This is a genomic window from Roseicyclus amphidinii, assembly GCF_030163755.1.
In the GTDB taxonomy this organism is placed as follows: Bacteria; Pseudomonadota; Alphaproteobacteria; order Rhodobacterales; family Rhodobacteraceae; genus Roseicyclus; species Roseicyclus amphidinii.
Genome location: NZ_JASJOE010000018.1, coordinates 1 through 57671, shown reverse-complemented (window position 1 = coordinate 57671; position 57671 = coordinate 1). Strand labels below are relative to the sequence as shown.

Here is a 57671-nt window from a genome sequence, read left to right as displayed (position 1 = left end):
GCGGGCGTGCCGTCGGCGAAGACGAGCTGCCGCGCCGTCTCGCGCAGGGGGCAATGGGGGAAGGCCTCCATCGCGGCCCTGAGCGCGGGCAGATCATGCGCGGCGGCCGCGGCGACACGGGCGACCTCGGTCGCGTCAACGGCAACAGGGGGCGGAGCGGCGGGCCGGGCATCGGGCGTCGAGGCCGGGGCAGGTCGCGCGACGGGGGCGCTTGCCGGTGTCGGCTGCACCTCCAGCGCGAAGCGATCGACCGGCGCGTCGAGGATCGCCTCGTCCGCGCCCAGCTCGATCTGCCAGTCGAGCATCGCCAATGCGTCGTGATACCCAAGCTCATCCATGACGCCAAAGCTATGCCCGCAGCCCGGCAAGGGAAAGGGCCGTTGCACGGGCAGCCCTGACGCCTTGCCGCCCTGCCCCACCCGCTCCTATAAGCGGGAAACCGTGGAACACCGGGGCGGGACCATGACATTCAGCCAGACGCACCTGTTGGGGATCGAGGATCTGCACCCGCAGGAGATCAAGCTCCTTCTCGACCGCGCCGACATCCATGCCGAGGCCGAGCGCGGCAGCCGCCAGCATGGCGCGCCGCTGAAGGGCCTCACGCAGATCAACATGTTCTTCGAGGCCTCCACCCGGACGCAGGCCAGCTTCGAGATCGCGGGCAAGCGGCTGGGCGCGGATGTGATGAACATGGCGATGGCGGCGTCCTCGCTGAAGAAGGGCGAGACGCTGATCGACACGGCGCTGACGCTGAACGCGATGCACCCCGACCTTCTGGTGGTGCGGCATCCGCATTCGGGGGCGGTGAAACTGCTCGCCGACAAGGTGAACTGCGCCGTGCTGAACGCGGGCGACGGGCGGCACGAGCATCCGACGCAGGCGCTGCTCGATGCGCTGACGATCCGGCGGGCCAAGGGGCGGCTCCACCGGCTCAACATCGCCATCTGCGGGGATATCGCGCACAGCCGCGTGGCGCGGTCGAACATCTTCCTGCTAGGCAAGATGGAGAACCGGGTGCGCCTTGTCGGCCCGCCCACCCTGATCCCGGCAGGGGCCGCGGACTGGGGCGTCGAGGTTTACGGCGACATGGAGGAGGGGCTGCGCGACGTCGACGTGGTGATGATGCTGCGCCTTCAGAAGGAGCGGATGGACGGCGCGTTCATCCCGTCCGAGCGCGAGTATTTCCACCGCTTCGGGCTGAACGCCGAGAAGCTGTCGTTTGCCAAGCCCGACGCCATCGTGATGCACCCGGGGCCGATGAACCGCGGGGTCGAGATCGACGGGACCATCGCCGACGACATCAACCGCTCGGTCATCCAGGAACAGGTCGAGATGGGCGTCGCCGTGCGCATGGCGGCAATGGAGCTGCTGGCCGAGACCCTGCGGGAGCGGCGGGAGAAGGGCGCGGCATGACCGACACCCTCCACATCCTCGCCGTCAACGCCGTGACCGGGGTGCGGCACACGCATCTGACGCGCGCGCGGGGCGAGGCTCCGGTGTTGCCGCCGCTGACCGAGTGGCTGGGGGCCGAGGTGGACGAGGCCGAGGTGGAGCTGTTCCCGGTCACGGACCTCGGCGAGATGGCGCTGTCGGATTACGTCGCCATGGCCTTCGCCCCCGAGAGCATCCCGGCGCAGGACGCGCGGCGGATGAATGCGCTCAAGGGGCATGTCCTGCTGGTGCCCGAACGCGCCCTGTCGGAAGAACCCGCACCGGGGGCCGCGCTGACGCTGATCGCCTCGGTGCCATTGGCGCGGCCGGATCACGGCGGCAACCTGCCCAAGGCCGCGGTGACGCCGCCGCCGCCGCCCGCTGCCCCCCTCACGGACAAACCCCGCCGAAGCGGCAGCGCGACATGGGTGGTGGGCGCCGTTCTGCTGCTGCTGATCCTAGTGGTGCTGCTGCGATGAGCGATCCGCATATCTCCACGCGCACGCCCTTTGCCCCCGTGACCGAGCTGGAACCGGGCGAACGCGTCGTCGCGGCCTTTGCCGCGGACCGCGCGACCTACTGGCGCGAGAATGCCTGGCTGGCCGCGCTCGCCATGGCGGGCGGCATGGGCATCCTCTGGGCGCTCGGGAACGAGCATGTCTGGACCGGCGCGGTGGGCGGGCTCTTCGCCATCGCGGTGCGTGCGCTCTACCTCGCCTCGGACGAGACGAAGATGCGCTGGGACCTGACGAACCGGCGGCTTCTCGGCCCCGGCACGCGGGCCATCGCGCTCGAGAACATCGCGGCGGTCAACACGCTGTTCTCGGCGGTGCAGATCGTGACCGTCGCGGGCGACAAGCACCTGATGAAATACCAGCCCGACGCGAAGGCGACAAAAGCCCGGATCGAGGCGGCAAGGACCGGCGGCGGCACGGAGAGGGACGGGACGCAATGACCAACGCACTTCTGCGCAACGCGCGGCTGATCGACCCCGAGGCGGGCACCGAGACGCTTGGCTGGCTGAGGATCGAGGGCGGGCGCATCGCCGAGTCGGGCGAAGGCCCGCGCGCGGGCGGCATCGACTGCAACGGGGCCTGTCTTGCGCCGGGCATCGTCGACCTTGGCGTCAACGCCGGTGAACCGGGCGAGCGGCACAAGGAGAGCCTGCGCACGGCGGGGCGGGCGGCGGCGGCGGGCGGGGTGACCACGATGGTCACGCGGCCCGACACGGCCACGCCCATCGACACGCCCGAGGTGCTGGAATTCGTGATCCGCCGCGCGCGCGACGCCTCGCCGGTCAAGGTCCGGCCGATGGCGGCGCTGACGCGGGCGCGCGCGGGCCGCGAGATGACCGAGATCGGCTTCCTGATGGATGCGGGCGCGGTGGCCTTCACCGACGGCGACGCGGTGACGACCGACGCGCGCGTCCTGTCGCGCTGCATGACCTATGCGCGCTCGCTGGGTGCTCTGATCCTGGGCCACCCGCAAGAGCCGGGCCTGTCGTCGGGGGCGGCGGTGACCTCGGGCAAGTTCGCCAGCTTGCGCGGGCTGCCCGCCGTCTCGCCCATGGCCGAGCGGATGGGGCTGGAGCGCGACCTTGCGCTCGTCGAGATGACCGGCGCGCGCTACCACGCCGACCAGGTGACGAGTGCCGCGGCCCTGCCCGCGCTGGCGCGCGCCAAGGCCGCCGGGCTGGACGTGACGGCGGGCATCTCGATCCACCACCTGACGCTGAACGCACTGGACGTGGGCGACTACCGCACCTTCTTCAAGCTCACCCCGCCGCTCCGCGACGAGGACGACCGCCTTGCCATGGTCGAGGCGGTGCGCGAGGGGCTGATCGACGTGATCTGTTCCATGCACAGCCCGCAGGACGAGGAAAGCAAGCGCCTGCCCTTCGAGGCGGCGGCAAGCGGGGCGGTCGGCCTCGAGACGCTGCTGCCCGCGGCGCTGCGCCTTTACCATGCCGAGGCGTTGAGCCTGCCCGAGCTGTTCCGCGCCATGGCGCTGAACCCGGCGCGGCGGCTGGGGCTGGAGAGCGGGCGGCTTGCGCCCGGTGCGCCCGCCGACCTCGTGCTGTTCGACCCCGATGTGCCCTATATCCTCGATCGGTTCGGCCTGCATTCCAAGTCGAAGAACACGCCCTTTGACGGTCAGCGGATGCAAGGCCGCGTGTTGCGCACATGGGTGGACGGCGCCGTCGTCTACGACCGCGCGGCGGAGACCAACGCGTGATCCCGGCGCTGGAAACGGCACCCGCGCTGCTGGCGGCCACGGCGGTGCTGGCCTACCTGCTGGGCTCGGTGCCGTTCGGCATCGTGATGGCGCGGCTCTTCGGCCTGGGCGATCTGCGCAAGATCGGGTCGGGCAACATCGGGGCCACCAACGTGCTGCGCACGGGCAACAAGCCGGCGGCGCTGCTGACGCTGGTTCTGGACGCGGGCAAGGGGGCGATCGCGGTCCTTGCGGCACGCGCGCTGCTGGCCGAGGACGCGGCGCAGCTGGCCGGGGCGGCGGCGTTCCTCGGGCATTGCTACCCGGTCTTCCTGCGCTTCCGGGGCGGCAAGGGGGTGGCGACCTTTCTCGGCACGCTGATCGCGCTGGCCTGGCCGGTGGGGCTTGCCGCCTGCGCGCTCTGGGCCGTGACGGCCGCCCTTACGCGCTTCTCGTCGCTTTCGGCGCTGGTGGCCGCGGCGCTCGGCCCGGTGGCCGCGATCCTGATGGGGCATGCGACCTTGGCACTGCTGTGCATCGTGCTGGCGGTGCTGATCTTCGCCCGCCATCACGAGAACATCGCAAGGCTTCTGGCCGGCACCGAATCGCGGATCGGGCGCAAGGGCTGACGCGGCTGTCAGCCCGGTTGCCCAATGCCATGCCTTGCCGCCTCCGCGGTCCTGCCTTGGCCGCGCCATGATTGTCGCCGACCCTTTCGACGGGCGCGTGAACAATCAGGCGGAGCGCAAGACCGATGGGACCGATCAGGGCAGTCGCATCCTGTTACCGGAACATGCTGAACTTCTCCGGCCGCGCGCGGCGGGCGGAATACTGGTGGTTCGCCCTGTTCCAGTGCCTTGTCGGCATCGGCCTGCAGGTGGCGCTGGCGCTTTACGTGGTGAACGATCCCGCCCTTGCCGCCCTCGCGGCCAACCCCGACCTTGCCGGGATCGCGGCGGCTCGGGGCAGCTGGATGGTCGTGGTCGGCCTGATTGCCGGGTATCTCGTGCTGGTCTGCCTGCCGCAGCTCGCCGTCACGGTGCGGCGGCTGCATGACACCGACCGCAGCGGCTGGTTCATCTTCATGCCGCTCCTCGCCTATGTCGCGGCCCTGCTGGCGGCGGTCTTCATCATGCTGGCCTCGGGTGGGCAGGGCACGCTGGCGGCGGTTGTCGCGGTCACGGTCATCCCGGTTGCGGGCAGCCTCTGGTTCCTGGTCGTGCTGTGCCTGCCCGGCACCCATGGCATGAACCGCTTCGGACCCGACCCGGCCCCCGACCGCAAAAGGCGCAGGCCCCCCGCCGTCCATGGCGCCTTCGCGCCGCGGCCATCGCCGGAAGAACACGCGCGGCTGGTCGTCGAGCGCAGGGCCGAGATCACCGACTATTACCGCAAGCACGTGTTGCAGAACGCCGGGAACGTGTAGAGCTGTCCCTGCAATCCGCGGGAACGGGCGGTCCGGGCCCGGATTGTTCCAATTTCGGACAAATTTCCGGGTATACAGGTGTGACCGCAACAAGGACCGGCAGGCATGGCACCCCCTCGCGCAACCATCGTGGCGACCCAGAAGAACGAGGGTATCTTCCTCGTGGAGTGGATCGCCCATCACCTCGGGATCGGGTTCGATCACATCGTGATCGCCACCAATGATTGCGACGACGGCTCGGTCGAACTGATCGAGGAAATCGCGCGCCGTTTCCCCGTCAGCCGGATCGAGAATTCGGACATCCTCGAGGGGCACACGATCCAGTCCAGCGCCACCACCCGCGGCCTGCGCCATGCCGAGGTGCGCAGCTCGGATTGGGTGATGCATATCGACATCGACGAATTCGTGAACCTCCCGACGGTGCAACCGCAGATCAAGCCCTTCCTCGCCCGCTTCCCGGATGCCGATGCCGTGGCCCTGATGTGGCGCATGTTCGGCGACGCCAAGCGCCAGCACTGGGATGGCGGGCAGGTGACCGAGGCTTTCCTCTTCGCGCAGGACATCACCAAGGAGGACGGGGTCAGGGCGCACAAGACGATCTTCCGGCCCGGCAGCTTCACCTCGACGACGCCGCACATGCCCAAGGGGCCGCTGAAACCGGCGGAGGCGCTGCGCGTGGTGAACACGCGGGGCGAGGCGCTGCCGGTCGACCGCCACTACGACGACCGCCATTCGGCCTACAGGCTGCCCGAGGCGTTGCACGCCTGGGATCATGCCTACGTCAACCATTACGCGGTGAAGTCGGCGGACCTGTCGGCGATCAAGCTGCAGCGCGGGGACGCGAACGGCCGGTCGACGCGTCACCGCAAGGCGGGCTCGCGCCAGTTCGAGGAATTCAACCGCAACACGGTGGTGGACCCGACCATCCTGCGCACCCGCCCGGCGCGGATGCGGCTGATGAACCAGATGCTCTCCCACCCCGCCATCCTCGAGGCGCACCTGGCCTGCCTCGAGTGGTTCTTCACACGCAAGCGGATGCTTGCCGTGCAGGGCAACCCGGCGTCAGTAACTGTAGCCCGCGTAGATTCGGCTTAGGTCACCGCCCCAGTCGCCGTGATACTTCTCCAGCAGCTCGTCCGCGGGAACCGTGCCGGTCTCGACACTGTCCTTGAGCGCATTGAGGAAATGCGTCTCGTCGGGCACAAGCCCGCCGGCGCCGGGACAGGCCCGCGCCTTCAGCCCGGCCTCGGAAATCGCCAGAACCTCGCGCGCGAGGTCGTGCATCCCGATCTCTCCGACCCGGCCGTGCAGCGCGTTGACCGATGCCTCGACGCGCAGCGCCTCGCGCGTTTCGGCGTCCCACCCCTTCACGAGATCCCAGGCCGCATCGAGCGCGGTGTCGTCATACATCAACCCGACCCAGAAGGCGGGCAGCGCGCAAAGCCTGCGCCAGGGGCCGCCGTCAGCGCCGCGCATCTCGATGTATTTCTTGATCCGCGCCTCGGGGAAGAGCGTCGTCAGGTGGTCGGCCCAGTCCGACAGCGTCGGCTTCTCGCCCGGCAGCGCGGGCAGCTCGCCCTTGAGGAAATCGCGGAAGGATTGCCCGAGCGCGTCGATGTAGCGTCCGTCGCGGTAGACGAAATACATCGGCACATCGAGCGCGTAGTCGACCCAGGCCTCGAAGCCGAACCCCTCTTCGAAGACGAAGGGCAGCATCCCCGTGCGCGCCGGATCGAGGTCGCGCCACACGCGCGAGCGCCAGGATTTGTGCCCGTTGGGCTTGCCGTCGAGGAAGGGGGAATTGGCGAAAAGCGCGGTCGCCACCGGCTGCAGCGCGAGCGCGACGCGCAGTTTCTTGACCATGTCCGCCTCGGAGGCGAAATCGAGGTTCACCTGAACGGTGCAGGTCCGGCGCATCATCGTGGTGCCCATGGTGCCGACGCGCTGCATGTAGCCGTCCATCAGCTTGTAGCGGCCCTTGGGCATCAGCGGCATGTCCTCGTGCCGCCAGACTGGTGCGGCACCGAGCCCGATGAATCCCACGCCAAGCGCGTCCGCCACCTCGCGCACTTCGCGCAGGTGTTCGTTCACCTCGTCGCAGGTCTGGTGGATCGTCTCGAGCGGTGCGCCCGACAGTTCCAGCTGCCCGCCCGGCTCGAGACTGATGTTCGCGCCGTCCTTCTCCAGCCCGATCAGGTTGCCGCCCTCGGCCACCGGCGACCAGCCGAATTTCTGCTGCAATCCCTCAAGCATCGCCTTGATCGAGCGCGGCCCGTCATAGGGCAGCGGGGCCAGCGTATCGCGGCAATAGCCGAATTTCTCGTGCTCGGTGCCGATGCGCCACTGGTCTTTCGGCTTGCAGCCCGAGGCGAGGTATTCGGCCATCTGCTCGTGCCGCTCGATGGGGCCGCCGCCGGATTGGGGGATGGACATGGGCGCTGGCCTTTGCGTGCTCGGGTCGTGACAGGGCCGACAGGTGGCCCGCGGGGGTCACTGTGTCAAGGCCGGAACATCGGCGCGCCGCCACAGGGTCTGTGTGCCTGCGCGCAGGCCCTGCCGCGCCGCCAGAAGGCGCTGCGACCCAAGGCCCGGCAAGGCGGTGAAGGCATCGAACAGCGCCTCGGCCCCCGCGGCGTTCACGGGGATCACGAGCATCTGGCCGGGTTCATGCAGCAGCCACGCGGCGTTGCCCTCGTGGTCGCGGCGCAGCGACAGGCTGGTCAACTCGCCGAGGGAGACGGCACCCCCGGTCTGCGGCCCCATGTAGAGGATGCGCCCTTCGACCACCTGCACCACGCCCGGCCCCTCCCCCTCCGCGGCGAAGCGCGCGCGGCGGATCGCCGGGATCAGCGCCACGGCTGCGGCCAGCATCAGCGCATAGCCAGCCCCCTGCAGGATCAGCCCCGGCCGCGCGGCGATCCACAGGCCCAGCACCATGACGGCCAGCGCCACCAGAACCTCGCGCCAGCGGGTCAGGGTGGCGGCCGCCTCGGGGCGCAGAAAGCCGCTCATGCCCAATCGCCCCGCGTCGTCTGGAACAGCGTCAGCGCCGCCACGGCGGCGGTGTCGGCGCGCAGGATGCGCGGACCCAGCGATATGGGCGTGACGAAGGGCAGGCCGCGCAGCCGCGCGCGCTCGGCTTCGGAAAAGCCACCCTCGGGACCGATCAGGATCGCCCATTCTGCGGCCTCCGGGGCCGTGGCCAGCGTTTGCGCGGCCCCCGCCAGCCCCTCGTCGGCGTAGATCAGGCGGCGATCCGCGGGCCAGTCGGCGAGCAGCCGGTCGAGGCGTTGCAGCTCGGCCACCTCGGGCACATGGGTGCCGCCGCATTGCTCGGCGGCCTCGATGGCATGGGCCTGCAAGCGGTCCTGCCGGATGCGCTCGGCATTGGTGAACTCGGTCTGGACGGGCAGGATGCGCGCCGCGCCCATCTCGGTCGCCTTCTCGACGATGAAATCTGTGCGCGCCTTCTTGATCGGCGCGAAGAGGAGCCAAAGGTCCGGCGGCATCAGAAGCGGCGCGGTCTGCGCGACACAGGCCAGCATCCCGCCGCGCTTTCCCGCCGCCTCGACCACGGCGCGCCATTCGCCGTCGTGCCCATTGAACAGCGCCACCTCGGCCCCTTGCGACAGGCGCATCACGTTGAACAGGTAATTCGCCTGCTCCCGCGACAGGTCGACCGTTTGCCCCGGCCCCAAAGGGTGCTCTACATACAGGCGTATCTTTGGACGGTCCGACATGGGGCGGAGATTATGGGCGAGGCACAGGAAACGCCAGAGGGTCAGGTCGCGGATGCGGTCAGGGGCAACTGGGTGGACCGGCTGGCCCCCGCGCCCACACGCCCCTACCTGCGGCTGAGCCGCGCCGACCGGCCGATCGGCACATGGCTTCTGCTGCTGCCCTGCTGGTGGGGCCTGTTCCTTGCCGCGGCGGCGGGCGGCGGCGGGTTTGGCCTGCAGGAGCTGTGGCTGGCCGTGAGCTGCGCCATCGGCGCGTTCCTGATGCGCGGGGCGGGCTGCACCTGGAACGACATCACCGACCGCGACATCGACGCGGCGGTCACGCGGACGCGGTCGCGGCCGATCCCCTCGGGGCAGGTGACGGTGCGGCAGGCGCTGGCCTGGCTGGTGGTGCAATCGCTGATCGCCTTCGTGATCCTGCTGACCTTCAACCTCAATGCCATCCTGCTCGGCATCGCGTCGCTTGCAACGGTCGCGGTCTACCCGTTCGCCAAACGCTTCACATGGTGGCCGCAGGTGTTCCTCGGGCTGGCCTTCAACTGGGGCGCGCTGCTGCTGTGGACAGCGCAGACCGGCAGCCTCGGCTGGCCTGCGGTGTTCCTCTACCTCGGCGGGATCAGCTGGACGCTGTTCTACGACACGATCTACGCCCACCAGGACCGCGAGGACGACGCGCTGATAGGGGTGAAGTCCACCGCGCGCCTCTTTGCCGAGAACACCGGCCTCTGGCTGCGCGGCTTTCTCGTGGCGACGGTCTTGCTCCTCGGGCTTGCGGTGCTGCTGGCGCTGGGGCAGGCCTCGGTGCTGGCGCTGGTCGTGGCGCTGGCGGGGGTCTGGGGCATGGGCTGGCACATGCTGTGGCAGATGCAGCGGCTGGACATCGACGATCCGGGCGTCTGCCTGCGCCTGTTCCGGTCGAACCGGGACGCGGGCCTTGTTCCTGCGCTGTTTTTCGCCGTTGCGGCACTGGTTTGATTGAACCCGCGGACGGCAGGCTGTAACCCCTTCGGCAACCCGAAGCGGCAGCGTGGCCGAAGCGACACATGATCCGTTCCCAGACCCTCCTGACCATCGCCGCCTTCGCGCTTGCGGCGCTTCTGGCCGTGGGAACCTCGATCCTGCTTGCCATCGCCACCGAGCGGCGGTCGGTGGACCTTGTGCAAGACACCCTGCACGACGCCGGAATGGGCTGGGTCGAGGTCTCCGCCAACGGGTTGCGCGTCTATCTCGACGGCACCGCCCCGAGCGAGGCCTCGGCCTTTCGCGCCAGTTCGCGCGCCGGCACGCTGGTGGATGCAGACCGCGTGATCACCCGGATCGAGGTCGCCCGCCGCGAGGACGTGGCACCGCCGCGCTTTTCGGTCGATATCCTGCGCAGCGCGGATGGCATCCAGGTGATCGGCCTGGTGCCGGCCGAGACCGGCATCGCGCCCATCGATGCGGCCATCGCCGCGGTCGCCAACGGGCTGGAGATCACCAACCTGGTCGAGACCGCGGATTTCGCGGTGCCGCAAGGCTGGACCGCCGCGCTGGACTACGGGCTGCGCGCCCTGCGCGAGCTGCCGCGCTCCAAGGTCACCATTTATGCCGACGCGGTCGAAGTGCTGGCCATCGCGGAAAGCGCCCAGGAACGGGCGGCTTTCCTGCGCACGCTCGAGGTCGATCAGCCACGGGGGGTCGAGGTGACGCTCGATATCTCGGCCCCGCGTCCGGTCATAACGCCCTTCACCCTGCGCTTCGTGATCGACGAGGGCGGCCCCCGGTTCGAGACCTGTGCCGCCGACACCGAGGCGGTGCGCACCCGCATCCTGAGCGCCGCCGAAGCGGCCGGGGCCGAGGGACCGCTGACCTGCCAGGTGGGGCTGGGCGTGCCCACGCCGCAATGGGGGCAGGCCGTGATCGCGGGGATCGACGCGCTGACCGAACTGGGCCGCGGCACCGTCGCCTTCTCGGACGCGGATGTGACGCTGATCGCCGAACAGGGCACCGAGCAGGACCGGTTCGACCGGGTGATCGGCGAATTATCCGAGGCGCTGCCCGAGGTCTTCTCGCTCGAGGGGGTCCTGCCCGACCCCGTCGACACCACCGTCAGCGCCGGTCCCTCCCGGCTGATCGCAACGCTGAACGAGGAAGGCGGCCTGACGATGCGCGGCCGCCTGCCCGAGGGTCCGGTCGGCCGGTCGGTCGAGGCCTATGCCCGCGCGCTGTTCGGGATGCAGACCGCCGATATCGCCACCCGCGCAGTGGGCGACTTGCCCTCGGGCTGGTCGATGCGCGCGATGGCGGGGCTGGATGCGCTGTCGCAGCTGCATGACGGCACCATGGTGCTGGAGCCTGAAACGCTGATCCTGCGCGGCCAGACCGGCAACCCGGACGCCGGGTCCGACCTGACACGGCTTCTGTCCGAGGCCTTGGGGCAGACCGCGTCCTTCGAACTCGACGTGGTCTATGTCGAGGCGCTCGACCCGGTCGCCTCGCTGCCCACGGCCGCCGAATGCGTCGAGCGGATCCGCGCGATCCAGGCCGAGGGCAAGATCACCTTCGACCCCGGCTCTGTCGAGATCAACGAGACCGCGGGCGCGATCCTCGACCGGATCGCCGCCGTGCTGCCGGACTGCCGCCATGTGCGGATGGAAATCGCGGGCCATACCGACAGCCAGGGCCGCGAGGAGATGAACCTGAACCTCAGCCAGTCGCGTGCCGACGCGGTGCTGAACGGGCTGCTGGCACGCGGTGTCCTGGTCTCCAACCTGACCGCTCAGGGCTATGGCGAAAGCCAGCCCATCGCCTCGAACGAGGCCGAGGACGGCCGCGAGCAGAACCGCCGGATCGAATTCCGGCTGCTGTCGGATGCCAGCGACGAGACAGCCGACGACGCCGACGAGGCCGAGGACACGGAAGAGACGGCAGAGACGGCGGAAGCGGTCGCCGCCGCGCCGGGCGACACGGCAGAGGCCGACACGGAAACCGGGGCCGCACCCTCGGGCGGTTCGGGTGACGAGAACATCGAACGGGGAACCGGCGGCCCGGCGCGGCCCGATATCACGCCGGTCCCACGGCCCGACAGTGTCGTCGACAGGGCAGAAGCCGCACAGGAGTAGGCGTCATGAACAGGTTCGAATTCGTCATTGCGATCGCGGTCATCCTTTTCGTGGCCTTCGTCCTCGGCTGGCTGGCGCATTGGCTGCTCGCGCGGTTCAGCCAGGTCTCGAGCGCAGATCTCGACGAGATGGACGCTCTGGCCAAGGCGCTGCATGACGCCGAGGAGATGCGGGACCAGGCCATCGCCTACCTGCAACAGCGCGAGGCGGAACTGACCGGCCAGCTCAGCCAGACCGAGGCCGAGCTGCGCGCCGCGATGGACGGCTTGCGCGAAGCGCGCCACGAGGCCGAGGAGCTTCGCGTCTACATCGAGGCGCAGGGGGCCGGGCAAAGCTGAGCGCGGCTCAGTCCGCGGCACTCCAGCGCGACAGCGCGTCTTCGTCCTCGGACCGCGCCTCGACCCATGCGGCACCTGCGGCGGTGACCTCCTTCTTCCAGAAGGGCGCGCGGGATTTGAGGTAATCCATCAGGAACTCGGCCCCGGCAAAGGCATCGGCCCGGTGCCGGGCGGCGGTGGCGACCATCATGATCGGTTCGGATGGTTTCAACGGACCATAGCGGTGCAGGATCATCGCGTCGGCAAGGCCGAACCGCTCCATGGCCTGCGTGCGGATCTCGGTCAGGGCCTTTTCCGTCATGCCGGGGAAATGCTCGATCTCCATCACCTCGAGATCGCCGGTGGCGATGTCGCGGGTGATGCCGGAGAAGCTGACCACCGCCCCTGCCCCGGTCACGCCCGCGGCGAAGGCGTTGAGCTCGGCCCCCATGTCGAAGGGGGCGGACTGGACGCGGACGGGCGCGGGCATCGGGCCTCAGCCCCCGGTCATCGGCGGGAAGAACGCAACCTCGCGCGCCCCGGCAAGGGGGGCATCCATCTCGACGAGGTCCTGGTCGATGGCCGCCCGGATCGACCCGGTGTCCGAGAAGGCATAGGCATAGCCCTCGTCACGGGCGCGCAATTCGGCGATCAGCTCGGCGACCGTCCCGGCTTCGGTCTCGACCTGTTCGGAGGCGGTTCCGACGCGCTCGCGCAGCCAGGCGAAGTAGCGGATGTCGAGTTTCATCACGTCTCCCTCAGATGCGGCATGGCCTTGCGGAAGTAATCGTAGCCCGTGACCAGCGTCAGCGCCGCGGCGAGCCAGAGCAGCACAAGCCCGCCGTAGGAGGTGAGCATCAGCGCGTTGTATTTCCAGATCAGGCCGACATCGTCGGCGATCTCGCCCGCCAGGATGCCCGACACGATCTCGCCGTTCATGCCGAAGGTCTGCATGATGAAGTAATGGTCGAACAGACCCCATGCGAAGAGCATGGTGATGGCGACCATCTGGACCATGGTCTTCCACTTCGCCAGCGGCGTGACCTTGAGCGTGCTGGCGGTGTTGCCGAGATATTCGCGCAGGCCCGAGACGAAGACCTCGCGGAACAGGATGGCGGTGACGGGCACGAGGAGCCAGGCTGTCACGCCGTGGATGCCGAGCAGCACGGCAAGGGCCACGACGACCACGGCCTTGTCCGCGATCGGGTCGAGCATGGCGCCGAACCGGCTGATCTGGTTCCAGGCGCGGGCAAGGTAGCCGTCGACGTAATCGGTGAGCGAGGCCCCGAGAAACAGGAACATCGCCACCCAATCGGCAAACGGCCTCGGCAGCAGCAGGAAGACCAACGCCACCATGGGGGCGGCGATCATCCGTCCGACGGTCAGGATATTTGGCAGGGTCCAGCGCATGCGCCACGTGTAGCGCGGGCGCGCGGGCGATGGAAGCACCCCCGCAGGACGGCATGACGCGCTTTCGACAGTCCACGCGGAAGCAAGGGGCCGATCTCGGGGCAAGGAACGCCGACCTCTCGCGGCCTAGCCGCGTTCGTGGAAGAAATCGTAGATCTTCTGCGCCATCGCGGCGCTGACGCCCTCGACCGCCTTGAGGTCGGCGAGGTTCGCGCGGCTCACCGCCTTGGCGCTGCCGAAATGCGCCAGCAGCGCCCGTTTGCGCGTCGCCCCCACGCCCGGAATGTCGTCGAGCGGCGTGGCCGAGACAGCCTTGGACCGCTTCGCCCGATGCGCGCCGATGGCGAAGCGGTGGGCCTCGTCCCGCAGGCGCTGCACGAAATAGAGCACCGGGTCATTGCGCTTCAGCGCCATGACGGGCTGACCGGGGCGGTGGAACTCCTCCTTGCCCTGGTCGCGGTCGATGCCCTTGGCCACGCCGATGAAAGGCACGTCATCGACGCCCAGCTCGTCCATGATCTCCTGCACGGCGCTGACCTGTCCCGCGCCGCCGTCGATCAGCAGCAGGTCCGGCCAGGCTTCGCTCTCACGATCCGGGTCTTCCTTCAGCAGGCGCTGGAAGCGGCGGGTCAGCACCTCTTTCATCATGCCAAAATCGTCGCCGGGAGTCAGGTCATCTCCGCGGATGTTGAATTTGCGATACTGCGATTTCAGGAACCCCTCCGGCCCCGCGACGATCATCGCGCCGACCGCATGCGCGCCCTGGATGTGCGAGTTGTCGTAGACCTCGACCCGCTTGGGCGGCGCATCGAGGTCGAAGGCCTCGGCCAGACCGTCGAGCAGCTTGGTCTGCGCCTGCCCCTCGGCCATGCGCCGCGCAAGGCTTTCGCGCGCGTTCCGCAGCGCGCCGTCGACCAGCTCCGCCTTTTCGCCGCGCTGGGGCACGAGGATCTCGACCTTGCGGCCGAGCTTCTGGGACAGCGCGTCGGCCATCAGGTCGGGGTTCTCGACCGGATGCGACAGCAGGATCTGCTTCGGCGGGTCCTTCTGGTCGTAGAACTGGCCGAGGAAGGCCTCGAGCACTTCGGGTTCGTCGATGTCGGCCCCCACGCGGGGGTAGTAATCCTTGTTGCCCCAGTTCTGGTTGGCGCGGATGAAGAAGACCTGCACGCAGGCCTGCCCCCCCTCCATGTGGAGCGCGATCACGTCGGCCTCGGTCACGCCGCGGGGGTTGATGCCTTGGGCCGACTGCACGTTGGTCAGCGCGCGGATGCGGTCGCGCAGGGCCGCGGCGCGTTCGAATTCCATCGTCTCGGACGCCTCGGCCATGTCGCGCGCAAGCTGCGCCTGAAGGTCGGTCGTGTCGCCCTTGAGAAAGCGCATCGCATCGGCGACCGCGGCGGCATACTCCTCCTTGGAAATGTGGCCGACGCAGGGCGCGCTGCACCGCTTGATCTGGTAGAGCAGGCAGGGCCGCGTGCGGCTTTCGAAAACCGCATCGGTGCAGTTGCGCAGAAGAAACACCTTCTGCAGCTGGTTCAGCGTCCGGTTGACCGCGCCCGCGCTGGCGAAGGGGCCGAAATACGCGCCCTTCTCGGTCTTCGCGCCGCGGTGCTTCTTGAGTTGCGGAAAAGCGTGGGTGCCGCTGACGAGGATGTTGGGAAAGCTCTTGTCGTCGCGCAGAAGCACGTTGTAGCGCGGCTTGAGCTGCTTGATCAGGTTCTGTTCGAGCAGCAGCGCCTCGGTCTCGGTCCGCGTCGTGAGGAACATCATCGAGGCGGTTTCGCGGATCATCCGCGCGATGCGCGGGGAATGCCCGGTCGGCTTGGCGTAATTCGAGACGCGCCGCTTCAGGGCGCGCGCCTTGCCGACGTAAAGCACCCGGCTCTGGGCATCGAGCATGCGGTAGACGCCGGGCGAATTGTCCAGCGTCTTGAGGTAGCCGTGGATCACCTCGTGGCCCGTTTCGGGCGGTGTTTCCGTGGTCTCGGGCATGGTCTTGGCGGTCTCTGCGATTCCCCGTCTGGCTGCAACGGAAACCGGGCTTGATCAAGTGGTCAGCTTTCCACGGAACCTGTGGATAAGCTTGCGGAGAAATCTGGGAGCATCCGGATTTTTCCTTGTGTCTTGGCCGGTTCTGGGTTTTGCCCGTTTTTTCAGCACGTTTTTAAGCTGCTGTTTTCGAACATTATTTTTCCCGGCACCTCTCACCATCTTGGCGCTGTCACCTAAACTTAACAAAACCTTCGCAAATCTCGGCCCGGTGGAAAACTTACCTTGTCAAATGAAACGACCGCCTCACTCCACCCCGAGAACGTCAGGCGTCTGCCATGCCAGATGCTGACCTCCGTCGACGCAAATCAGCTGTCCCGTGACCGCGCGGGCGGTCAGCAGGTAGCGCAGCGCATCGCAGATCCCCGCGGCATCCGCGCCGCGCCCCAGGACCGTCGCCGCACGCTGCCGCGCGAAGTGGCTGTCGGATTGGCGCGCGCCCTGAAGGGTCGGACCGGGGCCGATGGCATTCACCCGCACATGGGGCGCCAGCGCCTGCGCCGCGGTGCGGGTAAAGGCCCAGAGGCCCATCTTGGCGATGGTGTAGGTCATGAACTCGGGCGTGAGCTTGCGGACGCGCTGGTCGATCATGTTGACGACAAGGCCGCGGGCCAGCGGCTCGCCGTTCTCGTCTTCCACGGCCTGCGGCACCTGTGCGGCCAGCGCCTGCGTCAGCACGAAGGGCGCGCGGAGGTTCGACTCGAGATGCCGGTCCCAGCTGTCGCGGGTGGCGCTTTCGATGTTGTCGTATTCGAAGATCGACGCGTTGTTGACCAGCACCGTGAGGGGCTGGCCCAGCGCCCCGGCCGCACGCGGCAGCAGCGCCTGGGTCTCGGCCTCGACGGTCAGGTCGGCCTGAAGCGTCACGGCGGCGCGGCCCAGCGCGCGGATCTCGGCGGCGACCTCCTCGGCGGCCTCGGCGCTGCCGGCGTAGTGGATGGCGACGTCATGGCCCTGTCGGGCGAGTTCAAGCGCCATGGCGCGGCCAAGGCGCTTGGCGGCGCCGGTCACGAGTGCGGTCATCGGCTGTTTCCTCAGGCGAGCAGTAGCAGGAGATAGGCGACATAGAGCGCGGTGAAGACGAGGCCAACGATCCGCCCCATCGACCAGCGCAGGAACACGAAGGGGGCAAGCACCAGCGACGCGGCCAGCATCACCCAGATGTCGAAGTGCAGGATCTCGGGATCGACGGGGATCGGGCCGACAAGCGCCGCGACGCCGATGATCCCGAGGAGGTTGAACATGTTCGAGCCGATCACGTTGCCCAGCGCCACGTCCGAGTGGCGGCGCAGCGCGGCCATGACGGTGGTCGCCAGTTCCGGCAACGAGGTGCCGATGGCGACAAGCGTCAGGCCGATCACCGTGTCGCTCACGCCGTAGACCCGCGCGATGGCGACCGAGCTGTCGACAAGCAGATCCGCCCCGATCGGCAGGCCGACAAGCCCGAGGGCCAGGAACAGGCCGATCTTCCACCATGGCATGTCCGGATCGGCCTCTTCCAGCGCCTCCTCCTCCTCGGGGGAGGGGGCGCCGTTGGCCGCCCTGCGATGCGCCTGGGCGGAGCGGGCCGCGTCGAACAGGATCGCCCCGAGAACCGCCAGCAGCACCAAACCGCTCACCCAGGTGAAGGGGCCGGTGAAGGCCAGCAGCGTGAACAGCAGCGAGCCGCCGATCATGAACAGGTAGGTTCGGCGCGTGTCGCTGCCCGCGGACAAGCCGAAGACCAGCGCAGGCACCCCGAGGATCAAGAGGACATTCGCCGTGTTCGAGCCGACGACATTGCCCAGCGCAAGGCCCGGCACCCCGTCGAGCACCGACTTGATCGAGATCAGCAACTCGGGGGCCGATGTGCCGAAGGCCACGACCGTCAGGCTGACGATCAGCGCCGGGATGCCGAGCCGCAGGCTGAGGTTGACCGCACCCTTGACCAGCACATCGCCGGCCAGAAGCAGGATGATCAGCCCGAGGCCGGCAAGGAAGAATTCGTCGATCACGGATCAGTCCTGCTTGTCTGTGCAGTGTCGGCAGGGACCGCCGCGCAGGTTGTAGCGCCCGCAGTCGGGACAGAGGCGCGGCTTGGGAAGGCTGCCCTTGCGATCCGACCGCTTGCCGATACCCGGAAGGCGCAGGCGTCCGAACATGGCGAGCACCGCCATGAAGACAAGGAACAGGGTGACGATCTTCAGCATCACGACAGCCCGAAGCGCGACCAGTGGGCGCGGTCTTCGATCGCGGCGGTCAGTTCGCCGCCAAGGCTTGCGCCGAAGCGCTGGAACAGGCTGCGTTTCGGGCCGTAGGCCGCGAAGCGGACCTTGTCGCCGTAAACCTCCTTCATCCGGGGCACGAGGTGGCCGATACCGTCCGCGAGGCCAAGCTCCACGCCCCGACGACCGGCCCAGAATTCGCCGGAGAACAGGTCTTCGGTCCCGGCCAGCCGCGCGCCACGGCGCGATGTCACATGGGCGATGAAACTGTCGTGGATCTGGGCCTGGATGGCCCTCAGACGCGCGACATCCTCGGGCCGCTCGGGGCGGAACGGGTCGAGCATCGACTTGTCCTTGCCCGCGGTATGCACCCGGCGCTCGATGCCGAGCCGGGCCATCGCCTCGTGCAGGCCGAAGCTTGCCGAGATCACGCCGATGGAGCCGACGATCGAGCTGTCATCGACCCAGATGTCATCGGCCGCGCAGGCCAGCCAGTAGCCGCCCGAGGCAGCCACGTCCTCGACGAAGGCGTGGACGGGAAGCTTCTTTTCCTCTGCCAGCCGCCGGATGCGGGCGGCGATGAGCGAGGATTGCACCGGGCTGCCGCCCGGCGAGTTGACGAGAAGCGCCACCGCGGCGGGCTTGCCGCGGGAAAAGGCCCGTTCGATCACCGGGGCGAGCGAAGCGTCGCTGAGCGTGGCACCCCGCGCGGAGGCTGCTATGACGCCGTTCAGTCGGATGACCGCGACGACCGGGTCCTTGGTGATGAACGGGATGAAACGCTTCATGAAGCGCGATGTAGAGTGGGGCTTGCCGCGGAACAAGGTGGCGCAGGTTTATTCGCCGCCCTGTGCCCTTGCGGCACCGTCCCGCCCCCGCGGATTGCGCCGACTGCGTCGTCGCCCCGGCGCGCCGCTGACGCGGCGCGGATGCGAATTTTCGTACGAAAATTCGGGTGGCGCGTGGGCGATCAGCCTCCCGATGGATCGGCCATGTGCAGCATCTTGCGCAGGTCGGTCTTGAGGATCTTGCCGTAATTGTTGCGCGGCAGCTCCGGCAGGGCGACATAGGCCTTGGGGCGCTTGAAACGCGCCAGTTCGGTCAGCAGATGCGCCTCGAGCGCGGCCGGGTCGAGGGTGTGACCGGGGGCCATCACGACGAAGGCCACGATATCCTCGCCCCATTCGGCGGAGGGGCGACCGACAACGGAAACCTCGTGGACGGACGGATGGGTCAGCAGGACCTCTTCGACCTCGCGGGGGTAGATGTTGGTGCCGCCCGAGATGATCACGTCCTTCGAGCGGTCGGCCAGCGTCAGGTAGCCGTCGGCATCGAGATGCCCCATGTCGCCTGTCATAAGCCAGCCGTCCTTGAGGGTCTTCGCGGTCGCGTCCGGGTTCTGCCAGTATCCCGGCATGACGGGGGCACCGCGGACCATGATCTCGCCGATCTCGCCGGGCGGGAGGGGCTGGCCGCCGTGGTCGCCGATGGCGACCTCGACAAGGGATTGCGCACGCCCGACCGAGGCAAGGCGCGCGCGCCAGTCGGGGTGGCTGCGGTCGGCCACATCGGCGCGGCCAAGCGCAGTGATCGCCATCGGGCATTCGCCCTGTCCGTAGATCTGGACGAATTTCGGCCCGAACAGGGCGACGGCCTCCTCGATATCGGCGCGATACATCGGACCCCCGCCATAGACGATGGTCCGGATGCCCTCGCCGCTGCATCCCCTCGCCTTGGCGGCATCGGTCAGGCGGCGCACCATCGTGGGGGCCATGAACATCGAGGTGGGGCCATGGGCCTGCGACAGGGCCAGCACCTCGGCCGCGTCGAAGCCGCCCGAGGGCGGCACGAGGTGGCGCGCACCCATGCGCACATGGATCGGCGCGTATAGACCCGCGCCATGGCTCATCGGGGCGGCATAGAGCGCGGCATCATGCGATGTCACCGGGTCGACATCCAGCGGGTAGCAGGCCGAGGTGGCGGCAAGCATGCCGTGGGTGATCTGCACGCCCTTGGGCTTGCCCGTGGTGCCCGAGGTGTAGAAGAGCCACGCCAGATCGCCCGCGCGGCGGTCGGCAACGGGCGCGGGCGAAACCGCGGTGAGCGCCGCGAAGGCCTCCGAGTGCAGCGGGGTCAGCGGAAGGGCGGTTTCGGCCGACAGCGGCCCGGTCAACTCGGCGCTGGTGAAGGCGCGGGTGGCGCCGCTGTCGTTGAGGATGAAGGCGGCTTCGCGCGGGTGAAGCTTGGCGTTGATCGGCACGGCGACCGCGCCCGCGGTCCAGATGCCGAACAGGGCGACGAGGTAATCGGTGCAGTTCCGGGCGAAGACCGCGATGCGGTCGCCGGGTGCCACGCCCTGCGCGACCAGCGCGCCCGCCAGCCCGGCGGCGCGGGCATGGAAGCGCGTGTAATCGGCGTCGACCTCGGCCCCGCTCAGCAGGGCGGGGCTGTCGCCCGCGACGCGGGCCGTGCGGTCGAGCCAATGGGCGATGTTCATGGTGGTCCCTCCCCCCTTTGCCCGAGTGTTCCGCGTCGCACCGCGGCGTGCAAGGGGTGCTGGCAGGCGTGACGGCCGGGCGCTAGGCTGAGGCCGAATGACGATCGGGAGACAGCTTTCATGGCCCATGACATCGTGATCCTCGGGGTTTTCGTGGCCGACGCGGCCTTTCGCAGCGCGCGGCTGCCGCGGGCCGGCGAGACGCTGATCGGCACGGGGTTCACGCTGGGGCCGGGCGGCAAGGGCTCGAACCAGGCGGTCGCCGCGGCGAAGGCGGGGGGCGACGTGGGCTTTGTCGCGCGGATCGGGATGGACGCCTTCGGCGAGATGGGGCTGGCCACATGGTCCGAGGCGGGCGTCGCGCCGCTGGTGATCCGCGACGCCGACCGCGCCACCGGCGCGGCGGGCATCTTCATCGAGGAGGCCGAGGGCCGCAACGCCATCGTCATCAGCCCCGGCGCGGCAGCGGCGATCACGGTGGCCGATATCGAGGACCGCCGGGCCGAGATCGAGGGCGCGAAGGTCGCGGTCACGCAACTGGAACAACCCGTTGAGGTCGCGGAGCGGTTCCTGCGCATCGCCTCGGAGGCGGGGGTCACCACGGTGTTCAATCCGGCCCCAGCCGCCTCACTGCCCGAGGGGATGCTGGCGCTTTGCGACTATGTCACGCCGAACGAGGCCGAGGCGGAAGAGCTGACCGGTATCGCGGTCGGTGATCGGGCGAGCGCAGAGCGAGCGGCAGCGGCGCTGCTGGCACAGGGCGTGCGCCGCGGTGTGATCGTCACGCTGGGGGGCGACGGGGCGCTGGTGATCGACGCCGAGGGCGCGCGGCATGTGCCTGCGATGGCCGCCGGGCCGGTGGTGGACACGACCGGGGCGGGCGACGCCTTCAACGGCGGCCTGGCCTGTGCCCTGGCCGAGGGGCAAGGGCTAGACGACGCCCTGCGCTTTGCCACGGCGGTCGCCGCGCTTTCGGTGACGAAACAGGGCACCGCCGCGTCGATGCCCACGCGGACCGAGGTCGAGGCGCTTCTGGCGCGGTGAGCGCGGGGCAGCGCGGGGCAGCGCGGGGCAGCGCGGGGCAGCGCGGGGCAGCGCGGAAGCGCGCTAGACATGTTGCGCAAAAGTGGGAACCGGTTTTGCGCTCCTCTAACGGTGGATTTCCGTATTTGGGGGAAGATGAAGGCGGGGGCCGGGCTGTCGGGTGGCCCGTGTCGGATGGCCCGTGTCGGACCTCCCGCGTCAGACCTCGAGATCGGCGACGAAGATGCCCGCGTGCCCGCCCTTGCAGGCCGCGACCAGCATGCCGCCCGTGCGGATGTGGTCGGGGTGGCGCTCATATGCGAGATGCGCCTCGCGGTCGGTGAAGCGAACCTCGAAGCCATAGCCATAGCGCGCCGATTTCCCCTCGAAATCGCGGTTCGGGCCATGGGCGAAGCCCGATGCGCCGGGCAGTTCGGCGCAGACCGCGGCGAGGATCGGCATGGCGGCTTCGATCCGGTCGAGGCCCTCGGGGCCGTCCGGGTCCATCAGGACGATGTGGATCAGCATCGCATCAGCCCTCGATCAGGATGGCGCGGAAATCGTTGACGTTGGTCAGGGTCGGGCCGGGAACGACTTGCCAGTCTATCTTGTAAAAGAATGAATGCGCATCGTTGATGGCAAGCGCCTGCGCGGGGTCGGCACCCGCGGCTTGCGCCCGCGACAGCGTGTCGGGGCCGATCACGGCGCCCGCAACCTCGGCCGCGCCGTCGACACCGTCGGTGTCGCAGGCGATGGCGTGGATGCCGGGCGCGCCATCAAGCGCGAGGGCCAACGCAAGGGCGTATTCGGCATTGGGACCGCCCACGCCGTCGCCGCGGCGGGTGACGGTCAGCTCGCCGCCCGACAGGATCACGCGGGGGCCGCTGGCCTTGAGGGCCAGCGCCGCATGTTCGGTGGCGACCTCGCGCGCTTCACCCTCGATCGCGTCGCCGAGGATATCGACGGCGTAGCCCTGCGCGCGGGCCAGCTCGGCGGCGGCGGCGAGCGATTGGGCGGGGGCGGCGTAGATCACGTTTTCCACCCGCGCGAGACGCGGGTCGTCGGGGCGGACGGGGTCGCCGCCTGCCTCGAGAAACGCCTTGATCGAGGCGGGCGGCGTGACGCCCCATGTGTCCAGCGCGGCCAATGCGCGCCCGGCGCTGCCGTCATGGCCGACCGTGGGGCCCGAGGCGATATCGCCCGGATCGTCGCCCGGCACATCCGAGATCAGCAGCGCCAGCATCCGCGCGGGGTAAGCCGCGGCGGCCAGCCGCCCGCCCTTGACCGCCGAGATTTCCTTGCGGATGCCGTTGATCGTCCCGATCGGCGCGCCCGAGGCGAGCAGGGCTTGGGTCAGCGCCTGTTTCTCGTCGAGCGTGATGCCCGCCGCCGGGGCGCAGAGCAGCGCGGAACCGCCGCCGGAAATCAGCGCGAGGACGAAATCCCCCTCGCCCACCGTGCCCAACAGATCGAGCATGCGCCGCGTCGCCTCGACGCCCGCCATGTCGGGCACCGGATGCGCGGCCTCCACGATCTCGATGCCCCGGCAGGGGCGGCCATAGCCGTAGCGCGTGATCACCAGCCCCTCGCAGGGGCCCCATTCGGCCTCGACCGCCTCGGCCATGCGGGCGCTGGCCTTGCCCGCGCCGATCACGACGACCCGGCCCTCGGGCTTGGGGGGCAGGGCGGCGGCAAGGCTTTGCATCGGATCGGCCACGGCGACGGCGCGGTCGAACATGGCGCGGAGAAGATCGGGTGGTGTCACGTGGTTTCCCCGGTGCTGGAGGCGCGGGTCACCAGCCGGACGGGCATGCGCAGCTCGGGTTCGGGGCGTTCGCCCTCGACCATCCAGCCAAGCAGCCGCGCGGCGGTGTCCTGCGCGAATTGTGCGATGTCGCAGGACACCGAAGAGAGCTGCGGCCAGCTTTGCGCGGCCTCTTCGATATCGTCGAAGCCGACGACGCGGAACCCGGTGCCGACCGGCCGCCCCGCGCGCGCGAACCCGGCCATCAGGCCGAGCGCCACAAGGTCGTTGAAACAGACGGCGGCGTCGATCTCGGGATGATCGGCGATCAGCGTCGCGGCCATCTCCATGCCGAAGGCGCGCGAGGATTTGCCGTGCAGCGCGACCTCCTCCAGCCCGTCCTTCTTGAGCACGTCACGCCAGCCCGACTTGCGTTCGCGCGTGATCGCGCGCCCCGGCAAGCCGCCGACGAAGGCGACGTTCCGCGCGCCCTGCTGCAACAGGTGCCGCGTGGCCTTGGCGCTGCCGGTGGCGTAGTCAAAGCTGGCGAAGGGGAAGAGGTCGGTGCGCTCGTCGCCTTGTCGCAGGACCTGCAGCGTGGGCAGGCCACGCCGGGCGAGCTGGTCGAACGTGTCGCTTGCCGCGCCATAGGCGGGCGAGATCACCATGGCGGACACGCCATGCTCGATCATGGAGCCGACGAGCTTGGCCTGAAGCTCGGGGTCTTCGTCGGAATTGGCGATGACGGTGGCATAGCCTTCGGCGGCGATCGCCATCTGCAGCGAGGTGGCGAACTCGGTGAAGAAGGGGTTGCGCAGATCGTTGATGACGAGGCCGACAAGGCCGACCGAGGATGACCGAAGGTTCGCCGCCGCACGGTTGTAGACATAGCCGATCTCGGCCATCGCCTTTTCCACGGCGGTGCGGGTCTCGGCCCGGACCTGCTTGGAGCCCTGCAGAACGAGGGAGACGGTGGATTTCGACACGCCCGCGCGGGCGGCGACATCCATGATGGTGGGACGCCTGTTCATGACGGCGTTTTAGCCGTCGATTCCATGCATGGCCAGAAGGCACCGCATCCGCGCCTCGGCCAGATCGGGGCGCGTCAGGAGCCGGGCCTGATCGGCAAGGCGATAGACCTGCGCATAATGGGTGATCTCGCGCGAGGCGTGGACGCCGCCGGGCATGATGAAATGCGACTGCGTGCCGTTCAGCCAGCTGAGAAAGGCGATGCCGGCCTTGTAGAACCGGGTGGGGGCCTTGAAGATCTCGCGGCTGAGCGGCACGGTCGGCGCGAGAAGCGCGTGGTAGGTGGCGCTGTCGCCGCGGGCCAGCGCCTCGAGCGCCTGCGCGGCGGCGGGGGCGATGGCGGCGAAGATGCCGAGAAGCGCGTGGGAGTAGTGGGTGCCGTCGCCCTCGATCAGGGGGGCGTAGTTGAAATCGTCGCCGGTATAGAGGCGGACGCCCGAGGGCAGTTTCGCACGGAAGGCTTCTTCGTGGGACTGGTCCAGAAGGCTGATCTTGATGCCGTCGACCTTGGCGGCGTGGCGCATGATCAGATCGAGGACGATGCCGTTCGCCGCCGCGATATCCTGCGCGCCCCAGTAGCCGGTCAAGGCAGGGTCGAACATGTCGCCCAGCCAGTGCAGGATCACGGGGGCCGAAGATTCTTCTATAAGAGTGTCGTAGACACGGGCATACTCCTCGGGGCCTGCGCCGAGGGCGGGCAGGGCACGGGTGGCCATGAGGATGATCTGCCCACCCGCGGCTTCGATGACGTCCATCTGCGTTCGGTAGGCGTCGATGATCGCCTCGACGCTGGTCAGCTCGTCCAACGCCTTGTGATCGGTGCCCGCCCCGCAGGCGACACGGGGCTTCATCGGATGCGCCTTCGCCTCGCGCATGGTGCGCTCGATCAGCTCCCTTGCGGTCGCCCAATCCACGCCCATGCCACGCTGCGCGGTGTCCATCGCCTCGGCCAGGCCAAGGCCCTGGTCCCAGAGCGTATGGCGGAAGGCGAGCGTCGCGTCCCAGTCGACGGCGGGGCGGCCCGCCCAGGGGTCGCGCTCGGCCAGCGGGTCGCTGATGACATGGGCGGCGGCAAAGGCCGTGCGGGTCAGCGGCACGCGCGGCGCGCGCGGGGTCAGGGGCTCGGGCGACAGGCGGTAGTCCTCCAGCGTTCCGGCATAGGTCGGCAGCAGCATCGGTCAGGCCCTCGTATCTTCGCGGATCATGTCGGCGGCTTTCTCGCCGATCATGATGGCCGCGGCATTGGTGTTGGACGAAATCACCCGCGGCATGATCGAGTTGTCCACGACGCGCAGGCGCTCGATGCCGTTCAGGCGCAGGCGCGTGTCCACCACCGCGGCCGGGTCGCTGCCCATCCGGCAGGTGCCCGCGCAATGGTGCGACGTCTTGGAGTGTTCGCAGATGAAGTCGAAATACTCCTGATCGGTCTTCACGCCCGGCCCCGGCAGGCGCTCGGCCAGCACGTATTTGGCCAGCGGCCCCTGCGCCATGATCTCCTGCGTCAGTTTCAGGCCGCGGATCGACATCTCGCGGTCTTGTGGATCGGACAGGTAATTCGGGTCGATGAGCGGGGCGGCGGCGGGGTCGGATGACGCCAGCCGCACCGTCCCCCGCGACCGCGGGCGCAGATAACAGGAATTCAGCGTCACGCCGCCTTGCGGCATCACCGCGACGCCCTTCTCGATCCCGGTGCCCAGCCCGAGGTGGAACTGGATGTCGGGCGAACGCGCGTTCGGGTCGGCATACCAGAACCCGCCCGTCTCGAAGAGCGACGAGGCCACCGGCCCCTTGCGCGTCAGCAGGTATTGCAGCCCGGCCAGCGCGGCGAGATGCGGCTTGGCAAAGCGGTCATAGCTGTAGGGGCCGTTCAGTTCCGAGATGCAGTAGAGGTCGAGGTGATCCTGCAGGTTCTCACCGACCTGCGGCTGCTCGAGAACCACGTCGATGCCGAGCGCGTGCAGATGATCCGCCGGGCCGATGCCCGACAGCTGCAACAGCCGCGGCGAGCCGATGGCGCCGCTGCTCAAGAGCACCTCCTGCGTGGCGCTGAGGCGGGTGCCGTCCGTCAGCTCCACCCCCGTGGCGCGCCCGCCTTCTACCGTGATCCGCCGGACCTGTGCGCCGGTGCGGACGGTCAGGTTCGGGCGTCCCTCGTTCGGGGCGACATAAGCCATCGCGGCGGAGGACCGACGCGCATTGCGCTGCGTCAGCTGGTAGTAGCAGACGCCGTCCTGCGTCTCGCCGTTGATGTCCATGTTGCGCGGGATGCCGAGCTGTGCGGCGGCCTCGAAATAGGCCTCGCAGATCGGCAGTGGCGCGATGGGTTGCGAGACGCCAAGCGGGCCGCCCTTGCCGTGATAGCGGTTGTCGTAAGTGTCGTTGTCCTCGGCCTTGCGGAACCAGGGCAGCACGTCCTCGTAGGACCAGCCGTCGCAGCCCATCTGCCGCCATTCGTCGTAATCCTGCGCATTGCCGCGCGTGTAAATCTGGGCGTTGAGGGACGAGCCGCCGCCGATCACCTTGCCCTGGGTGTAGTTGAAAACCCGGTTCTTCATGTGGCGCTGGGGCACGGTCTCCCACCCCCACGACCCCAGCCCCTTGGTCATTTTCGCAAAGCCCGCGGGCAAGTGGTACAGCGGGTTATGGTCGCGTCCGCCGGCCTCGAGCAGCAGGACCGTGGCGGCGGGGTCTTCGGAAAGACGCCCGGCCAGCACGCAGCCGGCGCTGCCGCCGCCGATGATGATGTAGTCGAAGCCTTCGGCCATGGTGGTTCCCTAAAGCCGGTGGATGGAAAGCCCGCCATCGACGGGGATCACGGCCCCGGTGGCAAAGGCGAAATCGCCGCGGGCGAGCGGCAGGATGGTTTGCGCGATGTCGGCGGGCCTGCCCCAGCGGCGGGCGGGGACAAGGCCCTCGGCGATGCGTTGGTCGTAGCGGTCGGCCACGGGGGCGGTCATTGGCGTTTCGATGATGCCGGGGCGGATGTCGTAGACGCCGATGTTCTCGGGCGCGAGGCGGGCGGCGAAAGCCTGCGCCATCATCGCGGCCCCTGCCTTGGAGATGCAATATTCCGCGCGGTCGGGCGAGACCATCGTGGCGCTGACCGAGGTGATGAAACTGATCGAGCGGTAGGGATCGGGCGGCAGCTGCAGCATGCGCCGCGCAACTTCTTGTGCAAGAAAGAACGCGCCGCGCAGGTTCACGTCGATGCAGCGGTCGAAGCTGTCAGGCGACATCTCGAGCAGGTCACCGCGCCGCATCGCGGGAACGCCCGCGTTGGAAATGAGCGTGGTAACGGGGCCTGTCGCATCCAGCACGGCAGGGATGCCGGACAGGTCGGAGAGATCGTGACGGTGATAGCTCGCGCCGGGCATCGCGGCCAACGCTGCCTGCACGGCAGGGGCCTCGGGCGGCTGTTCGGCGGCCAGCGCCACCTGCCAGCCGGCGCCGTGCAGCGCCTGCGCGATGCCAAGGCCGATGCCCTGTTGCCCGCCGGTGATCAGAGCGCGGTTCATGCAACCTCCTGCGCGATGCGGTCGGCCTGCCTCAGCGCCAGCGCCGCGATGGTGAGCGACGGATTCACCGCCGCCGAGGTCGGCAGAAGCGAGGCGTCGCAGATCCAGAGATTTGGGTGATCGTGGCAGCGCCCGAACGGGTCGGTGACGCTTTGCGCCGGATCATCGCCCAGCCGCGCGGTGCCGCATTGGTGCGAGGGCGTGGAGCGGTCGAAGGCTTTCGACAAGAGCACGGGGAACCCCGCCCGGCGCAGCGCGCCTTTCAGTTTGGCGACAAGCGCCTGATGCGCCGCCCAGTTGGAACGACGCCAGTCGAGGACGATGTCGTCGCCCTTCAGCGTCACCCGGCTTTCCGGCTGCGGCAGGTCCTCGGACATGACGTAGAAGTCGATGGCGCGGTCCGCGATCTGCCTTGCAACCGGCCCCGGTAGCCCCGTTTGCGCGGCAAGGATCGGGGCCGAGACACGGCCAAGCAGCTGGATGTTGCCGAGCGGTTCGCCCTGCGGCCCGCCGGTCAGATACCAGTCGTTCAGCATCAGGGTTTTCTGGTAGACCGACCCGTTCCGCCGCGGCGAGAGCGCCAGCAAGGCCGAGGCGTTGTGGTTCATGAAGTTGCGCCCCACCTGGTCGGAGCGGTTGGCAAGGCCCCTCGGGTGCGCCTCATCCGCCGAACGCAGGAGCAGCGCGGCGGTGTGAACCGCCCCCGCCGCCAGCACGATGCGCGGCGCGGTGAACCGGCCCTTGTCGGTCATCACGCCGGTCACCCGCTCGCCCTCGGCCTCGATCCGCTGGACCCTCACGCCGGTTTGCAGGCGCACGTTCGGGTGCTGCAACGCGAGCGTCAGCGCGGCGGTCTCGGCGTCGAGCTTGCCGCCCGTGGTGTCCGGGAAGGCATCCCAGGGCGTCGCCGCGCGGGCCAGCCAGCGGTCGAGATCAACCGCAAGCGGCAAGGGCGCGGGGTGCAGGCCCGCGGCGCGCAAGCGGCGGTCGAGATCGGCGATGGCGGGTTCGTGCGGGACCGGGGGAAAGGGGTAGTTCGCCGCGCGCGGCGGGTCGGTCGGGTCGATGCCGCCCTGCCCGCGGACCTGGTAAAGCGCCTCGGCGCGGTCATACCAGGGCGCGAGCGTGTCGTAGGGAAAGGGCCAGCCGGGGGTGGTGCCGCCGATATGGCGGATCGGGGCGAAATCGGCCTCGCGGTAGCGGATCATCACCGCGCCGTAGAACTTGGAATTGCCCCCGACAAACGCGTAGTTGCCGGGGTTGAAGCGGGTGCCCTCGGGCGTCAGCCAGGTCTCGGCGGGGCGGAAATGGCCCTGTGCGAAAATCGCCGCCGGGTCGCGCGCCTGGGCGCAATCCTCCAGCCGCTCGCCCCGCTCGAGGATCAGGATGCGCAGGCCCGTGGGCGCCAGCCCCGCGGCCAGTGTCGCGCCCCCCATGCCGGAGCCGACGATGATGATATCGGCATCGCTCATCCGATCCTCCCTCGGTGGAACCATAGATATTGGATCGTTCCAAATCCAGCCTGAAAAGAAACCCGCGACCCCATGAACCGCGGGTTTCCGCCTTAACCGATGCGTTCTTCCGTCTTCGGGTCGAAGAGCACGGCCTTGTCCATGTTCACCGCAAACTCGAAGGGCTGGCCGGCATGCACATCGGCATCGGCCCGCATCCGCGCAATGCAATCCTTGCCGGACAGCGTCATGGTGACAAAGGTATCGGCCCCCGCAGGCTCCGTCACGGTCACGCCGTTCGTCAGGCCCTGGATGTTGCGCGCGTTGCGATCTGCCCCCTCGGGGTCGGTGATCGCCTCGGGGCGGATGCCGAGCATCACCTCGCTGCCCTTGTAGGACTGGTAGGCCGCGGGGGCGTTCTCCATCCGCAGGGCGATCTCCTGCCCATCCGCGCCGGTCAGCACCGCGTGAAGCGCGCCGTTGCGATCCTCCAGCTTCGCGGGCAGGACGTTCATCGCCGGGCTGCCCATGAAGGTCGCCACGAAGAGATTGGCGGGGTTGTCGTAGATCTCTTTCGGGGTGCCGAGTTGCTGGACATAGCCGTTGTACATCACCGCGATCCGGGTCGAGAGGGTCATCGCCTCGATCTGGTCGTGGGTGACGTAGACGATGGTGGTGCCAAGACGCTGGTGCAGCTTCTTGATCTCGGTCCGCATGTCGACGCGCAGCTTCGCGTCGAGGTTCGAGAGTGGCTCGTCGAACAGGAACACATCAGGGTTGCGCACCAAGGCGCGACCCATGGCGACCCGCTGACGCTGGCCGCCGGACAATTGGCCGGGCTTGCGCGTCAGCAAAGGCTCGATCTGGAGGAGCTGCGCCACCTCCTTCATCGCCTTGTCGCGCTCTTCCTTCGGCGTGCCATGCATCTCGAGGCCAAAGGTGATGTTCTGCCCCACAGTCATGTTCGGGTAGAGCGCGTAGGACTGGAACACCATGGCGATGTTGCGTTTCGACGGGTGGACCCCGTTCATCACGCGGTCCTTGATCTTGATCTCGCCGCTGGTGATCCCCTCAAGCCCCGCGATCATGTTCAGAAGCGTGGACTTGCCACAGCCCGAGGGGCCGACGAGGACGAGGAATTCCCCCTCCTCCACCGAGATATCGACCCGGTGCAGCACCTCGACGGCGCCGTAGGACTTGGTGACGTTGTCGATGTCGAGGAAGCCCATGGCCTCAATCCTCCGGATTGTCCGGCGCGGTGAAGTTGCCCCGCGCGTTCGGAATTTGAAACGCGCCACTGGCGCCTTTCATTTTGTTGCACAAAACCATTCCTCACCCTTTCACGGAGCCAGCCATGAGACCGCGCACGAAGTAGCGGCCGGCGACGATGTAGACGAGAAGCGTGGGGGCGGCGGCCATGATGGCGCCGGCGAAATGCACGTTGTATTCGCGCACCCCCGTGGACGAGTTGACGAGGTTGTTGAGCGCGACCGTCATCGGTGCGGCATCTCCGCTGGCGAAGCTCGCGCCGAAGAGGAAGTCGTTCCAGATGTTCGTGAACTGCCAGATGAAGCTGACCGCGATGATCGGGCCGGAGCTTGGCAGCATGATCCGCCAGAAGATCTGGAAGAACCCCGCCCCGTCGATCTGCGCGGCGCGCACAAGCTCGGTCGGGAAGGCGGCGTAGTAGTTGCGGAAGTAGAGCGTGGTGAAGCCGATCCCGTAGACGAAATGCACGAGGATCAGGCCGGGCGTCGTCCCCGCGATCTGCAGGATGCCGAGGATGCGCGCCATCGGGATCAGCACGATCTGGAACGGGATGAAGCAGGAGAACAGGAGCATCCCGAAGATGATCGTGTCACCGCGGAAGCGCCACTTGGTCAGGACATAGCCGTTCAGCGCACCCACGACGGTGGACAGAAGAACGGCCGGAATGGCCATCATCAGCGAGTTCATGAAATAGGGGCGCAGGCCCGTGGGCTCGACCCCGATCTGTGCTGTGGACCAGGCGGACAGCCACGGCTCGATCGTCCAGTCGCGCGGCAGCGCGATCATGTTGCCGCCGGTGATCTCGGAGAGCGGCTTGAGCGAGTTCACCAGCATGATCCCGAAGGGCAACAGGTAGAACAGCGCGAACAGCAGCAGGAACAGGTAGATGAAGGCCCGCGTCATGCGCGAGGTGCGGATCGCGGTATCGGAGGAGGCGACGGCCATCACTTCTTCTCCTTCAGCTCGGCATAGAGGTAGGGCACCATGATCGCCGCGATGGTCATCAGCATGATCACGGCGGAAGAGGCGCCGATCCCCATCTGGTTGCGGGTGAAGGTGTAGGAATACATGAAGGTCGCGGGCAGCGCCGTGGCATTACCGGGACCGCCCCCCGTCAAGGCGATGACAAGGTCATAGGACTTGATCGCCAGGTGGGCGAGGATCACGAAGGCCGAGAGGAACGCCGGCCGCAACTGCGGCAGGATGATCCGGCGATAGAGGTTCCAGTTCGACGCGCCGTCGATCTGCGCGGCCTTGAGGATCTCGTTGTCGATGCCGCGCAGGCCCGCGAGGAACATCGCCATGACGAAGCCCGAGCTTTGCCAGACCGCGGCGATGACGACGGTGTAGATCGCCATTTCGCGGTCCTTGATCCAGTCGAAAGTGAAGCTTTCCCAGCCCCACAGATGCATGGTGTTCTCGAGCCCGATCGCGGGGTCGAGGAACCATTTCCACGCCGTCCCGGTCACGATGAAGGACAGCGCCATCGGGTAGAGGAAGATCGGCCGCAGGATGCCCTCGCCGCGGATCTTCTGGTCGAGGAAGATGGCCAGCGACAGGCCGATGACCGTCGAGATGCCGATATAGAGCGAGGCGAAGACGGCGAGGTTGGTGATGGCGATGTCCCATTCGCGGATTCGGAACAGGCGGTCGTAATTCTGCCAGCCCACCCATCCGTAGGAGGGCAACATCCGGCTGTCGGTGAAGGACAGGTAGATCGTGAAAGCGATGAAGCCGTAGACGAAGATGATCATCACGGCGAGCGACGGGGACAGAACCAGTTTCGGCAGCCAGCCCTGAAGACGCGTGCGGAAATCCGCGCCCGTGTCGGTCGATGCGGCCATCGGGCCCCCTCCCCTTCGTGTTGCGTGATGGGTCGGCCACGGGTCGGGCCGGATGCGGACCGGCCCCGCGCGGGGGCCGGCCCTTTTGCGCAGGTTACTGCGCGATCTCGACGGCGGTGACGAGTTCCGCGGCGGCGGTCTCGGCGTCGTATTCGCCGTTGAAGTGCGCCGTGATCACGTCATACATCGCGTTCTGCACCGACGGCGGGTTGGCATGGCCATGGGCCATCGACCCGAAGAGACCACCGTTGGCGGCCGCTTCCGCCAGCTGCGCCATGCCCATCTGGCCACAGGCGTCGAACTGGTCGGAGGGGATGTCGGTCCGCGCGGGAACCGAGCCCTTCACGAGGTTGAAGGCGACCTGGAACTCGGGGCTCAGCACGGCCGAGGCCATGGCAAGCTGTGCTTCCTGAGCCGAGGCGTCCGTCACGTTGAACATGGCGAACTGGTCCGCGTTGAAGGTCACGGTGCCTTCGGTGCCGGGCACGCGGAAGCACTGGAACTCGTTGCCGGCGGTCAGACCCGCGTTCACGAACTCACCCTTGGCCCAGTCGCCCATGATCTGGAACAGCGCTTCGCCGTTGATCACCATCGCGGTGGCGAGGTTCCAGTCACGGCCCGAGAAGTTGTCGTCGACGAAGCCGCGCAGGGTTTCCATGCGCTGGAACGCCTCGACCATGGTCGCCGAGCCGAGCGCCTCGGGGTCGAGATCGACCATCGACGCCTGGTAGAAGTCGGGGCCACCGACGCCCATCACCATCGAGTCGAAGATGGTTGCGTCCTGCCAGGCCTGGCCACCATGGGCCAGCGCGGTGTAACCGGCAGCTTCGGCCGCTTCCATCGCCGCGACGAATTCGTCCCAGCTGGTCGGCTGCTCGATGCCCAGCTCGGCCATCAGCGCGCTGTTCGCCCAGACCCAGTTGGTCGAGTGGACGTTCACGGGCGCCGCGACCCAGTCACCTTCGTAGGTCGAGAAGGCCTGCAGCGCCGCGGGCACCACGTCGCCCCAGCCCTGCTCGGCGGCAAGATCGTTGAGGTTGGCAAGCGCGCCTTCGGCGGCCCAGTCCTGGATCGAGAAGCCGAGCATCTGCACGGCGGTCGGCGCATCGCCCGCGGTGACGCGTGCGCGCAGAACGGTCATGGCGTCCGAACCGCCACCACCGGCGATCGGCATGTCCTGCCAGCCCACGCCGCCCGCGGCCAGCGTGTCGCGCAGCGTGCCCACGGCGGCAGCTTCACCGCCCGAGGTCCACCAGTGCAGAACTTCCACCTCCTGGGCTGCGACCGCAGTGGTCGACAGCGCCACGACAGCAGCGGTCATGTGCAGTTTCTTCATCATGGTCATCGTTCGGTTCCTCCCTTGCTGACCATCGCCCTTGCCGGGCTTGCGGGTATTGAAACGTTATAAATCCCTTGCTCGTCAACCATAAATTGAGGGTTGCTTGCCCCGCATTTGCACGGAACCCACCGTTTCCAAACGGATTTTCTGCATCGCAGCATAAGGTGCGAGGGCGCTTTTCGTGTTGAAACGTTTGAAATTCACGGCATTATGATCCGCGATGCAACCCTTGGGCGATCCGAACAGATGGGCAACGACCTCGACGCCGGCACACCGACGGACATGGGCGAAAGGCCGACCTTGCGCACGGTTGCGCAGGCGACGGGCTTTGCCGTGGCCACGGTATCGCGCGCGCTTGCCGGCGACCCGCGAATCGCGGAAGCCACCCGCGCCAAGGTCGCCGAGGCGGCCAAGCGCCTGGGCTATGTGCCCGACCGCGCCGCGCGGCGTCTGCGCACCGGGCGCACCCAGGTCATCAGCCTTTTGTTGAACACCGAACACGAGTTTCTCGGCTTCACCCATGAGGTCCTGTCCGGCATCACCGAGGCGCTGGCGGGCACCGGCTATGCCGTGACCGTCGTGCCCGACAGCCCCGGCGAGGATCGCCTTGCTCCCGTTCGCACGATCCTGCGCAACAACCTTGCCGACGGCATGCTGTTCACCCGGACCGAGGCCTTCGACCCGCGCGTGCGCCTGTTGATGGAGGCGGATTTCCCCTTCGTCAGCCACGGCCGCACCGAGTTCACCACGCCCCACCCCTGGGTCGATTTCGACAACGAGGCCTTTGCCCGCGCCGCTGTCGAGCGGCTGGTCGCCAAGGGGCGCTCGCGCCTCAGCCTCGTGTTGCCGGGCGAGCAGTTCACCTTCACCCAGCATCTGCGTTACGGCTTCGTTTCGGCCGCCCGTGCCGCGGGGATCGAATACGAGATCGTCGCGGGCGTCACGCTCGACAGCCCCACGCGCGAAATCGCCGAGGCGCTGACGCAGGCACGCCGCGGCCCGACCCCGCCCGACGGGTATGTCTGCGTGGGCGAGGTCACCGCCATGGTCACGCTGGCAGCACTTGCCGATACCGGTGCCGTCCACGGTGTCGATGCCGATATCGTGGCGAAGCGCGCCTCGCCGATCTTCGACAACATCCGCCCGCGGATCGACACCGTCTTCGAAGACCTGCGCGCGACGGGCCGAACGATTGCAGGCATGTTGTTGCGCCGCATGGCGGGCGAACCGCCCGAAGGGCTGAACATGCTGTTCCACCCCGACCCGCCGCGCTAGGCTCATGCGACCCAGGCCCCGCGGGTCTGGCCGATGCGCATCTGCACGGTCTTCACCTCGAGAAACTCCTCGATCCCGTAGCGCCCCAGCTCACGCCCCTGCCCGCTTTGCTTGAACCCGCCAAAGGGCAGTTCGGCGAAGCCGTCCATCCAGGTGTTCGTCCAGACCGTGCCCGCCTGCACCCGCCGCGCGAAGTCGAGGCAGGTCGAGACATCGCGGCTCCAGACGCCTGCCGACAGGCCGTAGGCCGCGCCGTTCGCCAGCGCGATGGCCTGATCGAGGGTGCGAAAGGTCAGGACCGACAGGACCGGGCCGAAGACCTCTTCGGTGGCGATGGGCATCTCGGGGCGCACATCCGTCACGATGGTCGGCTGGTAGAATTGCGCGCCGAGGCCGCCGACCTCCAGCGCGCCGCCGCCCAACGCCACGCGCGCACCCGCCGCGACCGCGCCACGGACATAGCCGTCGATCTTGGCCAGATGCTCGGGCGAGATGATCGCGCCCACCTGCGTGCGGGGATCGAGCGGGTCGCCGAAGGGCACCCGGCGGCTGAGCGCGACGACCTTTTCGGTGAGCGCCTCGGCCACGTCCTCATGCACGATGATCCGGCTGCCCGAGTTGCAGCACTCGCCCGCGTTGAAATAGACGCCGAAGGCGATGGCATCGGCGGCCTGGTCGAGATCGGCATCGGCAAAGATCACCTGCGGGTTCTTGCCGCCAAGCTCGAGGCTGACCTTCTTCAGCGTGGCCGAGGCCGCCGCGCTGATGCGCTTGCCGACGCCAGTCGACCCGGTGAAGGACACCATGTCGACGCGGGCGTCGGTCGAAAGCACCTCGCCCACCGGGTCGCCGTAGCCCAGAACGATGTTGCACACACCGGCCGGAAGACCCGCTTCTTCCAGAAGCCCGCCCAGCATCACAGTCGTGCCCGGCGTGAGTTCCGAGGGTTTGACCACAGCCGTGCAGCCCGCCGCCAGCGCGAAGGGCAGTTTCTGCGAGACGATCAGGAAGGGGAAATTCCATGGGCAGATCAGCGAGACGACGCCGATGGGTTCCTTCAGAACAAGGCCCAGCATGTCGGGCCCAAGCGCGTTGTGGCTGTCGCCATGCATCGTCCGCGCAAGCGCCGCGGCATAGCGCCAGAGGTCGGCGGCCCCCTCGATCTCGGCCAGCGCCTGCGTGATGGGCTTGCCGGATTCCAGCACCTCTTGCCGCGCGATGGCCGCGCGGTCGCGGTCGATCAGCTCGGCAACCTTCAGAAGCAGCGTCGCCCGGTCCTTGCCGGAGGAGCGGCTCCAACCGCCCGCGTCAAAGGCCGCGCGGGCGGCGGCTATGGCCGCTTCGGCCTCGGCCCGGCCACCCTTCGCCGCAACGGACACCGGCACACCATGCGCGGGCGAGCGCCGTTCACTCGTCGCGCCATCGGCGCTGTCCACCCACGCGCCGCCGATCCAATGGCAGAGCGTCATCGGCGCGTCCGGAAGCGTGGACGTGTTCGAGGCGGGAATGACGGTCAGGTCCTGCATGGCTCAGCTTCCGGGGAATTCGGGTTTGCGTTTCTCGGCGAAGGCCGCGACGCCCTCGGCCTTGTCGGCGCTCGCGCCGATCATGCCGCCGCCCAGCGCCTCGATCATCGCGGCGGGGTCTTCGCCGACACCGGCGTGGAGCTGGTATTTCGCCACTTCCGTGGCGCGCGGTGCGGCCTTGAGCACCCCCGCGGCGATGGTTTCGGCCGCGGCAAGGGGATCGTTGGCAACCTCGGCCACGAACCCGAGGCCAAGGGCGCGCGGCGCGTCAATGCGCCGCCCGAACAGCGCCATCTCTTTCACCACCGGTTCAGGCAGCAACCGCAACAGGCGTTGCGTGCCCGACCAGCCCGGCACGATGCCCACCTGCGCCTCGGGCAGGCCGAGCGCGGCCGCCGGGGCCATCACGCGGATGTCGCAGCAGGCGGCGAGTTCCAGCCCACCGCCGAAGGCATGCGCCTGCAGCACCCCGATGGTGGGCTTCGAAAGCCGCGCCAGCCGGTCGAAGATGCGATGCCCCTCGCGCACCCAGTGACGGGCGAACTCGAAGGGCGACAGCGGCGCCCATGCCTTGATGTCGGCACCCGCGCAAAACGCCCTCTCCCCCTCGGACCGCAGGATCACGCAGCGCACAGCCGCCGCACGCTCCAGCGTGGCGCAATGCGCCTCGAGCTGCACCAGCATCTCGGGCGTGAAGGCGTTGAGCTTGGCCGGATTGTCCAGCACGACATGGGCGATTGGCCCGTCGATCTGCAGGTGAACCGCGCTCACAGGGTCAGCCCCATCGGCGCGTCGCGCAAAAGCGACAGGGGCAGGTTCACCGCATCGGGGGCAACGCGAACGCGCCCGCCGCTCGCCGCCTCGATGTCGCGGGCGGGGTCGATCCCCGGCATGATCTCGGTGGCCACCAAACCCTCCGCCGTCAGGCGGATCACGCAGCGTTCCGTCACGTAGATCACGTCTTGCCCCTGCGCCACGGCGCGCGCGCCGGAGAAGGTGACGTGTTCGACAGCCTCGACCATCTTGGTGAACTTGCCGGGCTTGGCGACGCGCAGGCCGGTGTCGGTCAGCTCCAACTCGGCCGCGGCCTCGAAATAGCCCGAGAAGACGATCTTCTTCGCATGGGCCGTGATGTCGACGAAGCCGCCGCATCCGGCGGTGAGATACGGTTTCTTGCCCAGCTTCGAGACGTTCACGTTCCCCTCCACGTCCACCTCGAGGAAGGACAGGAAACTGACGTCGAAACCGCCGCCCTGGAAATAGGTGAACTGGTTGGGCGAGGGCACGAAGGCATCGGCATTCGACGCGCAGCCGAAGGCGAAGCCGGTCAAGGGCATGCCACCCACCGCGCCCTGTTCGATGGCCCATGTCACCGCCTGCGCATGACCTTCTTCCAGAAGAATGCGCGGCACCATCGCCGAGATGCCGAAGCCGAGGTTCGCGGTCTGCCCGCGCTTCAGCTCCATCGCCGCGCGGCGGGCGATGACCTTTTCGACGCCATGCTCGGCCAGCGAGAACGAGGCCCAGGGCCGCATGATCTCGCCCGAGATGGCAGGATCATAGGGGGTTTCGGTGGTCTGCTTCTGGTCGGGGGCCACCACGATCAGATCGACGAGATGCCCCGGCACATGCACGTCATGAGGGCGAAGCGACCCCGCCGCGGTCATCCGCTTGACCTGCGCGATCACAAGCCCGCCATGGTTGCGCACGGCAATCGCCTGGTCCAGCGCGCCGAGATACGCGCCTTCGTGCTCATAGGTCAGGTTGCCCCGCTCATCCGCCGTGGTCGCCCGGATGATGGCGACATCCGGCACGATGTTCGGGAAATGCAGCCATGTCTCGCCGCCGAACTCCGCACGGCTGACGATGGGTGCTGCGGCGGCGCGCGCATTCATCGCGCAGCCCTCGCGGATCGGGTCGACGAAGGTCTGAAGCCCGACCCTGGTCAGCACGCCGGGCCTGCGCGCGGCCACGTCGCGGTGCATGTCGAACAGGATGCCCGAGGGCACGTTATAGGCCGCGACGCGGTCCTCGACGACCATCTTCCAGATCTCGGGCATCGGCAGCGACGATGGCCCGGACGGGTAGCTGCCCGCGATGATCCGGTCGAGCAGACCGTCGCGCGCGATATGGTCCACGCCCTTCACACCATACATGTCGCCCGCCGCGATCGGGTGCAGCGTGGTCAGGCCGCGCGGGTGCCCCTCGGCCTCGAAACGCGCCCCGAGGGCGGCCAGCACCGTGTCGGGACAGCCCAGCGCCGACGAAGACGAAACGGTCACGACGGCACCGTCGGGAATGCGGGCGACGGCCTCGACGGCGGTGACATGCTTGCCCATCACTCAGATCCCGCCGTAATCGACCGCGACGCGGCGCCCCGTTCGAGCTGCCTCGGCCACCGCCTCCGCGACGGCCAGCGACTTCACGCCATCCACCCCATCGGCCGAGGGGCGGCCCCGGCCCGCGACAGCCTCGCCAAACAGGGTGACAGCCCGCGCGTAAAGGTCGTGGTCGGAGAAAGGCAGCGCCGTTTCCTCACCAGACCGACGCAGGATGACCTCGCCCACCGGGTTCTGGGTCATGACGTTGCGGGCCACGATGGACCCCTCGGTGCCGTGCAGCTCGAACCCGGTGGCGGCATGGGCGTGGGTGAAACTTTCGTGCGTCTGCACCATCACGCCCGAGGGCATCGTCCAGACCGACATGCAGCTGTCCTCCACCCCCTTGCCGAGGCCCGACTGGCCCGCCATCGCAACGACCTCGGCCGGATCCTCGCCAAGGTGGAAGCGGACCGTATCCGCATCATGCACGACGATATCGGGAATGATCCCCCCGCCCGCGGCGGGATTGTCGAGCCGCCAGCCCTGAAGAACCGGTGGCAGGTAGACCGCGTGAAAGACACGCGCCGACAGAACCTCGCCGATGCGACCCTCGGCGACGGCCTGCCGGATGGCGATGTGGCTGCCCGCGTTGCGAAGGTGGTGGTTGGTGGCAAAGACGAGGCCCGCCCGCTCGGCGGCGCGCACCATCTCGACGGCGTCAGCGACGGTCATGGCCAGCGGCTTTTCGCACAGGACATGCTTGCCCGCAGCGATCGCGGCCATGGCCTGCGCATGGTGCTTTTCGTTGGTGGTCGAGATGTAGACGGCATCGACCTCGGCGTCGGCGAGCAGGCTGTCCAAGTCGCTTACACCGCGCGCGATGCCGTGTTCGGCGGCATAGGCCGCGGCGCGCCCGGCATCGGAACTGAGGACCGAGACGACCTCGCCTCCGGTCGCCCGAAAAGCCGCGATCATGCGCGTCGCCGCGATATGGCTTGCGCCGACAAGACCCCAACGCATGGTTTCCCCCTCCCGTCTGAAGCGCGTCGGCGACCCGCGGCCAACGCTGTTCTCCGGCATTCTGGATCGTTCCAATAGCCAAGTCAACGGCCAGAATACGCGGCCTTGGCCGCGTTAGGGGTGCGACGCCGCACGGTCTCTGCACGGTCTTGGTGATCAGGGCGGCATCGCCGCGCCGATCACGCCGCCGTCAGCTGCGGGGCATGCCGCTCGGCGCCGTAGACCTGCAGCAGCGGCATGTCGTTCTTCGCGTGCCGCGCAGCGAGGGTTTTCGCCTGTTTCCCGTCGATGATCTGGCGGCAGGGCTCCAGCGCGGTGTCGGACAGGGCAAGGTGCGGGAACAGCGTCACGATTTCCTCCCAGGCCTCCCCGTTCAGGGATTTGCGGGCCTGCGGACCCAGAAGCAGGCTTTCGCTGGGAACGCCGTTCGAAAAGACAACCTCGTGCCGGTCGAACAGCAGGTGATAATAGGTCACTTCAGAGATGTCCTCGGCCCGCGCGATCCCCAGCGATCCCACCAGCTTCACGGCGGGGACCAGCACCTCGTCTTGGCCGGACATGCGTTTCGCAATGCGCGAGGCGACCATCACGCGGTGTTGCGGCGACAGGATGAGGTCGGCGGTCTGATCGTCCAGGCCGGTCGCCTGCCGCGGAATGCGGATCGGGCGCAGCTTGGGATTGCGCTCCATCTCGGCGGCGTCCACGTGGCGCGAGCCGATCCAGCGCAGCGGCTGCAAGCCGCGATCCAGCGTCCGGACCAGGTCGCCCGGCTGCAAATCCTCGACCGGCACGTCGCCTTTCGCGGTGGCGATGCGTGTGCCGGCGGCAAAGCAGACCACGCCGACATTCTCGAAGGTCAGCTGGTCCGAGTCCACGCCAAGCAGTTGCACACCGCCCGCCGCGTCGAGGATGCCGTCGGCATTGTCCGCCTTCAGCCAGGCCAGCGCGTTGTTGAAGGTCTGGGTGGGGTTGGCGGTGTTGAAATCCGAAAGGGTCGCGGCATTGTAGAACCCGGACAGGTCCACGAAGTCGTTGTCTTCGTTGCCGCCGCCGGTCACGCCCGTGACGGCGTCGAAGTCGGTGATGACATCGGCGGTTCCGTCCACGACGAACACATCCGCCCCGGCGCCCCCGGTGAGCGTGTCGGCACCTGCGCCGCCCTCGAGCGTGTCGCGGCCAAGGCCTCCGTCCAGGACATCGTCGCCGCCCCAGCCACTGAGCTGATCGTCGCCATCGCCACCCGACAGGCTGTCGTCGCCGTCGCCGCCAAGTATCTCGTCATTCCCGGCATCGCCCGACAGGATGTCGTTGCCGCCATCGCCCGACAGGAAGTCGTCGCCGGCACCGCCGGTGACCGTATCGTTGCCCGCGCCGCCGAAGACGAAATCGGCGCCGTCACCGGTGTCGATGCTGTCGTTGCCGATGCCTCCGTCGATCTCGTCATCGCCGGCGCCGCTGATGATCGTCACGTTTCCGGTGGCGGAACTTGCGGCGATGACGTCGTTTCCGGCGCCGGTCTCGAGGATTTCGATCCCCGAGAAATTCGCCGTCGAGCTGCCGTCCGAGATCGTGCCGGCATCGAAAAAGGCCGTGACGTCGCCCGTCAGCGCCGAGGCGTCCAGCCTGTCGCCGACCGTTTCGTCCGTGTCGCCGCCGGTGATGACATCGCTGCCGAACCCGTCGGTCAGGATGATGACGTCATCGCCCGCACCGCCGTCGATGGTGTCGGCACCGGCACCCCCGATCAGGACATCGTCGCCCATCTCGCCGAAGATCCGGTCGTCGTTGCCGCCCGCCACGGGCGTCACGAGGATATTGTCGATCTTGACGTCGGTGCTGACCGTGCCGGTCGAGTCCGGGTTGCTGAACCGGATCGTGGCCGTATCGGTCGTCGCCGTGAAGGACAGCGTCAGGGCCTGGCTGCTGCCGTTCGCAATCACGGTGGTCTGGGTGGCGATCACCACGCCATTGGCATCGATGACCTGGGCCACCAGCGTGTGACTTGCCACGGCGCTGCCGAATTCAAGCGCGTCATAGGACAGGGTGTAGCCCTGGCCGGTCTCGACCGTGACCACCTGGGATGCCGTGCCGCCGATGCCCGTGTTCGAGGCATTGAACGCCAGTTCGCCATCATAGACGAAAGTGCCCGACCCGGTGACGGTCCAGCCGACGGCATTGGTGTCGAAGGTGCCGTTCTGAACCGTGACCGGCGACGCCTCCGGCGCGTCGCCCTCGATCGTGTCGTTGCCCTCGCCACCATAGATGACGTCGTTGCCCCCACCGGCGAGGATGAGATCGTCACCCGCGTTGCCGAAGATCGTGTCGTTGCCCTGCGTGATGGCATCGCCGTCGCTGTCGGCATAACCGACCGACATGGTTTCGCCGGTGTCGGCCCCATCGACGCTGTCGGTGAGGATCGTCTCGATCCCCTCGAAACTCAGGGTGGAACCGTCCTGGAAGGTGACGATGCCGCGGGTCGCGCCCGCATCGTCGGGGTCGACCTCTTGCGTGATGAGAACCGGCCCGGTGCCGCGCAAGTCGAGCGTGTCGTTGTCGAGCGTGCCTTCGGCGCCGCCGGACACCACGTCGCCGCTGCCGTCGGTCGCCGGGTTCTCGCTCGTGATGAAAGGGTTGTCGAACAGGATGATGTCATCGCCGGCACCGCCGAGGATGGTATCCGCCCCGGCACCCCCGCCGATCGTGTCATTCCCGGCACCGCCCGAGATCTGGTCGTCGCCTTCGTCACCATACAGGATGTCGCCGCCGTCGCCGCCCAGCACCGTGTCATTGCCGAAACCGGCACCGACGAAATCGTTGCCCGCGCCCACGTCGATGAAATCGGCGTTGCCGTCGGCCCCGTCGCGGGCATCGCCCTGGGCGTCAACGAAACCACCGACGACGATGTCGTCGCCCGATGTGCCATCGACCACGTAGTTTCCATAGACGGCGTCGATCTCGAACAGGTCCTGCGCGGCCGTGACCGTCAGAAGCGGCGTGATGCCGGTGTTCGGATCGGGGTCGCTGTCGATGCCGCTATCGCCCAGCCCGGACTGCGCAAGCCGCAGGTCATCGGCACTGGTGGGAAAGACCACGCGGTAACTTCCCGCGGCCAGACCGGTGAAGCTGTAGATACCGACACTGTCCGTCGTCGTGGTCGCAATGACCGTGCCGTTGGAATCCACAAGTTGTATGGTCTGACCGGCAATGCCGGGATCGAAGCTTCCGCTGCCGTTGGATTCGGTCTTGTCGAGATTGACGTCGGTGACGATGCGGCCGTTGATCGTCGCCATGTCAGCGCCCCCCGCCCGGCACGTGGCCCGGCACGGTCAGCTCAACCGCGCCGCGGCACCGGCCGCCGCACCGGGCGAGCCCGGCCTGCGGAACCTGCGGAGGTGTGTCTACACCGGCGATCGACATCTCGAACCTTTTACCAAGCGAACTGGAAACAAACCGTCTTGGAAACGGGTGACATGCGACCTAGGCGAAAATATGGCACTTGAATCAACGTTGCTCGAATTCCGGCCAAACGCCCGCACGGGGGTGCGACGACTGGCACCCTGCCGCGCCCGGCGCGCCCCGGCATGATCCGACGACACGATTCGCGCAGAATCGCCCGAGGTGGGCCGCCCTGCCCGCCAAACCGTGTAAAGTTTTCGCAAGATCGAGGCATTGAAGCGCAGCAGCGAACAATGCCAACCGGCCTCTGACGGTGCCGGGTCAATGTCTTCCCCTACGTCATGATCGACAGCCATTGTTGAGGAATTCGGCAACAGTCCGGGGGTAGATGCTTGTTTTCACGCGAACTGTTTCCACTGGCTGGACAGCCGGTGTCTCGATGCCGGGTCCAGGACCACTCATCGACCGGATCGAAAGGATCAGATGTCACTCGAAAGAGATCACTTTCGAAATTTCTTCTTTGCGCGCACCGGTTGTCGGGATAAAACCCGAGGGCCTGCTGGGGGGCGGATACTACTTTCGACTGGGGTGACGGCACATCGGGCTACGGTCCGGGGTGCGCAGCCGTGGCTTGACAGCCATCGGTGCAGGTCATCCCGGATGCTGCGTGACGTGCACATTCCCTCGCGTGGCACCCGGTTGTAGTCCGCCATTGACGACCTTGAGTCTGCGAGTCTGCCGACCCTGTGTCTTCGATCCCTTCATCAGGTGGTGAACCAGCGGGAAACCGCGTGGGGCATCCGTGCGTAACGAAGAATGGTAACGGAGCGGCCCGAAGTGGTCGCCTGTGGGTTGAGTGGTTTGATGACGGGCGCGCCCCTATCCTCGCAATTGACCGGTCGGCAGGCCGGCCGGACACGGTCACCGCACCTGTTCCGGACTGCCGCAGCGCATGGCCGGCCCGCGGTGCAAGACCGCACTTCCACGACATTCCGAGCATACCCTGCCAGAGTATCGGGCTTCACCAAGCCGCTGCTCGAAACCGTGCATGGGTGCCCTGAAGGGGCATCCGCAGTGTTGTCCAAGACGATTGAAACGACGGAGTTCTGACCATGGCCCAAATTCTTGGACGCATCTTCGAGGACGGCAATCTCGACTTTACCGAGAACAACGGCAGTGGCGGCTTCGACCTCGGCATTCCCGGCGTTCAGGTCACGTTGCTTGACCGGTTCGGCACCGTTCTGCAGACCACCTTCACCGATGCCAACGGCAATTACATCTTCACCAACGTGGCTGTCGGGGAATACCGCATCCAGGTGCCGACACAGATCGGCGACCGGACGCTCGCCCAACAGGACGTGGGCGGGGACTTCCGCGCCGACAGCGATGCGAGCGCGAACGGCCTGACGGATGTCCTGGTCATCTCGGACATCAACCAGAGCCTCGAAGAGGTCGATGTCGGATACGGGGTCTATCCCGACCTGATCGTGGACGGCACGAACGACGGCGACCTGATCGCGGTGGGCACCTTCACCGACAGCGACAGCGATGTCGTCACCGCCGGCAACGACACGATCATGGGCAACGGCGGCGATGACCAGATCTTCGCCTCGACCGGCAACGACCTTGCCGAAGGCGGCACCGGCCAGGATTTCGTCGCGGGCGAAGACGGCAACGACACGCTTTTCGGTGACAATGCCGACGGTTCGGTCGGCGAAGGCCTGCCGAACCTGATCGTCAACGGCTCCTTCGAGGACACCACCGGCCTTACGACGCAATCCTTCGGCTTCACGGGTGCAGGCAGCATTCCGGGCTGGACCTCCATCGACCCGACAGACACGCTCGAAGTCTACAACGTCAACGGAGAGGTTGCCCCCTCGGAGGTCGCCAGCGATGGGTCCAACGCCCTCGACATGGGCGAATCCCCCGGCAACATCGGCATTTTCCAGGATATTCCGAACCTCCTGGCCGGCGAGATCTATCGCCTGAACTTCGACCTGTTCGACAGTGCCAACCTTGCGGATGGCAACGCCATCGAGGTGTTCTTCGGCGGCCAGTCCGTCGGCATCTTCAACCCGGTCAACAATGCCACCTGGCAGACCTTCTCGGCCAACCTTGTCGGCGGATCGGGCGACGGCAGTGACCGGCTCGAGTTCCGGGGCCTCGGCCCCGAGGATGACATCGGCGTCGGCCTCGACAACATCATCCTGCAGCCCTTCTCGGCACCCGCAATCGACGCGGCGCTTGCGACAACCTCGGGCGACGGGCTTGACGGCGGGGCCGGTGACGACCTGCTGGTCGGCGGCGTCGGCGATGACAACGTCGTCGGTGGCGACGGCAACGACACGCTGTTCGGCGACAAGGGCGACTCGGCCACGCGGGTCTTCGGGTTCGAGAACCCGCCGAACCTGATCTACAACGGCTCGTTCGAGAACTTCGACGGCCTGCGGCAAACCCCGACCGGCTTTGCCGGCGATGGCGCGGTTCCGGGCTGGATCACGGTCACCCCCGACCAGGCGATCGAGATCTTCAATTTCAACCCCGAAACGCCCGTCGCGGCCTCGGACGGCGATTTCGCCCTCGACATGGGCGCTTCGCCGGGCAACATCACCATCTTCCAGGACGTCCAGAACCTGGTCGCCGGTGAAGTCTACCGCCTGTCCTTCGACCTGTCGGACTCCGCCAACCTGCCCGACACCGGGACGGGGTCGAACGCCATCGAAGTCATCTTCGCCGGCCAGTCGCTCGGCGTGTTCAACCCGCAGAACGGCGTCGGTTTCCAGAGCTTCAACCTCGACCTCGTCGCAGGCTCGGGCGATGGCACCGACCGGCTGCAATTCGTCGGCCTCGGCACGGAAGACAACATCGGCGTCGCGCTCGACAACGTCCAGCTGCTCCCGACGTCGGACGCGGGGCTCGAGGCCGCCCTGTCGGCCAATGCGGGCGACGACACGCTTGACGGTGGCGCGGGCGACGACCTCATCTACGGCAACGGCGGCAACGACCTCGTGCTTGGCGGCACAGGCAACGACACGCTGCGCGGCCGCGAGGGCGACGATACGCTGTCCGGCGGCTCCGGCAGCGACAACATCCTCGGCGAAACCGGCAACGACCTGATCTTCGGCGGTGCCGGGGCGGATTTCCTGTCCGGTGGCGAAGGCAACGATACCTTCGCCCTGACGGACCCCTTCGTCAGCGATGACGCACCTGCCACGGACGGCGCGGGCGATACCGTTTCGGGCGGGGCCGAAGGCACGCTCGACAACGACGTGCTCGACCTGCGCGGCGCGGGCATCGTGACCATCGTGCAGGAAGCAGACCCGGACGATGCGGGCGCCTTCCGCGGCACGGTGACCTTCGCCGACGGCGGGGTTCTGAATTTCTCGGGGATCGAAACCATCCTGCGCGACCCTGACGGCGTGGTGGACGGGGCCGAAACCGCGCAATCCATGCCGGTCGGTTTCTCGGACGAGCAGGGCGATGTCATCACCGAAGGGTCGGACGTCGTGTTCGGCAACGGCGGCAATGACACGATCAGCACGGGCGGCGGTGATGATTTCGTCTCGGGCGGCACCGGCGACGATGTCGTCTCGGGTGGCACGGGCAACGACAACCTCAATGGCGACGACGGCAACGACAGCCTGTCGGGCGACGTGGGCGACGACCAGGTCTTCGGCGGCAGCGGAAATGACACGCTGCTTGGCGGTGACGGCGCGGACCTGCTGGCCGGTGGCGTGGGCGATGACCAGCTCTTCGGCGAAGCGGGCAACGACGACCTGCGCGGCGAGGACGGCAACGACTTCATCTCGGCGGATATCGGTGACGACTTCGCCGAGGGCGGCGCAGGCAACGACACGATCAGCGGCGACGCCGGCAACGACGACCTGCGCGGCGACGCGGGCGCGGACCAGCTCTTCGGCGGCGACGGCAACGACACCCTGCGCGGCGGCGATGACAACGACCTTCTGAACGGCGGTCTGAACGACGACCAGCTCTTCGGCGACGCAGGCGACGACACTCTGAACGGGGACGACGGCAACGATTTCGTCTCGGGTGGCCTCGGCAACGATATCGTGTCGGGTGGCACGGGCAACGACAACCTCAACGGCGACGACGGCAACGACAGCCTGTCGGGCGACGCGGGCGACGACCAGGTCTTCGGCGGCAGCGGCAACGACACGCTGCTGGGCGGTGACGGCGCGGACCTGCTCGCCGGTGGCGTGGGCGACGACCAGCTCTTCGGTGAGATCGGCAACGACGACCTGCGCGGCGAGGATGGCAACGACTTCCTCTCCGGCGGTGACGGCGACGATTTCCTCGAGGGCGGCAACGGCGACGACACCGTCAACGGCGACGCGGGCAACGACGACCTGCGCGGCGAGGCGGGCAATGACCAGCTGTTCGGCGGCGACGGCGACGACCAGCTGCGCGGCGGGACCGGCAACGACATCCTGAACGGTGGCACCGGCAACGACTTCATCGACGGTGGCGAAGGCGCGGACCAGGTCTTTGCCGGAACGGGCAACGACAGCATCGTGCTGGGCGCAGGCGACACCGCGCAAGGCGAGGATGGCGACGACACCTTCACCGTCGACCCGCTCCTCGGCGGCAGCGATCCGATCACGATCGTGGGCGGCGAAACCGGCGAAACCAACGGCGACACGCTCGACCTGCGTGCCCTGCCCTCGGCGACCATCGTCTATGACACCAGCGATCCGACCTTCGACCCGGTCACGGGCACATCGGAAAGCGGGACGGTGACCTATACCAACGCCAACGGCGACCCGGTCACGATCAATTTCAGCGAAATCGAAACCGTCCTCACCAACACCGACGGTGCCTTCGACGGCACCGAAAACGGCGACACGGTCGGCCTGGGGTCGACAGATGCGCAGGGCGATCCGATCACCGACGGCGCGGATCTCATCCTCGGCAACGGCGGCGACGACAACATCAGCGCGGCCGGCGGCAACGACACCGTCGATGCCGGCACCGGCGACGACACCATCTCCGGTGGACTGGGCGACGACCAGGTCTTCGGCGGCCTGGGCAACGACAATGTCGATGGCGGTGACGGCAACGACAGCGTCATGGGCGGCGCAGGCAACGATGTCCTGCGCGGTGAGGCCGGCGACGACACCATCATGGGTGGCGACAACGACGACTTCATCGACGGGGGCCTCGGCGACGACAACCTGGCCGGCGGAACCGGGAACGACACGATCACCGGTCATTCCGGCAACGACATCCTGTCCGGCGACGAAGGCGACGACACGCTCGGCGGCGGTGCCGACAACGACACCGTCTCCGGCGGTGACGGGAACGACTCGCTCTCGGGCGACACCGGAAACGACGTGGTCTCTGGCGGTGCCGGCCTCGACACGGTTCTGGGCAACGAAGGCGACGACACGCTGTCCGGTGGCGAAGGCAACGACACCCTCTCCGGCGGCGAGGGCAACGACCTGCTCGAGCTGGGCGCAGGCGACGCGGCGCAGGGCGATGGCGGCGACGACATCTTCACCTTCGACCCGACGCTGACCGGCGCGGACCCGATCAGCGTGGTCGGCGGCGAATCCGGCGAAACCAACGGCGACACGCTGGACCTGCGCGGTCTCGGGCCGGTCACCGTGGTCTACGACACGTCCGACCCGACGTTTGACCCGGCCACCGGCACGGGCGAAAGCGGGACCGCGACCTATACCAACGCCAATGGCGATCCGGTCACGATCACCTTCAGCGAGATCGAAAACGTCCTGAGCGACCCCGATGGCGTGGTCGACGGCACGCCTTCGAACGACTCGATCAATGTCGGCTTCACCGATCCCCAGACGGATCAGGTCACCAACGGTGCAGACGTGATCGAGAGCGGCGCGGGCGATGACGCGGTCAATGCCGGCGGTGGCAATGACACGATCGACGCGGGCACGGGCGACGACTTCGTCGACGGCGGCTTCGGCGATGACGTCGTGTTCGGCGGTGAGGGCAGTGACGACCTCGCGGGGAATTTCGGCAATGACACGCTCGATGGCGGCGTGGGCGACGACATCCTTTCGGGTGACGACGGGAACGACAGCATCCTCGGTGGCGATGGCAACGACCTCATCCTCGGCGGCGACGGGGATGACACGCTGCTCGGCGGCACGGGCGCGGATGCGATCACCGGCGGTCTCGGCGGCGACCAGATCGACGGCGGCGCAGGCGACGACACCCTCGTCGTCGGGGGCACGGACAATGCGGTCGGCGGCAGCGGCGACGATCTCTTCTTCCTCGACGGCGCCGACACGACGACCAATGTCAACGCGACGATCGATGGCGGCTCGGACGGCACCGATGGCAACCCGGACGGCCCCGAGAACGGCGACGCGGGCGACATCCTCGACCTGACCGCCGAGGCGGATCCCGTGACCGTCGCATTCGGCGCGGATGGCGAAAGCGGCACGGTCGACGGGATCGACACGGTCACCGGCGATACCGACATCACCTTCGCCGAGATCGAGAACCTCCTGACCGGCGACGGCAACGACACCATCGACGGCGCGGCCGCGACCGGCCCGCTCGACGTGGACGCAGGCGCAGGCGACGACAGCGTCACCGGCGGCGCGGGCAACGATGACCTGACGGGCGGCCTCGGCAACGACGCGCTGGACGGCGGCGCAGGTGACGACACGCTCGACGGTGGCGACGGCAACGACACGCTCGCAGGGGGCGACGGCAACGACAGCCTCGCAGGCGGCGCAGGTGACGACACGCTCGACGGCGGCGACGGCAACGACACGCTCGCAGGCGGCGACGGCAACGACGACCTGGTCGGCGGTGCAGGCGACGACCTCCTCGAGGGCGGTGCGGGCTCCGACACGCTTGCAGGCGGTGCGGGTGCCGATACGCTGGATGGTGGTGACGGCGACGACAACATCCTGGTGGCTGGGGGGGATATCGTCCTCGGCGGCGCGGGTGACGATGTCTTCACCTTCGACCCGACCGCCACGCAAGGCCCCGCCACGATCAGCGTGGATGGCGGCGAGACGGGCGAAGACCTGACCGATCCGACCAACGGCGGTGACGGCGATGTCCTCGACCTGCGAGGCCTCGACAATGTCGTGGTGACGCCGGATGCGGTCGATCCCGAAGCGGGCGTTGCGACCTACACGGATGCCAACGGCGATACCGTCACCATCAACTATACCGGTATCGAAGAGATCCTGGTGAGTGCGGACGGGGTCGTGGACGGCACGGCCGTGGACGACCTGCTGCGGGTCGGTTTCAGCGATCCGCAGGGCGATCAGATCGACGGGGCCGATGGCCTGAACGACGTGATCGACGCGGCGGGCGGGAATGACACGGTCGAAGCGGGCCTTGGCGATGACAGCGTCATCGGCGGCACCGGCGACGATGTGCTGGCCGGCGGCGCGGGCAATGACACGCTGGACGGTGGCGCAGATGATGATGCGCTGGACGGCGGCGACGGGACCGACAACCTCCTGGGTGGGGATGGTGCCGACACGCTGACGGGCGGCGCGGGCAATGACACGCTGGACGGTGGCGACGGCGATGACGTCATCGCGGTCGGCGGTGGCGACGTGGCCACGGGCGGCGCGGGCGATGATGTCTTCATCACCGATCCGAGCGATCCCGCGACCAACGTGCAGGTGACCGTCGATGGCGGCACCGATGGCACCGATGGCGCCGCGGGCGGACCCGAGAACGGCGACGCAGGCGACATCCTCGACCTGTCTTCGGCGACCGGGCCGCTTCAGGTGGGCTTCGATGCCGACCCGGAATCGGGCGGGGTGAACGGCGTGGATGGGGATATCTTCCCGGACATCGCCTTCAGCGAGATCGAGCAGGTCCTCACGGGTGCCGGCAATGACGTGATCGACGGCACGGCCGCGACCGGCCCGCTGAATGTCGATGCAGGCACCGGCGACGACACTGTCGACGGCGGCGCGGGCAACGATGTGCTTGCCGGTGGCGCGGGCGACGACGCGGTCGACGGCGGTGCAGGCGACGACACGCTCGCCGGTGGCGACGGCAATGACGCGCTGACGGGCGGCGACGGCAACGACGCGCTCGCAGGTGACGCGGGCGACGACACGCTGTCGGGCGGTGCGGGCGACGACGTCATCGACGGCGGCACCGGCAATGACACGCTCATCGGTGGCGCAGGGGCCGACAGCCTGTCGGGCGGCGACGGCAACGACCTCTTCGTGATCGACGGGCCGGCCGATGCGCAGGGCGATACGGTCGACGGTGGCAGCGGTGGCGATGATTTCGACACCCTCGACCTTGGCCCGTCGCGCTTCCGCATCGTGAACCAGGTGACCGACAGCGACGGCAACGGCACGGACGGGACGGTCGAGTATCTTGACGATCTCGGAAACGTCACCGGCACGCTCGACTTCACCAACATCGAGCAGATCATCTGCTTCACGCCGGGCACGCTGATCGCAACGCCCTACGGAAACCGGCCTGTCGAAGAGCTTCGGCCCGGCGACAAGGTGATCACGCGGGATGACGGCATCCAGGAACTGGCATGGGTCGGGGCGCGGAACCTCGGCGCAGCCGAGTTGGCGATGAACCCGAAGCTGCGGCCGGTCCTGATCCGCGCAGGCTCGCTGGGCTACGGCCTGCCCGAGCGTGACATGATGGTCAGCCCGAACCACCGGATGCTGATCCGCAGCGCGCAGGCCAGCCTCATGTTCGACGAACACGAGGTTCTGGCGGCGGCGAAGCACCTCACCGGTATTCCGGGGATCGAGAAGCAGGCCGTCGATGAGGTCACCTATGTCCACGTGATGTGCGAGCGGCACCAGGTGGTCCTGGCGAACGGGTCCTGGACCGAGAGCTTCCAGCCGGGCGACATGGCGATGGACGGGATCGACGCGGAGCAGCGGGAAGAACTGTTCTCGATCTTCCCGGACCTGCGCGAAGCCGAAGGCCGTGCCTCCTACGGGTCGGCGCGCAAGATCCTCAAGAGCTTCGAGGCAAAGATGCTCGCTTCGATGCGCTGAGACATCGGCGTTTCCTGTCAAAGCTCCGCGGCCCCCGATGGGGTCGCGGGGTTTCTTCTTCCGACACCCCCAGGGCGCTTTTCGGGTCCGATCGGCCGGCATGCCCGTGCCGTGTCGCGCCGACGGCGTTGATGTGGGCTGCTGCCGGTTTCGTGGGCATGACGGCAGGATCGAGGCGGTGAAGGTGCCGCGCACGCGAGATGTTTCAGACCCTCGGGCGTGCCGCGATCCGGAAAAGACCGAGCGCGACTTCGGCGCTGGATATGCGAAGCGACATGACGCCGCCCAAACCGGACAGCACCGCAGAGGACGTATACAAGGTCATTGCGGAAGACATCTGCACCAGCCGATTGAAAGCGCGCGACGCCGTGATCCTGGCGGACCTCGCAGGGACAGTTGAATGTAACGGCCCAGCTTGTCGATCAGGCGATGCTCTTGCAGCAGGTCGATGGTCTCGTGGAACAAGCGACCGCGCATGGCCTTCGCGTGACGCAGCTCGACATGGACGGCGTGCGGCATCATCACGCCATTCGAGGCGTGCTGGACGGGCTGGCAGCCCGTGAGGCCGCAAATCGCGCGCGCAGAGATCGTGAGGCAAGGCAGGTGCTGGAGACGGAGGGCCAGCAGATCATGCGCCTCGGGCACGCCGCAATGAGGTCCGGCGACGTGATCGAGTTGGTCCGGCAAGACGAAGCCTTGCACATAGTGTTATACAAGATGTCCGGGAACCCGTTTCTGGCAAAGACCGCCGGACCGCATTGGCGGGTTCTCCGCCGCGCGATGATCGAAACCCTGCGTCATGCGGATCTGCCGTGGGAGATCTGGCAGCAGCATGCCGAAAGTCTCGCCGCCGTCCTCGCCGGCGATGGTGCCGCGGCAGAAGAGCTGATGACCGCGCATTCGCTCGATGCGGCGGATTCCCTGCGCTCCTCCTATGCAAAACGGGGCGGGTCGGCCGCTTGATACACATTCCAACAGGGGTGGTGCCCACTGGCCACCGCGGTGCGTGTACGGATCAGCTCAGATGGCGGCGCATGGTCTCCAGCCGGTCGCTTCCGCCGGGTGAGGGCAGCTTTGCCCGGAAGATCTACGGACTGCTCCAGGTCGGTGCACAGCCGGCGAAGCGGTCAAGGAAACCGATGGCCGGTGACGGGTCTTGCGCGGTGTTTTCCCTGAAGCTCCACCACGTCCTCACATCGTTCAGCTCTTCGTCCGGTTGCTGCTTCTCGCCATAATCCGCGCGCAAGACCTCTCCCCGGACGCTGAGGCAGAACCCGACATAGAGGTAACCTTCGGGCCAGAATTGCGCCAGGTCGTTATCGGACGCCTTGTCCGCACGGGACTGGGCCATCGAAGGATTGTGCCGGATGAGCGCGCGCAGCATCAGGCCCGCCGGTGAGCGCGAGGACCGTTGCGAGTTACACCATCCCGCAGGACTTCATCGCATATCCCGTTCTTCTGGATCCCGCACCTGCCCGAGATGCTGATTTCAGGCAAGGAACGCGAGTTCTGGGAATTCTGGATCAAGGCCGAGACGTGGAACCCCAACGCGACCACCGAAGCGGCGTTGAACGAGTGGGTGTCCTGCCTCAAGGGGCCCGGCGGCCTGCGCGGAACGCTCGAAACCTACCGGGCTGCCTTCCGTAACGCCGAGATCGTGCGCAAGCTGCGCAAGGACAGGCTGACCCTTCCGATCATGACCGTCGGCGCGCCCGAATTCTTCGGCCTGCTGGTCGAGGAACCGATGACCCGCCTGTCCGCAGGTGTCGAAAGGGCCGCGGTCTTCGAGGAATGCGGCCACAGCCTCGCCCTCGAGGCCGAGGACCGGCTGGCGATCATGCTGAAGGACTTCATGCTCGAGGGATGACTTCCCCGGCGGATCGCTGGGCCGGATGTCATGCCGTCGTGGACGGATGGCCGGACGCAATGCCCGTCGATCCCGATTGCCTCGATCATGGTGGCAAGGTTGCCGTCGGTTCTCCTTTTTTTCGGCGGCGGCGGACTGCGCCGCGACACGCGAGGTCCGAGGGTGTCGGAGCTTGCCCGACCCGTCGCAAGGGGGATGCGAAATGGCCGCTCACCCTCGGCTGGCGCCGCGTCCTGTGGGGCTGGCCATCGCCACGCTGGTGCCCGAGGTGTCGCTTTTGCTGGCGCGCCTGTCGGCTGGCTACGGTATGTGAGGGGCATGACCCTGCTTCATCCCGACCGACTGTTCCCCGTCGACCCGACCACGCGCGCCATCGCCAGGTCACTGTTCGCCACCGTCGAGACTGCGCCGATCGTCTCGCCGCACGGGCATACCGATCCGCGCTGGTGGGGTGAGAACCCGGCCTTCGGGGATCCGGCGTCGCTGTTGGTGCAGCCCGACCACTACGTGCTCCGGATGCTGGTGAGTCAAGGCGTCACCTATGCCGAGCTTGGCATCGGGCCCGGCGCGGAACCCGATCCGCGCAAGGTCTGGCGCACCTTCGCCGCGCAGTACCACCTGTTCCGGGGCACGCCGTCGCGGCTCTGGTTAGACCATGCCCTGAGCGAGGTCTTCGGCATCCACGCCCGCCTGTCGCCGGAGACGGCGGACGCGGCCTATGACGCGATCGACGCAGCCCTCAAGACTGAGGCCTTCCGCCCCCGAGCGCTGTATGAACGTTTCGGGATCGAGGTTATCGCCACGACCGACAGCGCGCTCGACGATCTGGCCCAGCACCGCGCCGCGCGCGATGGCTGGACGGGCCGTGTCATTCCCACCTACAGGCCGGATGCGGTCGTCGACCCCGAGTTCGAGGGCTTTGCCGCCAACCTCGACCGGCTGGGCGCGATCACCGGCTGCGATACGGCGACCTGGGCGGGCTACCTGGAGGCGCACCGCCTGCGCCGCGCCTGTTTCATCGAGATGGGGGCCACCGCGACCGACCACGGCCACCCCACCGCCCGCACCGCCGACCTGGCGCAGTCCGACGCCGCGGCGCTGTTCGACCGGGTGCGCGGCGGCACCTGTTCGGCCGACGACGCCGAGCTGTTCCGCGCCCAGATGCTGACCGAGCATGCACGCATGTCCTGCGAGGACGGGCTGGTCATGCAGCTGCACGCGGGCGTGCACCGCAACCACAACACCGCCGTGTTCCGCGCGATCGGTCGGGACCGCGGCTTCGACATCCCGACGCAAGGCGCCTTCGTCGACGCGCTGAAGCCGCTTTTGAACGCGGTCGGCATGGACCCGCGCCTGCGCCTGATCCTGTTCACGCTGGACGAAGATACCTACGCGCGGGAACTGGCGCCGTTGGCCGGCGTCTGGCCCTGCCTGCGGCTGGGTCCGCCGTGGTGGTTTCACGACAGTTTCGAAGGCATGCGCCGCTTTCGGCAGCTGGCGACCGAGACCGCCGGTTTCGCCAATACCGCAGGCTTCAACGACGACACCCGCGCGCTGCTGTCGATCCCGGCGCGACACGACGTGGCCCGCCGCGTCGATTGCGCCTTTCTGGCCGAGCTGGTCACCAGCCATCGGCTCGACGAAGACGAAGCCTTTGCCATCGCCCCGCAGCTGGCGCACGGTCTGGCGCGCGCCGTCTACAACCTGTGACCGGAGGAAGAAGATGCCAAAGACCTGGCGCTGGGCCGGCCGCGTTGACCGCATCGTGCTGTGCGACGTCCGGGAATACGGCTGCCTCAACGCACCGGGCACACGCGCAACCGGGCGGCGCAAGAGACGCGCGGACCTGCACGCTCCATCCCACGGAGACACGACATGATCCCTTCGCCACTGCGCGACGATATCGGGACGGGCATCCTGCACCTTGGGCTGGGTGCCTTCCACCGCGCGCATCAGGCGGCCTATACGCAGGACGCCGTCGCAGTGGCGGGCGGCGACTGGGGGATCGAGGCCGTGTCGATGCGCAACCCTGCGCTGGCCGACGCCCTCACCGCGCAGGGTGGTCGCTATACGCTGATCGAACGGCATGCGGAGGGTCCCAGGCTTCTGGACATGTCCATCATCCGCAGGGCCTGGGCGCTGCCGGGCAACGCCGCGCGCCTGGTGGCGCGAATGGCGGACCCGTCCATCCGCATCGTCACGATCACCGTGACCGAAAAGGGCTATGGTGCCGATCTCGCGGCGCGGCGGCTGAACCGCGCGGATGCCGTCGTCGCCCATGACCTCGCCAATCGCGCCGCACCGCGCCAAAGCCTGGTCGGCCATCTCGTTGCCGGCCTCGCCGCGCGCCGCGACGCGGGGGCTAGCGGCCTCACGGTCATGTCCTGCGACAACCTTCCCGAAAACGGCACGCTCCTCGCCTGCCTCATCCGGGATTTCGCAGCCGAGGTTGACCCTGGCCTCGTCGACTGGATCGAACGGCATTGCCGCTTCCCCGACAGCATGGTCGACCGGATCACCCCGGCGGCAAACGAGGCGACATTCGCCATCGCCGAGGCGGCGCTTGGCTGCCCGGATCTTGGCGCGATCGAGACCGAGCCCTTCCGTCAATGGGTGATCGAGGACAATTTCGCCGGTCCGCGGCCCCAGTGGGAAACGGCAGGCGCGCAGCTGGTGCGAGATGTGGCGCCCTTCGAGATGATGAAACTGCGGCTGCTGAACGGGTCCCACTCCCTGATCGCCTATCTCGGCGCGCTGCGCGGTCTGCCTGCGGTGCGGGATGTCATGGCGAACGCCGAATTGGGCGCGGTGGTGCGGGTGTTCATGCGGCACGCGGCGGCAACCCTGCCCCCGAACCGCGGCCTCGATGCCGACGCCTACGCCGCCGCCTTGATCGCGCGTTTCGAAAACCGGGCCATCCAGCACCGCTGCCTGCAGATCGCGGCGGACGGCAGTCAGAAAATGCCGCAAAGGATCTTCGCACCGGCCAGAGAGCGGCTCGAGACCGGAGGCGACATCTCGGCATTCGCCCTCGCCACGGCGGCCTGGATCCGGTTCCTGCATGGACAAGACGAGACTGGCGCGCGGCTGGACATCAAGGACCCGCTCGCAGACCATCTGCGCAGGGCCCTGCAGGACGCTGGCTCGAAACCGCAGGCGCGCGTCGCCGCACTCGCCCGGGTACCGGGGTTGGCGCATGGGGGCGTTCTGGACAACCGGCGATTTGCCGAGCGCGTTGCGGCACTGCTCGAGGTGCTCGACGGAGACGGCACCATGGCAGCGGTCCGGGCAGCCACTCAGGATGATGCTGACGCGAACCGGCGTCCCGGAGGATCACGCGGTCACTGACGCTCCCGGCATGCGCGAGGTCATCTTGACGAGAGTTGGGAGTGAAAAATTGGTTGCGGGGACAGGATTTGAACCTGTGACCTTCAGGTTATGAGCCTGACGAGCTACCGGGCTGCTCCACCCCGCGCCAATTGCCGTGTGACGGATGTATGGTATCCGTCATGGGCTGTGTGATCGATCGTCTGAGAGATACTTGGTGTTTCTTTCTAGGTTTGGCGGTGACCTACTCTCCCACGTCTTGAGACGCAGTACCATTGGCGCGGTCGCACTTAACGGCCGGGTTCGGAAAGGGACCGGGTGTTTT

General features: G+C 67.8%; 47 protein-coding genes, 1 tRNA gene and 1 rRNA gene (1 of these 49 running past the window's edge). 17 read left to right on the top strand and 32 right to left on the bottom strand.

The genetic code is table 11. The features are described 5' to 3' along the window. On the bottom strand, nt 1–338 hold the start of the coding sequence (locus QQK83_RS08445; protein WP_284263359.1) for a uracil-DNA glycosylase. It extends 466 nt beyond the left edge of the window; 338 of the gene's 804 nt are visible here — the first part of the coding sequence; the start codon lies at nt 336–338; the stop codon falls past the left edge of the window. 124 nt (nt 339–462) lie between these two features. Here QQK83_RS08445 and QQK83_RS08440 point away from each other — a divergent pair, with 124 nt between their 5' ends. The 7 genes from QQK83_RS08440 (at nt 463) to QQK83_RS08410 (ending at nt 6166) form a co-directional block, all read left to right on the top strand. Continuing rightward, nucleotides 463–1413: an aspartate carbamoyltransferase catalytic subunit gene (locus QQK83_RS08440; RefSeq protein ID WP_284263358.1), complete on the top strand. Its 951-nt coding sequence runs from the start codon at nt 463–465 to the stop codon at nt 1411–1413. Continuing rightward, nucleotides 1410–1910 (top strand): hypothetical protein, encoded by a 501-nt coding sequence (locus tag QQK83_RS08435; RefSeq protein ID WP_284263356.1) that lies wholly within the window; start codon nt 1410–1412, stop codon nt 1908–1910. Before QQK83_RS08440 ends, QQK83_RS08435 begins: the two co-directional genes overlap by 4 nt. Further along, entirely contained in the window at nt 1907–2386 is a 480-nt protein-coding gene (locus tag QQK83_RS08430) for a hypothetical protein (RefSeq protein WP_284263354.1), read from the top strand. Before QQK83_RS08435 ends, QQK83_RS08430 begins: the two co-directional genes overlap by 4 nt. Further along, entirely contained in the window at nt 2383–3666 is a 1284-nt protein-coding gene (gene pyrC / locus QQK83_RS08425) for a dihydroorotase (protein ID WP_284263352.1), read from the top strand. The genes QQK83_RS08430 and pyrC overlap by 4 nt, the downstream gene beginning before the upstream one ends. After that, nucleotides 3666–4274 (top strand): glycerol-3-phosphate 1-O-acyltransferase PlsY, encoded by a 609-nt coding sequence (gene plsY, locus QQK83_RS08420; protein ID WP_284263369.1) that lies wholly within the window; start codon nt 3666–3668, stop codon nt 4272–4274. Before pyrC ends, plsY begins: the two co-directional genes overlap by 1 nt. A gap of 164 nt (nt 4275–4438) precedes the next feature. Continuing rightward, nucleotides 4439–5071: a DUF805 domain-containing protein gene (locus QQK83_RS08415; protein WP_284263350.1), complete on the top strand. Its 633-nt coding sequence runs from the start codon at nt 4439–4441 to the stop codon at nt 5069–5071. A 105-nt stretch (nt 5072–5176) separates the two neighbouring features. Continuing rightward, entirely contained in the window at nt 5177–6166 is a 990-nt protein-coding gene (locus tag QQK83_RS08410) for a glycosyltransferase family 2 protein (protein WP_284263348.1), read from the top strand. On the opposite strand, the gene QQK83_RS08405 is transcribed toward QQK83_RS08410, so the two are convergent. From QQK83_RS08405 to QQK83_RS08395, 3 genes are read right to left on the bottom strand one after another with little or no spacing between them, the layout of a single operon-like run. After that, nucleotides 6134–7504, bottom strand: a complete 1371-nt coding sequence (locus QQK83_RS08405; protein WP_284263346.1) for a glutamate--cysteine ligase — start codon at nt 7502–7504, stop codon at nt 6134–6136. The two genes, QQK83_RS08410 and QQK83_RS08405, sit on opposite strands and share 33 nt — an antisense overlap. 57 nt (nt 7505–7561) lie before the next feature. Beyond that, a complete protein-coding gene (locus QQK83_RS08400) occupies nt 7562–8083 on the bottom strand; it encodes a hypothetical protein (protein ID WP_284263344.1) in 522 nt (173 codons plus the stop codon). Beyond that, nucleotides 8080–8811 (bottom strand): 16S rRNA (uracil(1498)-N(3))-methyltransferase, encoded by a 732-nt coding sequence (locus tag QQK83_RS08395; protein ID WP_284263342.1) that lies wholly within the window; start codon nt 8809–8811, stop codon nt 8080–8082. The genes QQK83_RS08400 and QQK83_RS08395 overlap by 4 nt, the downstream gene beginning before the upstream one ends. Before the next feature lie 12 nt (nt 8812–8823). Between QQK83_RS08395 and ubiA the strand changes: the two genes are divergently transcribed. The 3 genes from ubiA (at nt 8824) to QQK83_RS08380 (ending at nt 12250) form a co-directional block, all read left to right on the top strand. After that, nucleotides 8824–9786, top strand: a complete 963-nt coding sequence (ubiA, locus tag QQK83_RS08390) for a 4-hydroxybenzoate octaprenyltransferase (protein ID WP_284263341.1) — start codon at nt 8824–8826, stop codon at nt 9784–9786. Between the two features lie 68 nt (nt 9787–9854). After that, nucleotides 9855–11912 (top strand): OmpA family protein, encoded by a 2058-nt coding sequence (locus tag QQK83_RS08385; RefSeq protein ID WP_284263340.1) that lies wholly within the window; start codon nt 9855–9857, stop codon nt 11910–11912. A gap of 5 nt (nt 11913–11917) precedes the next feature. Next, complete coding sequence (locus tag QQK83_RS08380) at nt 11918–12250, top strand: hypothetical protein (protein ID WP_284263338.1); 333 nt, start codon at nt 11918–11920, stop codon at nt 12248–12250. A 7-nt stretch (nt 12251–12257) separates the two neighbouring features. On the opposite strand, the gene QQK83_RS08375 is transcribed toward QQK83_RS08380, so the two are convergent. The 9 genes from QQK83_RS08375 to QQK83_RS08335 all read right to left on the bottom strand — a co-directional run bounded on the left by QQK83_RS08375 (nt 12258) and on the right by QQK83_RS08335 (nt 20392). Further along, a complete protein-coding gene (locus tag QQK83_RS08375; protein ID WP_284263336.1) occupies nt 12258–12719 on the bottom strand; it encodes a molybdenum cofactor biosynthesis protein MoaE in 462 nt (153 codons plus the stop codon). A gap of 6 nt (nt 12720–12725) precedes the next feature. Further along, entirely contained in the window at nt 12726–12977 is a 252-nt protein-coding gene (gene moaD / locus QQK83_RS08370; RefSeq protein WP_284263335.1) for a molybdopterin converting factor subunit 1, read from the bottom strand. After that, nucleotides 12977–13639: a CDP-diacylglycerol--glycerol-3-phosphate 3-phosphatidyltransferase gene (pgsA, locus tag QQK83_RS08365; RefSeq protein ID WP_284263332.1), complete on the bottom strand. Its 663-nt coding sequence runs from the start codon at nt 13637–13639 to the stop codon at nt 12977–12979. Before pgsA ends, moaD begins: the two co-directional genes overlap by 1 nt. Before the next feature lie 126 nt (nt 13640–13765). Continuing rightward, the gene (gene uvrC / locus QQK83_RS08360; RefSeq protein WP_284263330.1) at nt 13766–15634 is read right to left on the bottom strand and encodes an excinuclease ABC subunit UvrC; all 1869 of its coding nucleotides are present in this window, start codon (nt 15632–15634) and stop codon (nt 13766–13768) included. Between the two features lie 303 nt (nt 15635–15937). Further along, complete coding sequence (locus tag QQK83_RS08355; RefSeq protein ID WP_284263328.1) at nt 15938–16714, bottom strand: SDR family oxidoreductase; 777 nt, start codon at nt 16712–16714, stop codon at nt 15938–15940. An 11-nt stretch (nt 16715–16725) separates the two neighbouring features. Further along, nucleotides 16726–17682, bottom strand: coding sequence for a calcium/sodium antiporter (locus QQK83_RS08350; protein ID WP_284263367.1), 957 nt, complete (start codon nt 17680–17682; stop codon nt 16726–16728). Nucleotides 17683–17688: 6 nt separating this feature from the next. Further along, complete coding sequence (locus tag QQK83_RS08345; protein WP_284263326.1) at nt 17689–17883, bottom strand: hypothetical protein; 195 nt, start codon at nt 17881–17883, stop codon at nt 17689–17691. Next, nucleotides 17880–18683 (bottom strand): S49 family peptidase, encoded by an 804-nt coding sequence (locus tag QQK83_RS08340; RefSeq protein WP_284263324.1) that lies wholly within the window; start codon nt 18681–18683, stop codon nt 17880–17882. Before QQK83_RS08340 ends, QQK83_RS08345 begins: the two co-directional genes overlap by 4 nt. 182 nt (nt 18684–18865) lie before the next feature. Continuing rightward, nucleotides 18866–20392 (bottom strand): class I adenylate-forming enzyme family protein, encoded by a 1527-nt coding sequence (locus QQK83_RS08335; protein WP_284263323.1) that lies wholly within the window; start codon nt 20390–20392, stop codon nt 18866–18868. A gap of 120 nt (nt 20393–20512) precedes the next feature. Here QQK83_RS08335 and rbsK point away from each other — a divergent pair, with 120 nt between their 5' ends. After that, a complete protein-coding gene (gene rbsK / locus QQK83_RS08330; RefSeq protein WP_284263322.1) occupies nt 20513–21436 on the top strand; it encodes a ribokinase in 924 nt (307 codons plus the stop codon). Between the two features lie 198 nt (nt 21437–21634). On the opposite strand, the gene QQK83_RS08325 is transcribed toward rbsK, so the two are convergent. The 11 genes from QQK83_RS08325 to QQK83_RS08275 all read right to left on the bottom strand — a co-directional run bounded on the left by QQK83_RS08325 (nt 21635) and on the right by QQK83_RS08275 (nt 33612). Next, a complete protein-coding gene (locus tag QQK83_RS08325; protein WP_284263320.1) occupies nt 21635–21943 on the bottom strand; it encodes a Dabb family protein in 309 nt (102 codons plus the stop codon). 4 nt (nt 21944–21947) lie between these two features. Continuing rightward, nucleotides 21948–23153, bottom strand: a complete 1206-nt coding sequence (locus QQK83_RS08320) for a glycerate kinase type-2 family protein (protein WP_284263365.1) — start codon at nt 23151–23153, stop codon at nt 21948–21950. A 23-nt stretch (nt 23154–23176) separates the two neighbouring features. After that, entirely contained in the window at nt 23177–24190 is a 1014-nt protein-coding gene (locus tag QQK83_RS08315) for a LacI family DNA-binding transcriptional regulator (protein ID WP_284263318.1), read from the bottom strand. Nucleotides 24191–24199: 9 nt separating this feature from the next. Beyond that, on the bottom strand, nt 24200–25363 hold the full coding sequence (locus tag QQK83_RS08310) for a dihydrodipicolinate synthase family protein (protein WP_284263316.1): 1164 nt from the start codon (nt 25361–25363) through the stop codon (nt 24200–24202). A gap of 3 nt (nt 25364–25366) precedes the next feature. Next, entirely contained in the window at nt 25367–26953 is a 1587-nt protein-coding gene (locus QQK83_RS08305) for a GMC family oxidoreductase (protein ID WP_284263314.1), read from the bottom strand. Nucleotides 26954–26962: 9 nt separating this feature from the next. After that, nucleotides 26963–27703: a 3-ketoacyl-ACP reductase gene (locus tag QQK83_RS08300; protein WP_284263312.1), complete on the bottom strand. Its 741-nt coding sequence runs from the start codon at nt 27701–27703 to the stop codon at nt 26963–26965. After that, nucleotides 27700–29175 carry an FAD-dependent oxidoreductase gene (locus tag QQK83_RS08295; protein WP_284263310.1) on the bottom strand — a complete coding sequence of 492 codons (1476 nt, stop codon included), beginning with the start codon at nt 29173–29175 and terminating at the stop codon, nt 27700–27702. Before QQK83_RS08295 ends, QQK83_RS08300 begins: the two co-directional genes overlap by 4 nt. A gap of 92 nt (nt 29176–29267) precedes the next feature. After that, nucleotides 29268–30383, bottom strand: a complete 1116-nt coding sequence (locus QQK83_RS08290; RefSeq protein ID WP_284263308.1) for an ABC transporter ATP-binding protein — start codon at nt 30381–30383, stop codon at nt 29268–29270. Nucleotides 30384–30486: 103 nt separating this feature from the next. After that, the gene (locus QQK83_RS08285; RefSeq protein WP_284263306.1) at nt 30487–31368 is read right to left on the bottom strand and encodes a carbohydrate ABC transporter permease; all 882 of its coding nucleotides are present in this window, start codon (nt 31366–31368) and stop codon (nt 30487–30489) included. Further along, the gene (locus tag QQK83_RS08280; RefSeq protein WP_284263304.1) at nt 31368–32267 is read right to left on the bottom strand and encodes a carbohydrate ABC transporter permease; all 900 of its coding nucleotides are present in this window, start codon (nt 32265–32267) and stop codon (nt 31368–31370) included. The genes QQK83_RS08285 and QQK83_RS08280 overlap by 1 nt, the downstream gene beginning before the upstream one ends. Nucleotides 32268–32361: 94 nt before the next feature. Next, entirely contained in the window at nt 32362–33612 is a 1251-nt protein-coding gene (locus tag QQK83_RS08275) for an ABC transporter substrate-binding protein (protein ID WP_284263302.1), read from the bottom strand. A gap of 204 nt (nt 33613–33816) precedes the next feature. On the opposite strand from QQK83_RS08275, the gene QQK83_RS08270 reads away from it, so the two are divergent. Further along, complete coding sequence (locus QQK83_RS08270) at nt 33817–34881, top strand: LacI family transcriptional regulator (protein ID WP_284263300.1); 1065 nt, start codon at nt 33817–33819, stop codon at nt 34879–34881. Between the two features lie 2 nt (nt 34882–34883). Here the strand turns inward: QQK83_RS08270 and QQK83_RS08265 are convergent, their stop codons facing one another. The 5 genes from QQK83_RS08265 to QQK83_RS08245 all read right to left on the bottom strand — a co-directional run bounded on the left by QQK83_RS08265 (nt 34884) and on the right by QQK83_RS08245 (nt 43038). Further along, a complete protein-coding gene (locus QQK83_RS08265) occupies nt 34884–36407 on the bottom strand; it encodes an aldehyde dehydrogenase family protein (RefSeq protein WP_284263298.1) in 1524 nt (507 codons plus the stop codon). A 3-nt stretch (nt 36408–36410) separates the two neighbouring features. After that, nucleotides 36411–37178: an enoyl-CoA hydratase/isomerase family protein gene (locus QQK83_RS08260; RefSeq protein WP_284263296.1), complete on the bottom strand. Its 768-nt coding sequence runs from the start codon at nt 37176–37178 to the stop codon at nt 36411–36413. Next, a complete protein-coding gene (locus tag QQK83_RS08255; protein ID WP_284263294.1) occupies nt 37175–38746 on the bottom strand; it encodes an acyl CoA:acetate/3-ketoacid CoA transferase in 1572 nt (523 codons plus the stop codon). The genes QQK83_RS08260 and QQK83_RS08255 overlap by 4 nt, the downstream gene beginning before the upstream one ends. Before the next feature lie 3 nt (nt 38747–38749). Further along, entirely contained in the window at nt 38750–39748 is a 999-nt protein-coding gene (locus tag QQK83_RS08250) for a Gfo/Idh/MocA family protein (protein ID WP_284263292.1), read from the bottom strand. A gap of 179 nt (nt 39749–39927) precedes the next feature. Beyond that, nucleotides 39928–43038 carry a Hint domain-containing protein gene (locus QQK83_RS08245; protein ID WP_284263291.1) on the bottom strand — a complete coding sequence of 1037 codons (3111 nt, stop codon included), beginning with the start codon at nt 43036–43038 and terminating at the stop codon, nt 39928–39930. A 1218-nt stretch (nt 43039–44256) separates the two neighbouring features. Between QQK83_RS08245 and QQK83_RS08240 the strand changes: the two genes are divergently transcribed. Both QQK83_RS08240 and QQK83_RS08235 read left to right on the top strand, forming a co-directional pair. Further along, nucleotides 44257–52152, top strand: coding sequence for a Hint domain-containing protein (locus QQK83_RS08240; protein ID WP_284263289.1), 7896 nt, complete (start codon nt 44257–44259; stop codon nt 52150–52152). A gap of 429 nt (nt 52153–52581) precedes the next feature. Then, nucleotides 52582–53115, top strand: a complete 534-nt coding sequence (locus QQK83_RS08235; protein ID WP_284263287.1) for a GntR family transcriptional regulator — start codon at nt 52582–52584, stop codon at nt 53113–53115. Nucleotides 53116–53239: 124 nt separating this feature from the next. Here the strand turns inward: QQK83_RS08235 and QQK83_RS08230 are convergent, their stop codons facing one another. Further along, nucleotides 53240–53536 carry a hypothetical protein gene (locus QQK83_RS08230; protein ID WP_284263285.1) on the bottom strand — a complete coding sequence of 99 codons (297 nt, stop codon included), beginning with the start codon at nt 53534–53536 and terminating at the stop codon, nt 53240–53242. Nucleotides 53537–53632: 96 nt separating this feature from the next. Between QQK83_RS08230 and QQK83_RS08225 the strand changes: the two genes are divergently transcribed. From QQK83_RS08225 to QQK83_RS08215, 3 genes are all read left to right on the top strand, one after another. Next, nucleotides 53633–54019: a hypothetical protein gene (locus QQK83_RS08225; RefSeq protein ID WP_284263283.1), complete on the top strand. Its 387-nt coding sequence runs from the start codon at nt 53633–53635 to the stop codon at nt 54017–54019. Nucleotides 54020–54337: 318 nt separating this feature from the next. Then, nucleotides 54338–55729 carry a glucuronate isomerase gene (gene uxaC, locus QQK83_RS08220; RefSeq protein ID WP_284263282.1) on the top strand — a complete coding sequence of 464 codons (1392 nt, stop codon included), beginning with the start codon at nt 54338–54340 and terminating at the stop codon, nt 55727–55729. 165 nt (nt 55730–55894) lie between these two features. After that, the gene (locus QQK83_RS08215) at nt 55895–57367 is read left to right on the top strand and encodes a mannitol dehydrogenase family protein (protein ID WP_284263363.1); all 1473 of its coding nucleotides are present in this window, start codon (nt 55895–55897) and stop codon (nt 57365–57367) included. 50 nt (nt 57368–57417) lie between these two features. Here QQK83_RS08215 and QQK83_RS08210 read toward each other — a convergent pair. After that, nucleotides 57418–57494: transfer RNA gene (locus QQK83_RS08210), tRNA-Met, on the bottom strand. Nucleotides 57495–57577: 83 nt separating this feature from the next. Beyond that, a 5S ribosomal RNA gene (rrf, locus tag QQK83_RS08205) occupies nt 57578–57671 on the bottom strand; the annotation flags it as partial.

Bases quoted from the DNA above. Each gene is read 5' to 3' on its own strand.
- QQK83_RS08315 (WP_284263318.1), bottom strand. From the start codon at position 24,190: ATGAACAGGCGTCCCACCATCATGGATGTCGCCGCCCGCGCGGGCGTG.
- pyrC (WP_284263352.1), top strand. From the start codon at position 2,383: ATGACCAACGCACTTCTGCGCAACGCGCGGCTGATCGACCCCGAGGCG.
- QQK83_RS08335 (WP_284263323.1), bottom strand. From the start codon at position 20,392: ATGAACATCGCCCATTGGCTCGACCGCACGGCCCGCGTCGCGGGCGAC.
- QQK83_RS08340 (WP_284263324.1), bottom strand. From the start codon at position 18,683: ATGAAGCGTTTCATCCCGTTCATCACCAAGGACCCGGTCGTCGCGGTC.
- QQK83_RS08290 (WP_284263308.1), bottom strand. From the start codon at position 30,383: ATGGGCTTCCTCGACATCGACAACGTCACCAAGTCCTACGGCGCCGTC.
- moaD (WP_284263335.1), bottom strand. From the start codon at position 12,977: ATGAAACTCGACATCCGCTACTTCGCCTGGCTGCGCGAGCGCGTCGGA.
- QQK83_RS08245 (WP_284263291.1), bottom strand. From the start codon at position 43,038: ATGGCGACGATCAACGGCCGCATCGTCACCGACGTCAATCTCGACAAG.
- uxaC (WP_284263282.1), top strand. From the start codon at position 54,338: ATGACCCTGCTTCATCCCGACCGACTGTTCCCCGTCGACCCGACCACG.
- QQK83_RS08430 (WP_284263354.1), top strand. From the start codon at position 1,907: ATGAGCGATCCGCATATCTCCACGCGCACGCCCTTTGCCCCCGTGACC.
- QQK83_RS08385 (WP_284263340.1), top strand. From the start codon at position 9,855: ATGATCCGTTCCCAGACCCTCCTGACCATCGCCGCCTTCGCGCTTGCG.
- QQK83_RS08295 (WP_284263310.1), bottom strand. From the start codon at position 29,175: ATGAGCGATGCCGATATCATCATCGTCGGCTCCGGCATGGGGGGCGCG.
- pgsA (WP_284263332.1), bottom strand. From the start codon at position 13,639: ATGCGCTGGACCCTGCCAAATATCCTGACCGTCGGACGGATGATCGCC.
- QQK83_RS08280 (WP_284263304.1), bottom strand. From the start codon at position 32,267: ATGGCCGCATCGACCGACACGGGCGCGGATTTCCGCACGCGTCTTCAG.
- QQK83_RS08375 (WP_284263336.1), bottom strand. From the start codon at position 12,719: ATGCCCGCGCCCGTCCGCGTCCAGTCCGCCCCCTTCGACATGGGGGCC.
- QQK83_RS08235 (WP_284263287.1), top strand. From the start codon at position 52,582: ATGCTCTTGCAGCAGGTCGATGGTCTCGTGGAACAAGCGACCGCGCAT.
- QQK83_RS08405 (WP_284263346.1), bottom strand. From the start codon at position 7,504: ATGTCCATCCCCCAATCCGGCGGCGGCCCCATCGAGCGGCACGAGCAG.
- QQK83_RS08435 (WP_284263356.1), top strand. From the start codon at position 1,410: ATGACCGACACCCTCCACATCCTCGCCGTCAACGCCGTGACCGGGGTG.
- QQK83_RS08300 (WP_284263312.1), bottom strand. From the start codon at position 27,703: ATGAACCGCGCTCTGATCACCGGCGGGCAACAGGGCATCGGCCTTGGC.
- QQK83_RS08440 (WP_284263358.1), top strand. From the start codon at position 463: ATGACATTCAGCCAGACGCACCTGTTGGGGATCGAGGATCTGCACCCG.
- QQK83_RS08310 (WP_284263316.1), bottom strand. From the start codon at position 25,363: ATGCTGCTGCCGACCTATGCCGGAACGCTGGAGGACTACCGCCTGTCG.
- uvrC (WP_284263330.1), bottom strand. From the start codon at position 15,634: ATGCCCGAGACCACGGAAACACCGCCCGAAACGGGCCACGAGGTGATC.
- QQK83_RS08225 (WP_284263283.1), top strand. From the start codon at position 53,633: ATGCTGATTTCAGGCAAGGAACGCGAGTTCTGGGAATTCTGGATCAAG.
- QQK83_RS08215 (WP_284263363.1), top strand. From the start codon at position 55,895: ATGATCCCTTCGCCACTGCGCGACGATATCGGGACGGGCATCCTGCAC.
- QQK83_RS08320 (WP_284263365.1), bottom strand. From the start codon at position 23,153: ATGTTCGACCGCGCCGTCGCCGTGGCCGATCCGATGCAAAGCCTTGCC.
- QQK83_RS08250 (WP_284263292.1), bottom strand. From the start codon at position 39,748: ATGCGTTGGGGTCTTGTCGGCGCAAGCCATATCGCGGCGACGCGCATG.
- QQK83_RS08380 (WP_284263338.1), top strand. From the start codon at position 11,918: ATGAACAGGTTCGAATTCGTCATTGCGATCGCGGTCATCCTTTTCGTG.
- ubiA (WP_284263341.1), top strand. From the start codon at position 8,824: ATGGGCGAGGCACAGGAAACGCCAGAGGGTCAGGTCGCGGATGCGGTC.
- QQK83_RS08240 (WP_284263289.1), top strand. From the start codon at position 44,257: ATGGCCCAAATTCTTGGACGCATCTTCGAGGACGGCAATCTCGACTTT.
- QQK83_RS08265 (WP_284263298.1), bottom strand. From the start codon at position 36,407: ATGCAGGACCTGACCGTCATTCCCGCCTCGAACACGTCCACGCTTCCG.
- QQK83_RS08395 (WP_284263342.1), bottom strand. From the start codon at position 8,811: ATGTCGGACCGTCCAAAGATACGCCTGTATGTAGAGCACCCTTTGGGG.
- QQK83_RS08305 (WP_284263314.1), bottom strand. From the start codon at position 26,953: ATGGCCGAAGGCTTCGACTACATCATCATCGGCGGCGGCAGCGCCGGC.
- QQK83_RS08410 (WP_284263348.1), top strand. From the start codon at position 5,177: ATGGCACCCCCTCGCGCAACCATCGTGGCGACCCAGAAGAACGAGGGT.
- QQK83_RS08270 (WP_284263300.1), top strand. From the start codon at position 33,817: ATGATCCGCGATGCAACCCTTGGGCGATCCGAACAGATGGGCAACGAC.
- QQK83_RS08400 (WP_284263344.1), bottom strand. From the start codon at position 8,083: ATGAGCGGCTTTCTGCGCCCCGAGGCGGCCGCCACCCTGACCCGCTGG.
- QQK83_RS08255 (WP_284263294.1), bottom strand. From the start codon at position 38,746: ATGGGCAAGCATGTCACCGCCGTCGAGGCCGTCGCCCGCATTCCCGAC.
- QQK83_RS08325 (WP_284263320.1), bottom strand. From the start codon at position 21,943: ATGCTGATCCACATCGTCCTGATGGACCCGGACGGCCCCGAGGGCCTC.
- QQK83_RS08285 (WP_284263306.1), bottom strand. From the start codon at position 31,368: ATGGCCGTCGCCTCCTCCGATACCGCGATCCGCACCTCGCGCATGACG.
- rbsK (WP_284263322.1), top strand. From the start codon at position 20,513: ATGGCCCATGACATCGTGATCCTCGGGGTTTTCGTGGCCGACGCGGCC.
- QQK83_RS08275 (WP_284263302.1), bottom strand. From the start codon at position 33,612: ATGACCATGATGAAGAAACTGCACATGACCGCTGCTGTCGTGGCGCTG.
- QQK83_RS08230 (WP_284263285.1), bottom strand. From the start codon at position 53,536: ATGCTGCGCGCGCTCATCCGGCACAATCCTTCGATGGCCCAGTCCCGT.
- QQK83_RS08355 (WP_284263328.1), bottom strand. From the start codon at position 16,714: ATGACCGCACTCGTGACCGGCGCCGCCAAGCGCCTTGGCCGCGCCATG.
- QQK83_RS08415 (WP_284263350.1), top strand. From the start codon at position 4,439: ATGCTGAACTTCTCCGGCCGCGCGCGGCGGGCGGAATACTGGTGGTTC.